This window comes from Bradyrhizobium sp. 45, from assembly GCF_023073155.1.
GTDB classification, from domain to species: Bacteria; Pseudomonadota; Alphaproteobacteria; order Rhizobiales; family Xanthobacteraceae; genus Bradyrhizobium; species Bradyrhizobium canariense_D.
Window position 1 is genome coordinate 1 of record NZ_JADPIX010000031.1, and the last position, 40,942, is coordinate 40,942.

General features: G+C 62.0%; 40 protein-coding genes and 2 pseudogenes. 13 read left to right on the forward strand and 29 right to left on the reverse strand.

Annotated features, from left to right (window positions below; translation table 11 throughout):
• From IVB42_RS04885 to IVB42_RS04895, 3 genes are all read left to right on the forward strand, one after another.
• A partial coding sequence (locus IVB42_RS04885) for a cadherin-like domain-containing protein (RefSeq protein ID WP_247469793.1) occupies positions 1–1,770 on the forward strand: 1,770 nt, incomplete at its 5' end.
• A gap of 41 nt (positions 1,771–1,811) precedes the next feature.
• On the forward strand, positions 1,812–3,128 hold the full coding sequence (locus IVB42_RS04890; RefSeq protein WP_247395274.1) for an HlyD family type I secretion periplasmic adaptor subunit: 1,317 nt from the start codon (positions 1,812–1,814) through the stop codon (positions 3,126–3,128).
• A 22-nt stretch (positions 3,129–3,150) separates the two neighbouring features.
• Positions 3,151–4,197: a M23 family metallopeptidase gene (locus IVB42_RS04895; RefSeq protein ID WP_247395275.1), complete on the forward strand. Its 1,047-nt coding sequence runs from the start codon at positions 3,151–3,153 to the stop codon at positions 4,195–4,197.
• 889 nt (positions 4,198–5,086) lie between these two features.
• Here IVB42_RS04895 and IVB42_RS04900 read toward each other — a convergent pair.
• Positions 5,087–5,275, reverse strand: a pseudogene (locus IVB42_RS04900) (glycosyltransferase family 4 protein); the annotation flags it as partial.
• A 131-nt stretch (positions 5,276–5,406) separates the two neighbouring features.
• Positions 5,407–5,616 carry a hypothetical protein gene (locus IVB42_RS04905; protein ID WP_247395276.1) on the reverse strand — a complete coding sequence of 70 codons (210 nt, stop codon included), beginning with the start codon at positions 5,614–5,616 and terminating at the stop codon, positions 5,407–5,409.
• A gap of 337 nt (positions 5,617–5,953) precedes the next feature.
• Between IVB42_RS04905 and IVB42_RS04910 the strand changes: the two genes are divergently transcribed.
• Positions 5,954–6,304: a hypothetical protein gene (locus tag IVB42_RS04910; protein ID WP_247395277.1), complete on the forward strand. Its 351-nt coding sequence runs from the start codon at positions 5,954–5,956 to the stop codon at positions 6,302–6,304.
• Positions 6,305–6,940: 636 nt separating this feature from the next.
• Here IVB42_RS04910 and IVB42_RS04915 read toward each other — a convergent pair.
• The 22 genes from IVB42_RS04915 to IVB42_RS41990 form a co-directional block, all read right to left on the reverse strand.
• On the reverse strand, positions 6,941–7,861 hold the full coding sequence (locus IVB42_RS04915; RefSeq protein ID WP_247395278.1) for a ribokinase: 921 nt from the start codon (positions 7,859–7,861) through the stop codon (positions 6,941–6,943).
• 13 nt (positions 7,862–7,874) lie between these two features.
• On the reverse strand, positions 7,875–8,321 hold the full coding sequence (rpiB, locus tag IVB42_RS04920) for a ribose 5-phosphate isomerase B (protein ID WP_247395279.1): 447 nt from the start codon (positions 8,319–8,321) through the stop codon (positions 7,875–7,877).
• Between the two features lie 67 nt (positions 8,322–8,388).
• Positions 8,389–9,183, reverse strand: a complete 795-nt coding sequence (locus IVB42_RS04925; protein WP_247395280.1) for a transporter substrate-binding domain-containing protein — start codon at positions 9,181–9,183, stop codon at positions 8,389–8,391.
• Between the two features lie 16 nt (positions 9,184–9,199).
• Positions 9,200–9,958: an amino acid ABC transporter ATP-binding protein gene (locus IVB42_RS04930; protein ID WP_247395281.1), complete on the reverse strand. Its 759-nt coding sequence runs from the start codon at positions 9,956–9,958 to the stop codon at positions 9,200–9,202.
• A 2-nt stretch (positions 9,959–9,960) separates the two neighbouring features.
• The gene (locus IVB42_RS04935; RefSeq protein WP_247395282.1) at positions 9,961–10,629 is read right to left on the reverse strand and encodes an amino acid ABC transporter permease; all 669 of its coding nucleotides are present in this window, start codon (positions 10,627–10,629) and stop codon (positions 9,961–9,963) included.
• A 7-nt stretch (positions 10,630–10,636) separates the two neighbouring features.
• Positions 10,637–11,320 carry an amino acid ABC transporter permease gene (locus tag IVB42_RS04940; RefSeq protein ID WP_247395283.1) on the reverse strand — a complete coding sequence of 228 codons (684 nt, stop codon included), beginning with the start codon at positions 11,318–11,320 and terminating at the stop codon, positions 10,637–10,639.
• A gap of 9 nt (positions 11,321–11,329) precedes the next feature.
• Positions 11,330–12,229 carry an NAD(P)-dependent oxidoreductase gene (locus IVB42_RS04945; RefSeq protein WP_247395284.1) on the reverse strand — a complete coding sequence of 300 codons (900 nt, stop codon included), beginning with the start codon at positions 12,227–12,229 and terminating at the stop codon, positions 11,330–11,332.
• A gap of 31 nt (positions 12,230–12,260) precedes the next feature.
• Positions 12,261–13,001: a FadR/GntR family transcriptional regulator gene (locus tag IVB42_RS04950; RefSeq protein WP_247395285.1), complete on the reverse strand. Its 741-nt coding sequence runs from the start codon at positions 12,999–13,001 to the stop codon at positions 12,261–12,263.
• 617 nt (positions 13,002–13,618) lie between these two features.
• Positions 13,619–14,017 (reverse strand): hypothetical protein, encoded by a 399-nt coding sequence (locus IVB42_RS04955; protein WP_346348263.1) that lies wholly within the window; start codon positions 14,015–14,017, stop codon positions 13,619–13,621.
• A gap of 134 nt (positions 14,018–14,151) precedes the next feature.
• The gene (locus IVB42_RS04960) at positions 14,152–14,565 is read right to left on the reverse strand and encodes a cyclophilin-like fold protein (protein ID WP_247395286.1); all 414 of its coding nucleotides are present in this window, start codon (positions 14,563–14,565) and stop codon (positions 14,152–14,154) included.
• Between the two features lie 54 nt (positions 14,566–14,619).
• Complete coding sequence (locus IVB42_RS04965) at positions 14,620–15,375, reverse strand: glucose 1-dehydrogenase (RefSeq protein WP_247395287.1); 756 nt, start codon at positions 15,373–15,375, stop codon at positions 14,620–14,622.
• 155 nt (positions 15,376–15,530) lie between these two features.
• Entirely contained in the window at positions 15,531–15,926 is a 396-nt protein-coding gene (locus IVB42_RS04970; protein WP_247395304.1) for a cupin domain-containing protein, read from the reverse strand.
• A gap of 101 nt (positions 15,927–16,027) precedes the next feature.
• Positions 16,028–16,717: a carboxymuconolactone decarboxylase family protein gene (locus IVB42_RS04975; RefSeq protein ID WP_346348262.1), complete on the reverse strand. Its 690-nt coding sequence runs from the start codon at positions 16,715–16,717 to the stop codon at positions 16,028–16,030.
• Between the two features lie 89 nt (positions 16,718–16,806).
• Entirely contained in the window at positions 16,807–18,015 is a 1,209-nt protein-coding gene (locus tag IVB42_RS04980; protein ID WP_247395289.1) for an arabinose transporter, read from the reverse strand.
• Positions 18,016–18,032: 17 nt separating this feature from the next.
• Positions 18,033–18,983 carry a zinc-dependent alcohol dehydrogenase family protein gene (locus IVB42_RS04985; RefSeq protein WP_247395290.1) on the reverse strand — a complete coding sequence of 317 codons (951 nt, stop codon included), beginning with the start codon at positions 18,981–18,983 and terminating at the stop codon, positions 18,033–18,035.
• 105 nt (positions 18,984–19,088) lie between these two features.
• Positions 19,089–21,308: an aldehyde oxidoreductase molybdenum-binding subunit PaoC gene (gene paoC, locus IVB42_RS04990; protein WP_247395291.1), complete on the reverse strand. Its 2,220-nt coding sequence runs from the start codon at positions 21,306–21,308 to the stop codon at positions 19,089–19,091.
• Positions 21,305–22,258: a xanthine dehydrogenase family protein subunit M gene (locus IVB42_RS04995; RefSeq protein WP_247395292.1), complete on the reverse strand. Its 954-nt coding sequence runs from the start codon at positions 22,256–22,258 to the stop codon at positions 21,305–21,307. The genes paoC and IVB42_RS04995 overlap by 4 nt, the downstream gene beginning before the upstream one ends.
• Entirely contained in the window at positions 22,255–22,887 is a 633-nt protein-coding gene (paoA, locus tag IVB42_RS05000; RefSeq protein WP_026233964.1) for an aldehyde dehydrogenase iron-sulfur subunit PaoA, read from the reverse strand. Before paoA ends, IVB42_RS04995 begins: the two co-directional genes overlap by 4 nt.
• Before the next feature lie 125 nt (positions 22,888–23,012).
• Entirely contained in the window at positions 23,013–24,248 is a 1,236-nt protein-coding gene (locus tag IVB42_RS05005) for an MFS transporter (protein WP_247395293.1), read from the reverse strand.
• Between the two features lie 149 nt (positions 24,249–24,397).
• Positions 24,398–25,306 carry a LysR family transcriptional regulator gene (locus tag IVB42_RS05010; protein WP_247395294.1) on the reverse strand — a complete coding sequence of 303 codons (909 nt, stop codon included), beginning with the start codon at positions 25,304–25,306 and terminating at the stop codon, positions 24,398–24,400.
• 975 nt (positions 25,307–26,281) lie between these two features.
• Positions 26,282–26,608 (reverse strand): hypothetical protein, encoded by a 327-nt coding sequence (locus IVB42_RS05015; RefSeq protein ID WP_247469797.1) that lies wholly within the window; start codon positions 26,606–26,608, stop codon positions 26,282–26,284.
• Positions 26,609–26,921: 313 nt separating this feature from the next.
• The gene (locus tag IVB42_RS41990) at positions 26,922–27,053 is read right to left on the reverse strand and encodes a hypothetical protein (RefSeq protein WP_256467782.1); all 132 of its coding nucleotides are present in this window, start codon (positions 27,051–27,053) and stop codon (positions 26,922–26,924) included.
• Positions 27,054–27,474: 421 nt separating this feature from the next.
• On the opposite strand from IVB42_RS41990, the gene IVB42_RS05020 reads away from it, so the two are divergent.
• The 4 genes from IVB42_RS05020 to IVB42_RS05035 all read left to right on the forward strand — a co-directional run bounded on the left by IVB42_RS05020 (position 27,475) and on the right by IVB42_RS05035 (position 30,837).
• Positions 27,475–27,906 (forward strand): cupin domain-containing protein, encoded by a 432-nt coding sequence (locus tag IVB42_RS05020; RefSeq protein ID WP_247395296.1) that lies wholly within the window; start codon positions 27,475–27,477, stop codon positions 27,904–27,906.
• A gap of 345 nt (positions 27,907–28,251) precedes the next feature.
• Entirely contained in the window at positions 28,252–28,545 is a 294-nt protein-coding gene (locus IVB42_RS42140; protein WP_276017420.1) for a hypothetical protein, read from the forward strand.
• A gap of 61 nt (positions 28,546–28,606) precedes the next feature.
• The gene (locus IVB42_RS05030) at positions 28,607–30,526 is read left to right on the forward strand and encodes a diguanylate cyclase (RefSeq protein ID WP_247395297.1); all 1,920 of its coding nucleotides are present in this window, start codon (positions 28,607–28,609) and stop codon (positions 30,524–30,526) included.
• Positions 30,523–30,837: a PilZ domain-containing protein gene (locus IVB42_RS05035; protein WP_247395298.1), complete on the forward strand. Its 315-nt coding sequence runs from the start codon at positions 30,523–30,525 to the stop codon at positions 30,835–30,837. The genes IVB42_RS05030 and IVB42_RS05035 overlap by 4 nt, the downstream gene beginning before the upstream one ends.
• Before the next feature lie 167 nt (positions 30,838–31,004).
• Here IVB42_RS05035 and IVB42_RS05040 read toward each other — a convergent pair whose 3' ends face one another.
• Positions 31,005–31,163 (reverse strand): hypothetical protein, encoded by a 159-nt coding sequence (locus tag IVB42_RS05040; protein WP_247395299.1) that lies wholly within the window; start codon positions 31,161–31,163, stop codon positions 31,005–31,007.
• Between the two features lie 623 nt (positions 31,164–31,786).
• Between IVB42_RS05040 and IVB42_RS05045 the strand changes: the two genes are divergently transcribed.
• Both IVB42_RS05045 and IVB42_RS05050 read left to right on the forward strand, forming a co-directional pair.
• A complete protein-coding gene (locus tag IVB42_RS05045) occupies positions 31,787–32,254 on the forward strand; it encodes an ABC transporter substrate binding protein (RefSeq protein ID WP_247395300.1) in 468 nt (155 codons plus the stop codon).
• A gap of 76 nt (positions 32,255–32,330) precedes the next feature.
• A complete protein-coding gene (locus tag IVB42_RS05050) occupies positions 32,331–32,651 on the forward strand; it encodes an ABC transporter substrate binding protein (protein ID WP_247395301.1) in 321 nt (106 codons plus the stop codon).
• A 506-nt stretch (positions 32,652–33,157) separates the two neighbouring features.
• Here the strand turns inward: IVB42_RS05050 and IVB42_RS05055 are convergent.
• Positions 33,158–33,514 carry a hypothetical protein gene (locus IVB42_RS05055; protein ID WP_247395305.1) on the reverse strand — a complete coding sequence of 119 codons (357 nt, stop codon included), beginning with the start codon at positions 33,512–33,514 and terminating at the stop codon, positions 33,158–33,160.
• Positions 33,515–33,970: 456 nt separating this feature from the next.
• Here IVB42_RS05055 and IVB42_RS42190 point away from each other — a divergent pair, with 456 nt between their 5' ends.
• Positions 33,971–34,144: a hypothetical protein gene (locus IVB42_RS42190; RefSeq protein ID WP_346658549.1), complete on the forward strand. Its 174-nt coding sequence runs from the start codon at positions 33,971–33,973 to the stop codon at positions 34,142–34,144.
• A gap of 382 nt (positions 34,145–34,526) precedes the next feature.
• Here the strand turns inward: IVB42_RS42190 and IVB42_RS05065 are convergent, their stop codons facing one another.
• Positions 34,527–37,466 (reverse strand): EAL domain-containing protein, encoded by a 2,940-nt coding sequence (locus tag IVB42_RS05065; protein WP_247369527.1) that lies wholly within the window; start codon positions 37,464–37,466, stop codon positions 34,527–34,529.
• Positions 37,467–37,676: 210 nt separating this feature from the next.
• Here IVB42_RS05065 and IVB42_RS05070 point away from each other — a divergent pair, with 210 nt between their 5' ends.
• Positions 37,677–38,033, forward strand: coding sequence for a methylamine utilization protein (locus tag IVB42_RS05070; protein WP_247369529.1), 357 nt, complete (start codon positions 37,677–37,679; stop codon positions 38,031–38,033).
• 5 nt (positions 38,034–38,038) lie between these two features.
• Here IVB42_RS05070 and IVB42_RS05075 read toward each other — a convergent pair whose 3' ends face one another.
• Together IVB42_RS05075 and IVB42_RS05080 are read right to left on the reverse strand one after the other, a co-directional pair.
• Positions 38,039–39,100 carry a hypothetical protein gene (locus IVB42_RS05075; RefSeq protein WP_247369531.1) on the reverse strand — a complete coding sequence of 354 codons (1,062 nt, stop codon included), beginning with the start codon at positions 39,098–39,100 and terminating at the stop codon, positions 38,039–38,041.
• Between the two features lie 413 nt (positions 39,101–39,513).
• Positions 39,514–40,551 (reverse strand): cytochrome c peroxidase, encoded by a 1,038-nt coding sequence (locus tag IVB42_RS05080; RefSeq protein WP_247369533.1) that lies wholly within the window; start codon positions 40,549–40,551, stop codon positions 39,514–39,516.
• Between the two features lie 144 nt (positions 40,552–40,695).
• Between IVB42_RS05080 and IVB42_RS05085 the strand changes: the two are divergent.
• Positions 40,696–40,942, forward strand: a pseudogene (locus IVB42_RS05085) (hypothetical protein); the annotation flags it as partial.

The window sequence follows — 40,942 nt, forward strand, 5'->3', positions numbered from 1 at the left end:
GGTGGAGGTGGCGGAGGCGGAGGGTCTTCCGACGACCACACCAGGCCCCATGTTGACGAGCCAAAAAAGCCGCCACCGACGATCAAGGACCCGCCCCCCGATCCGACGAAGCGGGTCAACCACGCCCCGGTGAGCGCCGGGGCGGTCGATCTCGGCAGCGGGCTCGTCAACGAAGCCTTCATCATCTCGCTCGGTCAGTTGCTGAATGGCGCCAGCGATCCGGACGGCGACCGGCTTTCGGTGCAGGCCCTCCAGGTCGATCACGGGTCGCTGCAGGCGTTGGGAGCGGACCGTTGGCTCTACACGCCGGAACACGACGATATCGGCCCGGTCCAGTTCAGCTACCGCATCTCCGACGGCACCGTCTCGATCGTCCAGGCGGCGCATGCGGATCTGCACGCCGCGCCCGACGAGGAGATACACGGTACCGAAGGCGACGATCTTCTGATCGGAACGCCTCTCATCGACGTGATCGACGCCGGCGCCGGCAATGACATCGTCTACGGCCGCGAAAGCGCCGATACGATCTACGGCGGCGAGGGCAATGACCGGCTGGTGGGCGGCGACGGTGACGACACCCTGTTCGGAGGCCCGGGCAACGACATCATCTTCGGCGGGGCGGGCAACGACACGCTGTTCGGCGAAGCCGGCGACGATACGCTCTACGGCGAGGACGGCAACGACCTCATCCTAGGTGGCGAGGGCGACGACTTTGCCTCCGGAGGGCGGGGCAACGACACGCTCATAGGCGGTCCCGGCAACGACACCCTCCATGGTGACGACGGGAACGACAGGATCGAGGGCGAGCAAGGCGACGACCATATCGACGGCGGCGCCGGCAAGGACGTGCTGCTGGGCGGGGCCGGCAACGACTGCATCGCAGGGGGCGCCGGCGACGACACGATCCATGGCGGGGAAGGGGACGACCACCTGGACGGCGGTGCCGGTAACGACACCGTCCGCGGAGACGCGGGAGACGACCACATCGCGGGCGGCGCGGGCGGCGATGATGTGGACGGCGGTACCGGCGACGACACGCTCGCGGGCGGCGCAGGCGACGACACCCTGCAGGGCGGCGCCGGGGACGATCACCTCGACGGCGGCGCCGGCGACGACGTGCTGGCGGGGGGCTCGGGCAACGACTGCATCGACGCCGGCTGCGGGGACGACGTGATCGTCCTCGGCGTCGAGGCGGGCCACGACGTCATTCACGGAGGTGACGGCGCGGACACGCTGGATCTGTCGCAGATCGTGTTCGACGAGAACGTCGACCTCCCCGACGGAATCGTCGAAATCTGCGACGGGCAGAGCGCACAGATCTTCGAGATCGAGAATGTCCAGGGCGGCCACGGACGCGACCGCCTGGTTGCCGACGCCCACGTGAATATCATGGAGGGCGGCGACGGCAACGACACCTTCGTCTTCCAGGACCTGGCTTCTCTGAAGAACGACGGCGGACCACGCGACCACATCGTGGACTTCAGCGTCGGCGACAAGCTCGATCTGTCCAGAGTCGGACAGGAACTCGACGATTTCTCGGGCAAGAGGCTGTTCTTCGCCGGGGCCGACCAGGCCACCTTCGACGAGGTCGGCGCCGTCACCTACCGCCATGAAGTCGTTTCGGACCAGGAGATCACGATCGTCTCGGGCCATCTCGACGGCGACGCGGAGCACGATTTCGAGATCGTGCTGGATGGTAACCTCGACCTCAACGAGAGCAATTTTGTTTTCACTGCCCCCCAGCAAACGAACGCGCACCACTTATCGTGAATCGGCGGACACGTGCCGGCTCTAACAACGGAGAATGAACGATGAACCTGAAGCCCACGGAACGGCCCGCGCGCGCTGCGAAGCAGTCGTTCGGGATCCGCTCGCGCGTGACCATGGTGGCCGTTCTCGCCATCGCCCTGATCGGCGGATGCGGCGGCTGGGCGGTGCACGCCGAGCTGACCGGTGCCGTGATCGCGCAAGGCAAGGTCGCAGTCAGGAAGCAGGTCAAGCTGATCCAGCACCGCGACGGTGGCATCGTGGGCGAGATCCTGGTCGCCAATGGCGACGCCGTGAAGGTGGGCGATGTCCTCGTCAGACTAGACGAGACCCAGACCAAGGCGGAACTAGGCGTGCTCAAGGGGCAGCGCGCGGAGCTCGAGGGCCGAAGGGCGCGGCATCTGGCCGAGCGCGAAGGAGCCACGGCCATCAGGTTCGACTCCCGGTTCGAGCACGACCCGTTCACGGCGGAGATCGCGCGGGGCGAGATCCGGCTCTTCAACGAGAACTTGGCCGTGCGGGAGGCCAGGCGCGATCAGTTGTCGCTGCAGATCGCGCAGTTCGAGGAGCAGGTCCGCGGGCTGACCGCGCAGCAGGAGGCCAACGCCAATGAGCGCAAGATGGTCAAAGAGGATCTCGAGCGTCTGACGCCGCTCTACAACAAGGGTTTCATAGAAATCGGCAAGATCCGCACCATGGAGCGCGATCTCGTCAAGATCGACGGCCTCAAAGGCGAGATCGACGCCAACATCGCCCGCGTCAAGGGACAGATCAGCGAGTCGCGGATCAAGATCATCGAACTCGACCAGCAGGCGCGAACCGACGGTCAGCGGGACTTGCGCGACGTCGACGGAAAACTGGCGGAGCTTCAGGAACGGATCGTGGCGTCGCTGGACCGCCTGTCGCGCATGGTGATCCGTTCGCCTATCTCCGGCACCGTCAACGAGCTCGCCGTCAATTCGGTCAACGGCGTGATCGCCCCCAAAGAGACGCTCATGTCCATCGTGCCCGAAAGCGCCGACCTGGTCGTCGAAGCGAAGCTGTCTCCGACCGACATCGACCAGGCCACGACCGGGCAATCGGCGAGGCTCAGATTCTCCTCCTTCAACCAGCGGACCACGCCGGAAGTGGCGGGTACGGTCGAAACGATCGGGGCGGCGGCGACCCTGGACCAGGCCAGCGGCCAGACGTACTATCTCAGCACCATCGCGATAGCGGGTGGCCAAAGGCAAGTAGCCGGCAAGCCGATCGTGCCCGGCATGCCGGTTGAGGTTTTCCTAACCACCGGCGATAGGACGGCACTTTCCTACCTGATAAAGCCGTTCACGGATCAGATGATGAAATCCTTCCGGGAGGAGTAGAGTTCTGTTCCCTGCTGCGAAAATGTTCAAGCTCAAGTCCCATTGCGCGACGCACAGCCGATACCGGCTGGCGCCGGCGTTGATCGTGATTCTATCGGCGGCAATCCAGCCGGCACGCGCGGACGACCAGTTGTCTCCCAACCTGGGACTGCCTGTCGACTGCCGCCTGGGCGTGGACTGCTTCGTGCAGCAGATGCCGGACGTCGATCCAGGCGACCAGGCGTTGGATCCGCTCTGCGGCAACGCCACGTACCAGGGGCACGACGGTTGGGACATTCGCATCCGCACGCTCAAGGATATCGATCGTCAAACGCCCGTGATCGCAACCGCCGAAGGAACCGTCGCGCGCGTGAGGGACGGCATTCCAGACCGCATCTACGATCGGGCACAAGATAAAGATACCGGGGGAAAGGAGTGCGGTAACGGCGTCCTTGTAGAGCATTCCGGGGGGCTGGCCTCACAATACTGCCACCTCAAGGAAGGCAGCATCGTCGTCCGGCCCGGAGCGCACGTGAAGAAAGGCGACCGCCTGGGGTCGATCGGGGCATCGGGCTTGGCCGAATTTCCCCATCTGCACTTGTCGGTCCGAAAGGATGGCAGGACGATCGAACCCCTGACGGGCCGGCCACTTGGAATCGGTCGAGAAACCTGCGGCGCAACCGGGGGAAGCCTGTTCGAACCGGCCGTCCGGGATGCACTTTCCCGTTCGGCTTCGGCGATCCTGCTGGTCGGGCTCGCCAACGCTCCGCCCGAGCTTCCGAGGCTCGTTCGCGAAGGTGAACCAGCCGTGCCCAATACGTCGCAACCGGTCATCGCTTGGGTCTGGGGGATCAACGTCGAGGGCGACAGCGTTTTCAGAATGCGCATCGTCGATCCGGACGGAAAAACGCTGATGCAAATCGAAACCAAACCGCTCGAAAGGCGGAAGGCGAACTACATCGCCTATGCCGGAGGGAAGCCCGCGCAACGAGCAGGGGAGTATGGACTGCAAGTCGAAATGGTCTCGGGTGGGAAGACGATCTCATCGGCCACCCGATCAATCCTGATCCGAAGCGAGGGCGAACGGTAGCTTGATACGCTGTGAAAGCTAAACTGCACCTGGAACTGCCGCCCAGAATTTCTTCGACCGCGGAATAATCCGGCGCTCGTGGTTTCTTGATTCTATGACGCCAGGAACGCGCAATGAGCCGCTCTTCACCCAGGACACCAGCGAGCCGATGGCTACCCGGAAATATCCGGATCATGGGGGTGAAGCTCGTGGCCCTCACGAATGCGTTCAGGGGCTTTGTCGAACAGTTCGGCATTCGGCACGGCCCACGCAGCGAAAAGCTGCGAGGACCCATCCTTTGGCTGGGAGACCTGCACAAACGCAACGACGTGGGCCAAGGCCCCGCCAATCCCGCAGTTTCCGATACTTCGAGCGAAAAGCAGCGTTCACAGGCGCCATGATTGCCCGGCACCCGCCTGAGCTGAACAACAACTATCATTTGCAAACCAATTGATTGGTCTCTTCGAGAGAGCCCGGCTCGATGGGACCTGGGACTTGGGATTCTCTCGTTCATGAAGCATGTTTCGCAGGCGTCGCAATTGGTCGCGGGTCGACATGTGCGGTCTGCGGTCGTCGGAACGTTTCGCCGTGAGCACGATGAGTTTTAGATCGTCTTCCGGTGTCCAATGGTCGGTACCGGTGATTGCGGCGGACTAGTTGGTAAGCGCGCTGGGGCTCGGACCTTGGTCCTTTGACGTTCAAATCGAGGCCGCCCCGGTCGGCTTTGCCGGTATTCACCCCCAGCGGCCGCTTCCAAGTAAAAAGGCGGCGCGACCCGAGCCGCGCTTTGCGCTAAAAACTACGGTTCTGATGCTATGAAAATGACCGTTGTAAGGACCGTAGCTAGTGCCGCTCAGCTCACATAAATTGATGTTAGAACAACGGGGTTGACTAGACACCCCTTCCGCCCCAGCCGCAGCGCGCGCGGCCACACCGCCTGGAGCTTTCCTTTCGTCTTAGAGTCCGCGCTTGCGAACAGGGTGACGTCGTGTCCCGGTTCGACCAGTTCGTCCACCAGCCAGGCGATCACGCGCTCGGTGCCGCCGTAGAGCTTTGGAGGTACGCTCTCGGCCAACGGAGCAAGCTGGGCGATCCGCATCGGCTAGGCCCCCAACACGAACCGCACGACCGTCACGATCGTCCCAGAAATGAGCGACGAAATCGCGAGCAGCGTCCAATTGGGCCTCGTGCTTCCCCCTGCCACGCGCGCTGCGAGCGCCTTCACGGCCGTCAACATCCGTCTCGAGAAAGCCGCTGCAGGTAGGCTATTCCGAAGCCTGCGAGCTCTTCGGTATCGCTTGCGCGCGCTTCCGACCTGCTGTGGAGGTGACGCTCCAGCAGGCAGCGCCGGCTGTCGTGCGCATCGACCTCGGGGTGCCGCGTCCGATACACCGTCCAGGCGGTCTCCGCGGCGTTCTTCAAGACGACTTCGTCGACCATACTCACTCTCTCCAGAGACCGAACCCAGTCGCTGCCAACTCAAGGCGCTCCGGAAAGTTTCCGGATTTCCCCGACAGTAGACGAAGGGAGGAAGCTCAGGATGCTCTGACATGCGCCCGCGTACGTGCCGCACGCCGGCGCTGCAGGCGTTGGCTTCGGCCGGACCTTCTGGATGCAAGGTGGTAGTTGTCGGGGTTGCGGCGGTCGGCTCCGCACTGGAGCTTCGCGCGCCGTCTCTGGCGGCGAGGATTCCATGGCCCGCGCCGCCCGGGCAGCTGCAACCATTGCCTCTTTTTCCCGTTATCGGTAGGGCGCGAGCAATGTGCAAGGAATCTCGATGAAGAAGATCGCGATGTCGGCGCTGATGGTCGGCGCTCTTGGTCTATCCTCGGTGGCCACCATCTCTCCTGCCGAAGCGCACTGGCGAGGTGGCTGGGGACCGGGCATCGCTGGCGGTCTGCTGGCTGGCGCCGTAATCGGCGGGCTTGCCTCGTCGGCTTATGGATGGGGACCTGGCTACGGCTACGACGAGCCCTATCGCTGGGGCGGTGGTTACGCCACCACGACCTACTACACGGCGCCCGTGTCTTACGGCTACCGGTACCGCCGAGCCGTGCGGCCCGCTTACGCCTATTACCGCGGATCATATCCGGTCGTGCGACACCGCTGGCACCATCACCGCTGGTGACAGGCCCCGACAGCAACAAGCCGCGCTCGTCGAGGGCGCGGCTTTTCCTCGGTCAAGCGCTTACCACCACTCGCCGAGAAAGGGTTCGTGTGACCAAGGGCGGCTGACGGGCGTCCCACTTCCCCTAGCTTAAGGCCCTGCTCGTGGGCTTGTTTCGGAGTCGATGCCGTCGACACAGGATCTGTTGGCCTAGCGAAAGGATTGGCTGTAGCCACGATCTCGACCACCACATCAGCAAGCCGTCGCCGGATCAGATCGCGTCAAAGGCAACGTCCAAGCCGGCGCGTTCGTCCGTAAACGCTATCGAGCCGTCGCCAGCCTCCCTCCTCAATCTGCACCAAATCCACCTGATCCCATCCGAGCTATTCTCGTCCCTGATTGAAGCTGGCTCCGAGAGTGCGGCGGGGGCTGGGCGAGAACATCTGCTGGTCTGGACCGCGAACGAATGCCGTCGGGACGATCATCCAGCTCGGACCCATGGCGATATCGAGCTGACCGAAATCTGGACGCCGTGTGTTCTCAACGGCCCCTTGTTCAGAACGGCTTCAAACGACAGGTGCTCTCGTCGGCGGAAGGCGATCACCCGCAAGTCAAGAATCCTGCTGCCAGCCATCGTGCCTGAACGATCTCTGATGGTCAGGCGATCGACTTTACCGCACCTCTGACCGGCATTCCGTCCTGCGCCCCCTCTTTAAGGCAATTTAATGCGGCAGCCTCGCATCCAATTTCCAAAGACTTTTGCAACGGCACCATCTCACTTACCATAGACGCGAAAGCGCCGACGAAGGCATCGCCGGCCCCGGTCGTGTCGGTGGGGGTGATGCAGGGTGCAGGCGCGCGGAGACAGCTGCCATCGGCGGTGAAGGCGAGCGCGCCTAGCGCGCCAGCGGTTACGATGCAGTTGAGGTCACCGGCCCTGGCAAGTTCGGCGGCTGCGGCGTCGTGATCGGGCGGCTGGGCGAAGCAGATCGCCCTCGCCGCATCCAGAGCCTCATGCTCGTTGACCAGGAGATAATCGGTCGCGGAGAGAAGCTGGACCACCATCTCCCGGGTCATCGACTCCGGCACGGGTGCGAGATTCCAGATGACGCTGCCGGAGGCGCATTTCGTCCTGCGTGCGGCTTCCAGGGCTTCTGCGAAAGGCACTTCCATCTGAAGCACCAGGATTGTGTCACGGCTGAATAGCGCGATGGGGAGGTCATGGGCGCTGGCGGTCGTGTTGGCGCCGCTTGCCACCGTAATTGCATTCTCACCGGCCTGATCGACCACGATGAAGGCACAGCCGGTCGGCTGGTCCGATCTGACGACGAGATCCGTGTCGACGCCGTTCGCTCGGAGATTCTCTACCGCGCTGTCGCCGAATCCGTCGCGTCCGATACGGCCCGCCATTCGGACGCGTCCCGGCCCGGCAATGCGCGCGGCAGCCACGGCTTGATTAGCGCCCTTGCCGCCGAAATGGGTCCGATAGGAGGGCGCGAGCACGGTGCGGCCGGGGCCCGGAATGACCGGGACATGGGCGACCAGATCGATGTTAAGCGATCCGAACACTAGGATCATGGCGGAGAAACCGTCACCCTTGCTCGTCCATGACTCGCAGTTTCTCGACGCGGCGGCGGAAATCCTCGTCGGTGGAGAATTCGGCCGAGAGATAGGACGAGACGAGATCGATGGCAAGCCACGCGCCGACTATCTGCGCGCCGATACACATCACGTTGACGTCGTCATGCTCAACGCTCTGATGGGCTGAATGGATGTCGTGGCAGACCGCGGCGCGGATGCCCTTCATCTTGTTGGCGGCGATCGAGGCGCCGACGCCGGTGCCGCAGACCATGATGGCGCGCGCGGCTTCGCCCGAGGTCACCTTCTGCGCCACGGCGCGCGCGATGTCGGGGAAATCCACTGGCTTGTCGTCATAGGAGCCGACGTCGATGACGTCATGGCCGAGGCTGCGGATGTGGTCGATGACGGTCTGCTTGAGCGGCCAGCCGGCGTGGTCGGATCCGATGACGAGACGCATGTGATGCCCTTCTTGATTTTGCATGGGTCGTGGCAGCCGCGCGCGGCTGCCACGATTGTTTCTGGTCTTAACTACGCATATCCGGCGGCAGCTCGACGCCGTGGAACTTCTTGTAGATCGCATTGAGCTTGCCGTTCTTGACGTTTTCGGTGATCCAGCCGTTGAGCTTGTCCATTAGGCGCTGCTCACCCTTCTTCAGTCCGATGGCGAGGTCGAAGGTCGCCAGCGGAATCCGGGACTCGAACACGCGCGAGGGGTTTTTCACTCCGATCTGGTTGATGATGGTCGCGGACGAGGCGACACAGTCGACCTGACCGGACACGGCCGCCGTCACCATGGTGGCGTCGTCATCGTACCGAGAGATCTTCAGGTCCTTGTCCTTCATGTTGGACAGGGTCGTGTCCTGCGTGGTGCCGCGCGAGACGCCGATCGACTTGTCCTTGAGGTCGGGCCAGTCCTTGACCGTCGATGATTTCAGGCAGCCGACATCGGATTGCAGCGTCGCATAACGCTTGGTGAAATCGATCACCTTGGCGCGATCGGGCGTCACAGACAGCGTCGAAATGATGATGTCGGCCTTGCCGGTCAGGACGTTCGGGATACGAGTTGCCCCGGTGGTCTGGATGAACTCGAGCTCGAGCCCCCAGTCCTTGGCGAGCAGCTGCGCGACTTCGACGTCGGAGCCGGTCGGCTTCATGCTCGAGTCCATCATGCCCGAAGGCGGGATGGCGAGGTCGGTCGAGATGCGGATCTTCTTGGCCTGCGTGATATCGTCGAGCAAGTCGGCCGACGCCGGCGTCGCCGCCATCATGACGAGGCCACACAGTGCGGCGGCAGCTCCCAGCAATGTCTTGTTGGTCATCCCTAGTTCCTCCCTATTATGATTTTAAGTTTCCCGTGCCCACGAATTGCGTGAGTTCGGGGGTCGTCGGCGACGTCAGGATCGAGGCAGGTCCGGTTTCGTGAACCTTGCCGCGATGCATGAAGACGATCCGGTCGGCGATGCCTTTGGCAAAGCCCATCTCGTGGGTGACCATCACCATGGTCATGCCATCAGCCGCCAGCTGCTCGATCACCTTCAGCACTTCGCCGGTGAGTTCCGGATCGAGCGCGGATGTGACCTCGTCGAACAGCATCACTTTCGGCTGCATGGCGAGCGAGCGGGCGATTGCGGCGCGCTGCTGCTGGCCGCCGGAAAGCTGCTCCGGGTAGGCGTGAAGCTTCTCCTCGAGCCCGACCTGCGCCAGCACTTTTCGCGCAAGGTCTTTGGCCTGCGACGCTGTCATGCCCTTCACGGCAGAGGGCGCCAGCGTGATGTTCTGCTCGATCGTGAGATGCGGAAACAAATTGTAGCTCTGGAACACGATTCCGACGTCCTGGCGCAGCGCGCGAAGGTCGACGTCGGGACGATGGACCCGATGTCCGCAGACGACGATCTCGCCCCCGTCGACCTTCTCGAAGCGGTCGATGCAGCGCAGCGCCGTGCTCTTGCCGGAGCCGGAGCGGCCGATCAGCGCCAGCACCTCGCCGCGCTCGACGGCAAAACTGACACCATCGAGCACCCGCAGCGAGCCAAAGCTCTTTTGCACGTCGCGGAGCGACACAATCGGTTCGGAGGAGGAGGCGTTCTGCTGCATCTTCAGGCCGGTGCAAGGTGAAACTTGCCACGCCCCATGCGACGTTCCAGCTTCTGACTGAACAACGACAGGGGATAGCACATGGCGAAATAGGCGACCGCGATGATGGCGTAGATGACGAACGGCTCGAAAAGCGAGTTGTTGACGATCTGGCCCGAGCGCATCAGCTCGACGAAGCCGACGACGGAAGCGAGCGAGGTGTTCTTGATGATCTGGACCATGAAGCCGACGGTAGGCGGCGTCGCGATGCGGATCGCCTGCGGCAGGATCACCTTCATCATGCGCTGGGTCCGGCTCAGCGCCAGGCCTTCGGCAGCCTCCCATTGCGGCTTCGGCACGGACTGGATGCAGCCACGCCAGATCTCGCCGAGATAAGCGGCGACATAGAGCGTCAGCGAGGCGCCGGCGGCCGTGAGCGAGGAGACCTTGAGCCCGATTGCAGCGAGGCCGAAATAGCCGAGGAAGAGGATGACCAGCAGCGGTGTGCCTTGGATGAGCTGGACATAGATGGCACTGACGATCCGCACCGATTTGAGCGGCGAGATTCGCGCCAGCGCGATCGCGAAGCCGACGATGCCGCCGCCGATCAGCGCGATCACCGATAGACCAATGGTCCACAGCGCGCCCTGGCCGAGGAACATCAGATGGTTGATGTTGAGATGTCCGCCCATGGTCATCTCACAACGGTGTGCCGAGCCGGCGACGGCGCGGGAACAGCACGAGGCCGAGGCCCCAGAAGCCCGCGCGCATCACCAGCGACAGGATGATGTAGAGCACGGCGACGATGATGTAGGTCTCGAACGCGCGATACGTGTCCGACTGGATGTAGTTGGCGACCGCGGTGAGCTCTTCGGCCGAGATCTGCGAGCAGACCGAGGAGGCCAGCATCAACAGCACGAATTGGCTGGTCAGCGCCGGATAGACCTTCTCGATCGCCGGCAGCAGGATGATGTGCCAGTAGATCTGCAGGCGTGACAGCGCCAGCCCTTCGGCGGCCTCGATCTGTCCGCGCGGGATCGCCTCGAAGCCGGCGCGCATGATCTCGGCGGTATAGGCGCCGACATTGATGGTCAGCGCGGCCACCGCCACGGTGAACGCCGAGAGTTTCAGTCCCAGGCTCGCGAGGCCGAAATAGACCAGGAAGATCTGCACCAGCAGGGGCGTGTTGCGGATTGATTCGACGTAGACCTTGCAGGCGCCGGCGATCAGCGCGCTATGCGAGCCGCGGCCGACGGCTGTAAGCGTGCCGAACAGGGCGCCGAGCACGGTCGCAAAAACCGCCAACTCCAGCGTCAGCGCGGCGCCGGCGAGAAAGCTCGGCCAACGCTCCAGCACTGCGGGGAAGTCGAGTTGGATGCTCATTGTGTCGGGTCACCCGGTGGTCTGGTTCGTCATGCGGTCATAGACGCGGAAAAGCGCCTGGTTGCCATTGTTGCCTTCGCCATGCGCGCGCGCGTCCACATATTGGCTGGTGACGAGCGCCGTGCCCGGCAACGGCACGCTTAGCGCCTGCGCGTGCTCCTGCACCAGGCGGAGGTCCTTCAGCTGCAGATCGATCCGGAAGCCGGCGGAGACATCACCGGCGATCATCGCGGGGCCGAGCTTGTCGAGCATCCAGGAGGCAGCGGAGCCTCCGAGCAGCACCCGGCGCAGCAGATTGAGATCGAGGCCGGAAGCGCGCCCGAGCGCGAGGGCCTCGCAGATGGCTTGGATGTTGATGCCACAGATCAGCTGGTTGCAGAGCTTGACGGTCTGGCCGGCACCGGACGCGCCGACATGCGTGATGGTGGTGCCCATCGCGCGGAAGAACGGCTCGGCCTGGGTGAAGGCGCTCGCATCGCCGCCGGCCATAATCGAGAGGGCGGCGTTCTTGGCGCCCACCGGGCCACCCGAGACCGGCGCGTCGATGAAGCTGACGCCAATTTTTTGCAGGTCGGCATGGATGCGGCGGACCGCAACCGGCGAGATCGTGCTCATGTCGACGATCAGCTTGCCGGGTGGCGGCGACTTCAGCAGCCCATGCTCGCCGTAAACAGTCGCCTCGACATGGGGCGTATCGGGCAGCATGGTGACGACGATGTCTGCGCCTTGCGCCGCATCGGCCGGGTTCTTGGCCCGGATCGCACCTTCCTTGACGATATCGGCTACGGCGGCCTCGTTGAGATCGAACGCGTGCACCGCGTGCCCCGCCTTCAGAAGGTTGCGCACCATCTCCACGCCCATCGTGCCGACGCCGATGAAGCCGACGCTGCCCTTGTCGTTCCGTCCCATGTTATTCGTCCGTTTCTTGGTTAGTCCGCGATCAGCGTGAGGCGCTGGTCTTGTCGGTATCGCCGACGACGGCCCGCCTGCGGTATTCGTCGCCGATGGCAAAATGCTTGCGCAGCGTCGCATCTGCTCGCTCAGGGTCGCGCGCGATGATCGCGTCGAAGATGCGCCGGTGGTCGTCGATGAGGTACGTCTTCATCGACGGGAAGGCCTGCACCAGCTTGCGGCGGCTGCGATGCGAATGCGTCAGCAGACCCGCCAGCGACCCGTGCAGGACCGTCAACGTCTCCGAATGCGAGGCCACGACGATGGCGCGATGGAATTCGAAGTCGGCCATGCCGCCCGCATCGGCCTCGTCGATGGTCTCCCCGATTTTCGCCAGTGCACGCTGCAGCCGTTCGAAATCGGCAATGTTGGCGCGCTCGCAGGCGAGGCGGATCGCCTGGCATTCGATCGCGACGCGCGCCTGCATGACGTCGTCAAGCATGTCCGCCTGGTGGGCGAGGGCGAAGGTGAAGAAGTCGTTCAGTACCGAGACGTCCGGCCGGGTCACCACAGTACCGATGCGGTCGCGGATCTCGACGATGCCGAGCACCGTCAGGGCACGCAGCGCCTCGCGAACGATCGGCCGGCTAACGCCTAGCAGGGTGGCGAGCTCGCGTTCCGAAACCAGGCGGTCGCCGGGCCTGAGCGAGCCCGCGAGCAGGCGTTCGCGCAGGAAGGCAAACACCTTCTCAAACCCTTTTTCGCCTTCGGCCGCGCGCTTAAGCTCCATCCCGATCTCTTTTGGTCTGATCTTGGTCAGACCAGTAGGATGACAAGCTCACCTCGTCAACTCCTTTGATGTGGGTTATCCGTGGGACTCCGGGTTCATATGCAAAATGACCGAGCTGGAGTCGTGTAGCGCGCGGCCCCACGCGTGTCTTGAAACGACGCCTCCTTGCGATCGTGCCGGACGGCTGACCGCGGAGCACTGCGGAAGGCACTCATCCAGATGGCCCTTGCTCCGCGGCATCGGGGGCAAGGCGATTTGACGGCAGGCCGCATCGCGGTAACCTGGATAGCAGCGTCGTTTCACTGAAGGGACATCCGCAGGGAACGGGCCCTCCATTCAAATGCGGGGTGCTGGGCGTGGTCAGGGTCGGCGGAGCGGTCGCGGCTGCGGATAGGGCGCGGGTTCGGCTCCCGTCATCTTCTTTCCGTGCCTTGCCGGCTCTGTAATCCACCCCGTGCACAACTCGGCACCCCGATGACCGAATCGAAACGCGCCCGATCGGGTGGTATGGCCGCAAACAAGGTAACGGCGGTACGTGGGGCTGGGGGAAGCACTCGACAGTTCGGGACTATCAAGCCGCCGAGCCCTCCTGGCGGCTTCTTTCTTTGATCAGGACGCTATCGCGCTCGCTCGCGCCTCGCGCCACCGTTCGCGGCGTTTGCGCCGGCACGGTCAGCGGGCTGCCGCAGCGCAGGAATTTGCTCCGCAGCGACTATCTCAGTCGGAGCTTCCTCGACCAAAGGCGCCTGCATCGGTTCGCTCGCAGCGGGGCGGGCTTCCATGAACTCGAGCACCGCCCGTCCCTTGGCAGTGATCTGCCATCCGCTGCTGCTGCGTCCGACCAGCCCGGGAAAGATGTCGAGATCGGACACCCGTGCGGCGAGGCGCTTGGTCCGGTCCGCCCAATCGCGGCCGCTGGTCGCAAGGATGGCCATGTCGCGTTTGAGGTCCTCCATGACGGGGAAGCCATCCGGATAGCTCACCAGGATGTTGAGGACCGTCACCTGGAGGTTCACACCGCCTCGAGCTATCGGCGCCCCATGGCGGGCGTGCAGGAGAGGGCACCGCGATCAACGCGCCCAAGCCAATCCGGAGACACCTCACCTTTGAAAGCGCCGGAATCGCTATGCGGTGCCCATTGTCCCCTAGCTTACCGTTTCTCGGCCTCGACGCGAACAGCGATCGGGCCGGGACGGTCGAAAACGGAGACATCCCCCGTCACGTTCCCGAGTATCACAATCCCGGGCTGTGGGACCCTCCCTTTGCGATAATAGATCACGAAGTGATCGGGTCCCCACAGCCCTAGTGTGCCCACGTCGAAATCCCGCTGACGCGAAACCTCCGGCAGCGGCGACGGAAGACTGCCTGTCTTCTCCTGGCGCAGGTGGTCGCTCATTTGAATCGTGAACGGCAGCATGCTCACAAACGAGCGCGCCGCGTTATTGTCGGAGAGCTCGGCGGTGACATTCCCCCAGTCCGATGAAATCCGAATACGTTCTTGGGCCATGGCGGGCTCCATTGAAGAAAACGCGAGAGCGGCTGCAGCGATCTGGAAATTGCGCATAGAGATTCGTCTGTCCTGACGTTGCGAGATTATTTTGCAGTCGCCGGGGGGCACCTAAAGCGACCAACCGCCGTCGACCACTATCGAGGCCCCGGTCACGAAGCCGCCGAGGTCCGAGCACATCCATAGTACGGCCTCCGCGATCTCCTCGGGCTTTCCGAGACGGCCTACCGGTTCCAGATCGATCGCCTTCTGAATGTCGCCCTCCGTGAAGCGGTCCATCATGGGCGTCGCTATGTTGCCGGGCAAAACAGCGTTCACGCGGATGTTCTGCTTGGCATAGTCGATTGCGGCGGACTTGGTCATGCCGATGATCGCATGCTTGGAAGCGGCATAGGAGGCACCGCCCGCGACACCGCGGATGCCGGCACCCGATGAGGTATTTACGACTACGCCGCCGCCTTGCCTCAACATCTGTGCGATCTCATGCTTCATGCAGATGAAGGTGCCACGAAGGTTTATGTTGAGAACGCGGTCCCACTCCTCCAACTCGATTTCATGAAGCGGCGCCGCTTTGTTCTCAACTCCAGCGTTGTTGAATGCGCAGTCGATGCGGCCGAAGGCCTTGACTGCCTTGGCCAGCGCCGATGCGACCTCTTCAGGCTTTGAGACATCACAGGTGACCGTCAGCACGTCTCCACCGACGGCCATCACCTGCTCGGCAGTCTCCTGTAGCGCGGCCTCTCCTCTGTCCGTGATAGCAACGCGCGCGCCCTCTGCAGTGAAGGCTATAGCGGTCGCTCGGCCGATGCCGCTTGCGGCTCCAGTGATGAAAGCAGTCTTTCCTTCAAAGCGTTTTGAACCGGTCATTGCTGTCTACCTCCTGGAATTGGCTGTGTCGGGCTAGTTTGGTGGACGTAGAGTGGCTGAGAGGAAATCAAATCCCCCGTCGAACGGGATCAGCGCCCTCAAAAGCGGACTCAACCCTGGCAAGCCGGAATCCGACCGCTTCGGTCGCCGCTCGATCACTTGCGGTATTGTTCGTCCCGGACCTTCTCCATCCATTCAACATTCTTGCCGTCGAGAGATTCCTGGATGGCGATGTGCGTCATGGCGGTCGTCGCCGATGCGCCGTGCCAATGCTTCAGTCCCGGCGGAAACCACACGACATCGCCTGCGCGAATTTCCTCGACCGAACCGCCCTCGCGCTGCACCCAGCCAAGGCCGGCGGTGACGATCAGCGTCTGGCCAAGCGGGTGCGTGTGCCAAGCGGTCCGCGCCTCAGGCTCGAACGTGACATAGGCGCCGCTCACCCGGGCCGGTTCTGGCGCCTGAAATAGCGGATCGATGCGCACCGTCCCGGTGAACCAGTCCTGAGGCCCCTTTTGTGAAGGGCGGGAGCCGTTTCTCTTGATGTCGATGTCCATTTCCGTCTCCTTCTGTGTTCCAGCCGCGAACACCAGCGGGTGGTGAATGTCAGCGATGGCGACGCTGCCAACAATGAGGACGGCCCTGCGCGTGATCACGGACGCTTCTCGATGACGTCCTTGATGACCGGCGCCGCGGAAAACGCGTTGGGCCAGCCGGCGTAGAAGGCGAGATGGCCGAGCACCTCGCCGGCTTCCTCCCGCGTCAACCCGTTGTCCATGGCGCGGTTCAGATGATAGGTGATCTGCGCGACCTGACCGGTCGAGATGAGAGCGCTCACGGTGACCAGGCTTCGGTCGCGCGGAGCCAGCGCCGGCCTGAGCCACAGATCCCGGAACAGCACGTCGGTCGTGTACTGGACAAGGCTGGGCGTGATCTGCCCGAACTGCTCCGCGACGAGCGTCGTCCGCTGCTTCTCCCGCGCCTCGTCGAGCTGTAGCTGCGGCCCCGACGCCGGCGGGAGCTGATCGGGCCCGACGTTGCGGCTCTCGAAGACTGCCTTCGCCGCCGGGATCGCATCCATCGCGTTAGCCCGGCCGGTGTAGAAGGCCAAATGCGTGATTATCTCCGATATCTCCGAGGGCTTCACGCCGTTGTCGAGCGAGAGAGCTAGATAGTACGGCAGCTCCACCGTCTGATTTCGGGCGATGAGCGCCGCGACCGTGACGATGCTGCGGTCCCGAGCTGAGAGACCCGGCCGGTTCCAGAGATCGCCCTGGACAAATTTTTGCGCGTAGCCTTCGAGGGCAGGCGCAACCGCGCGGACATCTTCCGGCTTTGACATGGTCTTTGCTCCTTCGGTGGATTCCTGTCCCGCGACGGCGGAGCCGCCAGCAAACAGGCAAAATGAAACCATGGCCGCTGCGAGCATTCTCATTGCGAGGATCCTTCCAGATTTGACGGGTGCGCGATCAGCCACGAAGCGACGAGTGCCGCGCAGAGGACGGTGCCACCGCTAACGAGAAACACGAGGTTCAACCGAGCGCCGGCTGCGATCAATCCGAGAGCAGGGCTGGCGAGCCCTTGGGCAAGATCGAGAAACGCAGTGTAGGCGCCCATCGCCAGGCCGCGACTGTGTGCCGGAACGCGGCGGACCGCTTCGACGCCGAACCCGGGATAGACCAGCGAGAAGCCGAAGCCGGTCAGTGCGGCGCCAAGCAACGCCATCTCGGGCCGGGAGGACATCCAGATCAGTGCCTGCCCCGCGGCTTCGATGACCGTGCACACCAGCGCGACCTTGGCGCCGCCGAGCTTGTCGGCCACATGGCTGAAGAAGATCCGGGCCGTGATGAAGGCAACCGCATAGGCAGTGTAGGCGAGCCATCCGTTCTCCCATCCGTGGTTCGCGAACAGCAAGGCGACGAACGTGGTCACGGCTCCGAATCCCACGCTGCCCAGAGCCGAGCCGAGGCCCGGTACCCAGACGGCGCCGATCACTTCGACGAACGAGAAGCGGGCGTGGTGCGTGGGGGCAACGGCGGGAAGCCGCGCAACAAGCATCAAGGGAGCAAGAGGCGCTGCGGCGGTCGCGGCAGCGATGGCAGCGAAGCCGTACTTCGTGTACAGGGCAGAGCCAGCAGGCGCGCCGATCGCGAAGGCCGCGAACATCGCCATGCCTATCCACGCAATGACCTTGCCCGTGCTGCCGGCATCAACGAGCGCCAGCCCCCAGCTCACCGCGGCTGTGATGATGAAGCTCTCGGCGCCGCCCAGAAGTCCTCGCCCCAGCAGCAGTAACGCCACGGAGACCCGGGGAACCGGAGTAAAATAAAGCGAAACGAGGTACAGCAACCCCGACGCAGCGGCAGCGACCAGCCCAACGACCACGCCGCGCTTGGCTCCTTTGCTGTCCGAAAAGTTGCCCGCCCACGGCCGCGAGACCAGAGACGCCGCGAACTGACTGCCGGCGACCAGGCCGACCACGAACGTTCCCTGACCCAAGCCGTCATGGACGTGAAGCGGAAGGACGGGCATCGCGATGCCGATGACGAGGAAAGCGACGAAGACCACCCCCATGATCGGCAGCAGAGTAGCGGTGAGGCTCTGCGCCACGGGCGGCGTTGGGAGTGTTGTTACCGACATGCAAGGACGCCCTCCGCTCACACCGTGAGCATCGTCTTGATTGCACGCCGTTCGTCCATTGCGCGGTAGCCTTCCGCGACCTCGGCCAGAGGCAGCGTGAGATCGAACACCTTGCCAGGCTTGATCCTGCCCTTCAGAACGCGATCCATCAGATCGGGCAGGAAGCGACGGACCGGGGCGGGTCCGCCCAGCATTCGACGTTGCGCGAAGAACATCGCCTGGCCGTCGAAGGTCACGCCATGAGGTACCCCGACGTAACCGATCGAGCCGCCGGGACGCACGGAATCGATGGCTTGGGTCATGGATTCCTGCGTGCCGACGCACTCCAGAACCGAATCCGCACCGATGCCGGCCGTGAGCTCTTTCACTCGCTGGATGCCGGGTCCCCCCCGTTCTGCCACGATGTCGGTCGCCCCGAAGCCGCGTGCCAGTTCCTGGCGGCTCTTGTGCCGGCTCATGGCGATGATGCGTTCTGCCCCCATCTCCTTCGCTGCCAGCACCCCCATGAGTCCCATTGCGCCGTCGCCGACGACGGCCACCGTCGAGCCTGCTCGGACGTTGGCGGCGTCCGCGGCGTACCAGCCCGTCCCGAGAACATCGTCGGCGAGCGGCACTCGCGCGTACGGCGCCTGCGCGCCCGTCATGAATTCGCGCTGCACGCAGGAGGAGTGAAAGCCGAACTTGCAGTGCGGGCAGGTATTGTCGGACAGGCAGAACGAGCCGACGACGAACTGCCCAGGGCGGACGGTTCTGACCTCGCTGCCGATTTCGACGACGATGCCGCAGTATTCGTGACCCATGTGAGCCGGACCATCCGTCGGCTGCAATCCGCGATACGGCCACAAGTCTGACCCGCAGATGCAGGTGGCCGACAACTTTATGATGGCATCCGTCGGCTTGACGAGTTTCGGGTCGTCGACTTGTTCGCAACGGACGTCGCCCGCCCCGTACATGACTGTGGCAAGCATGACTGTTCTCCGTCAGGTTGGTGAAAGATGCTCGATGCGCAACACGAACTTGCCTTAGTGACCAGCGGTTGTGACCACCGAGACCGATGCGGACGGCAGCACAAATCAAGAAACCGCCGGCAAGCGATCCAGGTGTTTATCCAGGGTCACCGGGTATTCACGGACACGGACGCCGGTTGCGTTGTAAACTGCGTTGGCAATTGCGGCGGCAACTCCGCATATGCCGAGTTCGGCCACGCCCTTCGCCTTCATGGGCGAGACCTTGTCGTCAGCCTCGTCGAGGAAAATCACTTCCTGATGCGGTATGTCGGCATGAACCGGCACTTCATAACCGGCCAAGTCGTGGTTCACGAAGAACCCGCGCCGCTTGTCGACCGCGAGTTCCTCCATCAAGGCGGCTCCCGCGCCCATGGTCATGGCTCCGACGACCTGGCTGCGCGCGGTCAGCGGATTCAGGATTCGGCCGGCTGCGCACACCGCGAGCATGCGGCGGATCCGGATCTCGCCAGTGAAGCTATCGACGGCAGCCTCGACGAAGTGGGCACCGAAGGTCGACTGCTGGTAGCTCTTGTCGAGGCCGCCCCATTCCATCTTGTCCTCGCCGAGCAGATCTCCTTGGCGGACGGCGTCCACAAGCTTCGCAGAACGATTGCCGCTAAGCACATGCCCATCCGAGAACGTAGCGTCCGCCGAGTTGAAGCCGAGCCGCTGCGCAACGGCTTCCCGAAGCTTTACGCATGCCGCGTAAACGCCCGAAGTCGAACAGTTCGCGCCGAACTGTCCTCCGGATCCGGACGAAACAGGGAAAGAGGAATCGCCAAGCCGAACCACGACCTTGTCGAGGTCGACCCCCATCATCTCGGCGGCCGTCTGCGCGATGATCGTATAGCTGCCGGTGCCGATGTCGGTCATGTCCGTTTCGACGACAACCACCCCGTCCGTTCCCAGACGAACGCGCGCCCCCGAAGGAATCAGCAAATTGTTGCGGAACGCGGCTGCTGTGCCCATGCCCACCAGCCATTGTCCGTCCCGCACCGCGCCCGGGGACGCGTTTCGGCGCTGCCAGCCGAACCGCTCGGCGCCCTCGCGCAGGCAGCGCACCAGATTGCGCTGAGAAAACGGACGTTCCGGCTTCTCGGGGTCGACCCGGGTGTCGTTCCGCACGCGTAGCTCGACCGGGTCCAGACCAAGCTTCTCGGCCAATTCGTCCATCGCGATCTCGAGCGCCATCATGCCTGGCGCCTCGCCAGGAGCGCGCATCGCGTTCCCTTCCGGCAGATCCAAGACGGCGAGGCGCATCGCTGTCAGGCGATTGGCGCCGGCATATAGCAATCTCGTCTGATTGGTTGCCGTCTCCGGTTGACCGTCAGGAAGATCTCCGGAGCCGCTCTCGTGCGCCATGGCGACGATGCGTCCATCAGGGCCCGCCCCGATCCTGATACGCTGCCGGGTGGCGGGGCGGTGTGTGGTGTTATTGGGAATGAGCGCCCGCTGCAATGCGACTTTCACCGGACGGCCCGCGGCCTTCGCTGCCAGCGCGGCCATCACCGCATCCGAGCGCAGGAACAACTTGCCGCCGAAGCCGCCTCCTATGTACGGCGACACGAAGCGGACGTTCTCTTTGGGGATGCCGATGGTGGTCGCGAGATCCGTCCTGCCCCAGTCGATCATCTGGTTCGACGTCCACACCGTGAGCTTGTCGCCGTTCCAGGCCGCGATCGAGGCGTGAGGCTCCATCATCGAATGGCTCTGGTCGGGGGTCGTGTAGAACTCGTCCAGCTTCACCGGCGCCTGAGCAAAGGCCGCCTCGAAGTCGCCGACGCGACTTTCGGGTGGCCCCTGTTTCTCGGGACTGTTCGGGTCCTTCGCAAGGGGTGCGGCCTTCAGCGCCTCTTCGAGATCGAAGCTGCCTTCACAGGGCGTGTATTCGATCCGTAGCAGCCCGGCTGCCGCCGTCGCCTGTTCGAACGTTTCCGCGACAACCACCGCGACCGCCTGATGGTAGTGGTCGATCTCGGGACCGCCGAGCAGCTTTGCCGTGTTGAATTTTCCCTTGCCGAGCTTGCCGGCGCTCTCGGCCGTGACGATGGCGATGACGCCAGGCTCGCGCTGCGCCTCCGCCAGGTTCATGCTCTTGATGCGTCCCTTGGCGATCGCCGACCCCACGATGACACCGTAGGCCGGATTGGTCACGACGTCGTGGTGCTCATATGCGTAGGTCGCTTTCCCGGTGGTCTTCAAGGGGCCATCGATGCGGGGATGGGCGCGACCGACGACACGCAAGCGGTCGATGGGGTTGGTTTCGGCGGGTCTGTCGAACTTCATCGCTGCCTCATTTCGTTCATGGCGGCGGCCACGGTCCGCTCGACCAACGGTAATTTGAACGCGCTGGCGTTGGTGGGTTTTGCATCGGCGAGCAACCCTGCGGAGAAGGGCTTTGCACCTTTAGGAAGCTCGGCTTCGGCGGCTTCGACCCGCCACGGCTTGTGGGCGATGCCGCCGACGGCTACCCGCCCGGTCCCGTCGCGCTGCAGGATTGCAGCGACGGAGACCAGCGCGAAGGCGTAGGACGCGCGGTCGCGCACCTTCCTGTAGATGTGCGTTCCGCCGACGGGTGGCGGCAACGTCACCGCGGTGATCAGTTCACCTGGGGTGAGCGTCGTCTCGATGTGAGGGGTATCTCCGGGCAGGCGATGGAATTCTGCGATCGGAATCTTGCGCGTCTGCCCTTTGTCGTCGACCGTCTCGATCTGAGCGTCTAGGACTCTCATGGCGACGGCCATATCGGAGGGGTTGGTCGCGATACATGCTTCGCTCGATCCGATGACCGCCAGTTGTCGGCTGACGCCTTCGATCGCTGCGCAACCGGCGCCGGGGCTTCGCTTGTTGCAAGGCTGATTGGTGTCGTAGAAATAGGGGCAGCGCGTGCGCTGGAGCAGATTGCCGGCGGTCGTCGCCTTGTTGCGGAGCTGGCCCGAGGCGCCGGCGAGCAGCGCCCGGCTGAGGACACCATAGTCGCGCCTGATGCGCATGTCGGCGGCGAGCGTTGTGTTCCTGACGGACGCGCCGATCCGGATTCCGCCGCCCTCGGTATTCTCGATCTTGTCGAGACCGAGACCATTGACATCGATGAGATGACGGGGCGTCTCGATCTCGAGCTTCATCAGGTCGAGAAGATTGGTGCCGCCCGCGATGAACTTCGCACCTCTCGTTTGCTGGGCCTTTGCGGCCGCTTCTTGAGACGAAGCGGCTCGTTCATAGGTGAATTCCTTCATGTGCTGCTCCCGGCGACCTCGGCGATTGCCTCGGCGATGTTGGAGTAGGCACCGCACCGGCAGATGTTGCCGCTCATGCGTTCGCGCAACTCGGTATTCGTCAGTTCAGGTGAAGCGGTCAGGTCGCCGCTGACGTGGCTCGGGATTCCCGACTTGATCTCGTCGAGCACCGCCACCGCCGAGCAGATCTGCCCGGGCGTGCAGTACCCGCACTGGTAGCCGTCGTGTTTGACGAAGGCCGCCTGCATGGGATGAAGGCGCTCCGGCTGACCCAATCCTTCGATCGTGGTGATCCTGTCGCCTTGGTGCATGACCGCAAGCGTAAGACAGGAATTGATGCGCACTCCGTTCACGATCACGGTGCACGCCCCGCATTGGCCCTGGTCGCAGCCCTTCTTTGTTCCGGTCAGACGGAGATGCTCGCGCAAGGCATCGAGAAGCGTCGTGCGGGTGTCCAGTTGAAGGCTGCACGGCTTCCCGTTCACCTCGAAGGCGACAGCGGCTTGCGGCGCTTTCCGACTCGCCGCTTGCGATTGCGCCGGTGCGCCCGGGACGACGCCGATCATGGCTGTGGCCGTACTGGCGGCGAGAAGACGCCGCCTCGAAACTTCCAGTTCGGATTTTGGCATGTCTTCACCGCTTCGTTCCTGGTGGGTTGGCCCGGGTGCGGTCGCAGGCGTGGTTCCGCTGCCGATCAATTCCCAAACTGTACGCAAGTTCTTGCGAGCGGTTCGAATGCCACGATGAATGTTTCTCATGTATGCAAAGCCGGGCGATCAACAGCGGCCTCATCCTTGGGCGATCGGCAACTTGCACGCCATGCCCAGTAGGCCAAGAGCGAAGAGGCACAAAGGATAGTGGCGCTAACGCTGAAGGTGCTTTGGTAGCCGCTGCCGTCGTAGAAGAAGCCGCCGATAGTGGCCCCCAAAGTGATCGCCAACTGGATGATGGCGACCATGAGCCCTCCGCCACGTTCGGCATCGTCGGGCAGCATCTTGCTTAGCCAGGTCCACCAGCCGACGGGCGCGGCTGTGCCGATCAACCCCCACCCGGCGAGCAGTGCCGCGACGGCCGGCACCGCCCCTCCGAACAAGATGAGTCCGGTTGCAATCAGCGCCATGAACAGCGGCATCGCGATCAGAAGACCGTAGAGCCTGTTCTTCAGGAGCAGACCGATGAAGGAGGTCCCCAGGAGACCGGCGATGCCCATGATCAGCAGCAGCGAGGAAAGCGTGGATACGCTCACGTGAGTGACCGCTTCAAGGAATGGGCGCACGTAGGTGAACAGCGCGAACTGCCCCATGAAGAAGAACGCGACTGCGATCATCCCAAGGCCGACCTTCGGCAAGCGAAGGATTCCGAACACGGAGCCCCTGCGGCTGTCGTCCGCGGCTGGCATCGAGGGGAGCGTGAGAAATTGCCAGGCCAGCGCGAGCGCGGCGAGCGGAACGACTGAAAAGAAGGCTCCGCGCCAGCCGATGTACTGACCGAGAAAGCTTCCCAACGGCGCGGCAATCGTCGTGGCCAACGCATTTCCGCCGTTGAAGATGGCCAGCGCCCGCGGGACCTGAGTTTCGGGAACGAGGCGCATCGCGGTAGCGGCCGACATCGACCAGAAGCCGCCGATGACGATCCCGATCAGCGCCCGCCCCGCCATGAAGATGGCCTCGTTCGGCGCGAGCGCGACAATCAGGCCCGACGCCACCATAACGACCGTGAGAGACAGCAGGACGGTCCGCCGGTCGATGCCGCGGGTCGCCCGCGAAATGAGCAGGCTCGCAAGAACGGCGAATATGCCGGAGACTGCGATGGCCTGGCCCGCTTGACCTTCGGTAATGTGGAGGTCCGCTGCGATCGGCGTCAGGAGACTGACGGGCATGAATTCGGACGCGATCAGCGTCGCGACGCAGAGAGTGAGGGCGAAGACCGCGCCCCATGCCGGCGCTTCTCGCTGGACGGCACCGTCCTCGAAAGTGGTTTCGCTTGTCATTCTAGCCTCGGAAACAAACTGCTCCGCACCCGGTCGGCCGGGTCCGGGCGGCGATCGGCCGCCGTTCTCAGATAGTTCCGCGCGAGGCCCGACAGCAGACTGGCGCTGTCGGATGTTCCGTTGAGAAGGATTCATCGATCGGAGGGGCCTCAGAGGCCTAGCGGTCGCAATTCCCGGACGAGATCGATGAAGAGCCGGAGCGCCGCCGGAACCTGCCGTCGGCTCGAGTAGTAGATGTGGAAGCCAGGCCCGAGGGGCGCCCACTCCTCCAACACAGTGCGCAGCGTGCCGTCCCGCAGGTCCTTGCGCACCATCGGCTCGGCCACGTACATGAGCCCCGCCCCGTCTCGGACGGCGACCAATCCGATCTGCCCTTGATCAACAGTCATCCCGCCCGGAACATTGATCTCGATCTTCTCGTCGCCGCGTTCAAACTCCCAGCGATAGATGCTCTCGTCCCCGATCCTGATCTTCACGCAGCGGTGAGATTGCAGGTCACCTGGATTCACCGGAGTGCCCATGCGGTCGAGGTAGGAAGGAGCCCCGACGACGAGCCAGGGGATATCGGCGGACAGACGCTGCGCGACCATGTCCTGCGGCACTGTGCCTCCGTACCGGATACCCGCGTCGTACCCGTTTTCGATGACGTCGATCATACGGTTGTTGACCGAGAACTCGATCTCGACCTCCGGGTACCGTTCCAGGAACGTGGCCATCACGGGTCCAACGAGAAACTCGGCAGCTTCCGTCGGTACGCTCAACCGCACCCGACCCATCGGCACGTCGCGAAAGCGGTTGAGAACGTCCAGGGCGCTGCCGATCTCGTCGAAGGGCTGCGCAAGCGCTGACTGCAACGCCTCGCCCGCGGCGGTAAGCGTTACGCTGCGGCTTGTCCGGTTGAGCAGTCGAACCCCAAGGCGCTCCTCCAGGCTGCGGAGCGCGTGGCTTAGAGCGGAGGCTCCGATGCCGAGTTCGATCGCGGCGCGTCGGAAATTCCGGTGCTTGGCAATCTCCAGAAAATAGGAGAGGTCGGCGAGGTCCGAGCGACGAAGCTGCATCTCAAGCGCGTGTGTCCGACGGCTGCCCGACTGCCGGGCGAGCAAGGGTCGAGGTTGGCCTATTGTCCGGCGGAGTCAACAATGCTCGGCGGCCGAGGCGCGGAATTGGACTTTCCCGGACTGACAGACGGGTGCTCACCGCAGTCCTTACAGCCCCCTATGGTCTCGCCCGCGCCGCCCGCGGGCGTTCCGGCTGCCGCCCGAGATGACGTCGGTGAGGTGCTAGATCGACGGCGGGGGCGGGACAGTTATGCATCGCAAAAATGGTCGGACGGGAAAGGCCCCGAACTGCCCCGACATCGCCGGACGTTGACGACCTTTTCAGCGGATCAGGTGGTACACACGGGTGGTCACAAAACTCGGCCGGGCTTTTTAGGAATCCTTGTTTTCTGCGGGTTTTGGCGCATTCTCGTCATTGGGGGAGAGATTCCCACTCTCTCCGCCACCGACTTTCAGCAGCGCAGAAGTCCTTCAAAAACGGCGGACCAAGCAGAACGTCTCGCGGCGGAGCTCACGCTGGTGCGACCAGAACTGATGTCCCACAATTCTGCAATTCGGGTTCGAGATCACAGCAACGCTGAAATCTATCGCACTCGCCACCTAGGTCCCGGCACACCATTGTACTCACGATAGCACAACGTTCCGTGCTGCCGATTGGACATTCATCCGGCTGCATCACCAACTGCACCCAAGCTCACCGAGGCGGGTTCAATTCGCCTGCAAGCCAACCGACCGCATCTGTCTTCATTGGATCCACAGAGAACGACGCCGTCTCGGTACGTTCGCAGGTAGAGCATTCGAACGTGCGCGTCTCGAATCCGGACTTGCCGCGAGAGATGCGCGCCAATGCCATCCGGTGTTTGCATACCGGACACATCGGCCGTTCATTGATACACGCAGTCATCCACTGCCCCCAAAGAATACTCATTTACCCCAATTACCCAATTCGATTTTCGAAACGACAAATGGTGAGTGCTAGGCAGCAGCCAAGTCATGCTGACTAGGGGTGAAGCAGCCTTCAATGTCGGTTGGGAGAGGAGTCGCGGCCAAATGCTCCCAGTATTCTGCCTCGGCGAGCAGTTTCCAGCTTCTGTCAGGATGAAGCGCGGCACTCTGCCGACAGAGCGCCGCCATCGCGCGCAAGCGCTGTGCGGTTTCCATTCCAGCCTCCCATGTTTTCCCCACCTTATTTTTTGTTTTTACGTTGGAGTCATTATGATTATGCGTCAGAACTAATTTTTGTTTTTTCCGACCGCGACTCGATACGCGCTTGCTGCGGTTGGCTTTCGTTTCGAGCGCCAACGCTGTTCATTTAGCGCAGACTGGACATTCGTCCTGGTTGAAGCCTTGTGCTCTGACGGACCACACGGCTCTGCCACGCCTTTTGGTGCACATGCGGTGCTCGCGAACGATACAGGGAAGGAATTTCGGCGCGGAGAGAAGGACCTCTTCAGCCCTGGCCTGATCACGCAGTTACGACTTGGAACGCGCGCTTGCTCCACCATCCGCGGTCGCCCCCAGGGGAAACGCCCCCAGAGCGTCCGCCATCGCAATTCTCAGCTGCGTTAAAGATCATTATGCCCGGACTTTTGACTCCCTCAAATGGAGCTGCGAGTCAGCTTTCATCATCATCGCCATCGTCGTCCTGATCGTCTTCGTCCGAATCGACGGCCATAGCTTCGATGTAGTCACGGCAGGCATCCCGCAGCGTGCAACCCGATGTCGGATCGTCAGGGAAAACCACCATCCCCCGGTCTTCCTTCCATAGATGGAAAAGGGCGATGTGAGCGACATGACGCTCGCGCGCGCTGCACGATATCCGTGCGGCTACACAACTCAGTTTCAGCGGTCGATAAGTTATCGTTCTTGTCGTTTGGAAAGCCGCCGCACCACTTAGCCTCGTGGTGGCCGGCACCACCCGTAAATTTCCCAAGTGCCGGCAACCAGGCGCAATGGTTAAGTTGCGACAGGTTTGAGCGCCGCATCATGAAAACACAAAAGCCAAAGCAATGGGCCGACCGCGAGGTCCAGCAACTGTCCAAGCTGGCCCGGGCAGGCGCTGGCGTATCGAAGATCGCAGCCGAGCTGGGCCGTCACGCAGGATCGGTGAGGCGAATGGCGCGAAGGATAGGGATACTGTTGAAGAAGTAGCCGTTGAGGAAGCTCGCATGCCTCGCGCGAATGATGGCATCACGGCTTTCCTCGTGACCGGTGAGGACACGAAGCACACCTCGATGTTCGAGTGGACGGTTCCTCCAGGTTTCGCCACCGGGCTGCACGTTCATCGGGTGCAGGAGGAGACGTTCTACGTCCTGGAGGGAGAATGCGACTGGCAGGTCGGGGACGAACGGGTGTGCGCCGCGGCGGGCACCTACCTGTTTGTGCCTCCCGGCGTGCCGCACAACATCGCCAACTCTACCGACAAGCCTGCGCGGGTCTTCATGACCGTATCGCCGCCCGGGCATGAACATTACTTCGCGGAGTTGGCGGAAACGGTGGCTCAGGGTGATGCGGCGGACCCGGACAAGATCGCGAGTTTGAGGGCGCGGTACGATACGGACCAGATCTCGGCGCTGAAAGGCTATGCCGTGAAGCCATGATTCAGGGGCGGCGGAGTCCTTAAGTCGTCGGAAGTCGCACGCTCGCCGCGGCGGAGGCCCTAAGCGAACTTTTCGCTTGGACCCGCGGTGGCCACGGATGCGCGCCAGCTCCTGCCAAATCAAAGCCAGACGGATGAGGCGTTGCCGCTCCGCCCCATTGGTCTCTACGGCGAGCTTCATCGCCCCCAGCGCCTGGCGCTCGAGGTCATAGTCGTCCTCCATCGAGAAGAAATGTAGTCATCAAGCGTGAACGTTCGTCGACGGGCAACCCCGTAGCAATGCGGCTCCCGGGTTTTTGCGGGTCCTGCGCTGTCCGCGGTGCTGCGCTCCGGAGCGACCATCGAAATGCGTTCACCCGCGGCAGGCTCGCACGCAACGAACCGTGAAGACACGACCTACGCTGACTTCCGCGCCCCAGCTGCCGGCTTCTTCGCCGGCTTCTTGCCGGCGATCGGCATCAGCATCTCCTTCTGGCCGGGTGCCGCCTTCCTCGCGGGCCGCGAATTTGAAGGCGGGCGAAGTGCCCGCCGCTGCCGGACGCACTACCGAAGTACCACGGCACTGCCGGATTCCGCTCGGGTTCTCAAAGGCCTGTTAGCCAAAGCCTGCATTTGCCTCAACCTCGGCCACGGTCGTTAGCAACTTTGAAGCTAAAAATGATGATCGTCATATCGAATGCACCCGAACAGGTGACACGGTCGTGGCATCACTCCATCAGGCGATACACCGCAAGCCCCTCTTGGTGGTCGGCGCCTTCCTGGCCGTCATGATGACGAGCGTCCTCGGCCTCGTTGCCTGGAAGGCGTCGGTGGCCCGTCAGGCGACCCTGGTCCGGGCAGAGGAGGATTTGGGCAATTTGGCCCGTTCGCTGGCCAGGCACGCAACCACTACCCTCAAGGCCCCTGATGTAGCCATGACCGGGTTGGCGGACTTGCTGAAGTACCAGAGCCCACTGCCTGAGCGGTTCAATCCCCACCTCGTCGCCACGACCCGCTCTCTGCCGCAGATCCGCGAGATCGGCGTTTTGAATGCGGAGGGTAACTGGCGTTACTCATCCTTCGCGCGTCTACCCGACCATAACAACTCCGATCGGGCGTACTTCGCGCAGCATCGAGACAATCCCAGCCCCAAGATGCTGCTGAGCGGGCCGATCATCTCCAGGACTAGCGGGCAACCATCCATCATCCTGTCGAAGCGGATCAGCACTCCAACCGGGGAATTCGCAGGTGTTGTGGTCGCTGCGATCGACTGCGACTACTTCAGCAATTTCTATTCGTCCTTTGGTGTCGGCGCTCAAGGCGGCATCAGCCTCCTGTCCACCGATGGAACAATGTTCGCTCGCTGGCCGGTGGTGGAAAGCGGCCGAAAGATCGCCGACACCGTTCTGTTCCAGAAGCGCACAAATGAAAGCCCCAGCGGGTCCTACAAGATCACCTCCCCGTTTGATGGTCTCACCAAATACATCGCATACGAGCTGGACGCCGAATACGCGGTGGTCGTGACGGTGGCGCGATCAGTGGACGAGGTGCTGGCCAACTGGCGGACCGATCTCATCTCGGATGCCATCGTAGCGGCCCTGCTGGTCGCAATCATCGTTGCTATGGCGGCGCTGTTGAGGAGCCAATTCAGCTTCAGGACCGGATTGGAACGGTCGCTGCGGGAGCGGGAGGCGCGTCTGCGTTTGTTGGCGGACAACATCGCCGACATCGTCATCGTGATGGACCGAAAGGGATACCTCCGCTACGTGTCGCCTTCGGTGGTGGCTGTGCTCGGGATGACCGAGAATGATTTCCTCGGCAGGTCGTGTCTCGACGTGGTCCATGACGACGACCGAGAAAAGGTCATGGCCGCGAGCCGAGAGGTGAAGCACGCGAGCGCCTCCAGCTCAGTTCGGTTTCGTATTCGGCGGGGAGATGGGACCATGGCTTGGTTGGAGGCGCACTTCAAGCTGGCCGAGCAGTCCCTCGGCGGCGAGCTGGAGATCGTCGGAACTCTTCGCGACATCACGAAGCAGAAGCGCCTCGAGGACGAGCTGTCATCAGCCAACCTTAGACTGGCGCAGCTCGCGACGACAGACGGTCTGACGCGGCTCGCGAACCGGCGCAGCTTCGATGCCTTCTTGCGGGAGGCCTACGCCAAACATGACACGCTATCGGTTCTCCTGATCGACATTGACCAGTTCAAGGGCTTCAACGACGCCCTCGGCCACCAGGCCGGGGACGGTTGCCTCCAGCGCATTGCCGAGGTGATCGGAAGCGCCACCGCGAAGACGGGAGGATTGTCGGCGCGGTATGGCGGCGAGGAGTTCGCGGTGATCCTGCCCGGCGTGAACGAAGAAAGGGCGGTGAAGGTGGCCGATGCGATTCGAATGTTGGTCGCTCGTTTGCAGATCCACCATCCGCGCTCGCCACGAAAGTACGTGACGATAAGCGTGGGCGTCGCCGAAAAGCGCGACGCCACCACGGATGAGTTGGCGCTCACCCGTGACGCTGACATCGCCTTGTACCACGCAAAGGAACAAGGCCGGGACTGCTCAATTGCAAGCTCTTCGCTCGTATCCTCGCGTCTGGAGATGCCGTCGCTGGTGCCCTCGCTGCCTGATCTGGAGGGTGCGCGATGAGAGCACCGGACAAGCGAGGGACACGGCGAGTTGCGTTCGAGCGGGCAATTCCAGCGAGCATGATGGCGATCGACGGAACGTGGCAGCGCGCTTGCACATTGCAGGACGTATCCGACAGCGGAGCCAAGCTGTTGATCGAGGGCTCGGTGGAGGGCTTGCGGTTGAACGAGTTCTTCCTGGTGCTCTCGTCGACCGGCCTTGCCTATCGCCGATGCGAACTCGCGTGGCTAAACGGCGGCGAAGTTGGCGTGACCTTCATCAGACAGGACTTCAGAGGACGAACGAAAGCCCAACCTGCTGGCACCCGCTGAACGAGCTGGATGGCGAAGAAAGCTTCCCCGGCTCACATGGGCCCAACGGCCGAAATCGCGGGACGACATCAGCAACATCGGAAACTTGATCCGCATGCCGTGCTCGAGCGGCCTCGCCGGCAGTCAAGGCGCAGACGCGGTCAGACACAGGGGTGGTAGCGCTCAGCTCAGAACCATTCGCCCGGGGTGTATTTGTCGACGATCAGAACAGAGAGGGACAATAACAGGCCCAAGCCACTAAACATCGCCACCGAGAGCGCGGTGTCGATGTCGGCGACCGATTTCGCGGACGCGCGAGGCAGCAGCCATGCAATTGCAGCGCTCATGTCACTCTCCGTTGAAGACAGCCAAGATCCGACGCACACCACAACAGCAGGCGTTCGTTTCAGAATGACTTCGTGGGATTAACGAAACGACTTCTCGATGCAGCGAAAAACGTCTGTCCTTAACGCGGATCGGGCCGCGTCCTGTTCTATTGCTTGACGAAACCCGCGCGAGACCTCGCGATCTAGGGGCCGGGTCATACCAGAACGCCGGCTTCAAGGGAAATCTCCTACTTTCCGCCGCGGGCGCAGCGGGCTGTCCGCCACTTCCGGGCGTCCCGTCGTGCAGCTGATCGTCGTCGCAACTGCTGCATTTCCTGCACGGCAGCTGTCGAGGTTAGATCAGACATTGGGAAGACACGGGGCAAACGGACTCGAATGAGCCTGGGCTGGCATCGGCTCACGAGTGCTGAGGTCGATCTCCACCTTTCTCGCTCCTATCCAATCGTAAGATGCTAGGCTTTGAGTAGTCGATCAGGTTTTCCCGTCAGGGGGCACATGCAACGGCGCGAATTCATTACGCTTTTGTGGGCATGGCGGCGACGCGGCCAGTCGCGGCACAAGCGCAGCAGCCGGCGAGACTATAGCGGATCGCCTTCGTTAGTCCGGCTCTCAAAGTGAGTGAAATGGGCCTGAGCGGTCCACCGCAATACCGCGCCTTTTTCGAGGAGCTGAGCCGCCTTGGCTACGTCGAGGGCCAAAACCTCGTGATTGATCGCTACTCGGGAGAAGGTCGACCAGAACGCTATTCCGAATTGGTTCGGGATGTGATCAACACACATCCCGACTTGATTTTAGCGGTGGCCGCACGTCTGTCGCTGGATTTTAAAATGGCGACGACGACAATTCCGATTGTGACGATAGTCAACGACCCAGTTGCCTTGGGACTTGTGGCCAGCATCGCGCGCCGGGCGGCAACATCACAGGCGTTACCATCGCGACGGAATTGGAACTCATTGGAAACGTATCGAGCTGCTGGTCGAGGCGCTGCCGGGACTGTCCACCCTCGGTTACCTTGTGTCGCGGTCGTACTGGGAAGACTTGAGAGGTTGCGGCAGCGCGCGAGGCAGCCAAACGAGCCGGTATTTCGCTGAAGGCTGCCCTGCTGGGCAGCGGCTTCTACCTGACAGAGTACCGGCGGGTCTTCAGATCGATGGAACAGACGCGCTCATGGTGTCAGACGAGGCCGAGCATCTCGCCACTGGCGCGGCTATTATTGAACTAGCGGCGACGGGCCGCATTCCCACAATGTACGCATACGGCGAGTACGTACGACTCGGTGGACTGATGGCTTATTCGATTGACTTACCAGAGACATTTCGGCGCCTCGCCACTCTCATCGACAAGGTTCTTAAAGGCAGCAGTCCCGGAGATGTCCCCTTCTACCGACCGACTAAATTCGAGCTGAGTATCAATCTCAAGACTGCGAAGGCGCTCGGGCTCGCACTGCCCGCGATACTGCTCGTCCGCGCCGGTCAAGTTGTCGAATGACGTGGCTCGTTGGCCCATCGGCGAAGTAGCGGCAGCCCTCCACGAGGTCCGCTCACCGAGGCATGGTGAGTAGATTGGCTCACGTTGAGTTCTTCGCCTTTTGGACCCATTGCAGATGTTCCGGTGAAGCCTCCATCTCACAAGTAATCGAAGCTCTGTCCCGGCAGCGCGTACCCATACCCCCTGAAGCCTTCGACCGTTTCCTCCCCGGGCAGATGGATTTTCTTCAGGGCGCGTCGGATTTTGCTGCCGAACAAGCCGCGCGGGATGCCCCGCACCAGAGGCGAGCTGGTTAGAGGGTTCAGATCTTTTCGGATGCTGTGTGGCGGCTTCCCTTGTTGCACCCCGACTCTTGGACCTGCCGTGCGATGGCAAATCCGAACGTGTGTCGCGGGGATTTCTGCAATACTCAGTTCCGAAATCTTGCGAGCTGTAGTGTGCTACCCGAGCTGGAGACAACGACAAACGTATCAAAGCGAAGCCGAGAGCAAGCGCGCTGTCGAGTACTAGCTTGTGGTTGCGGGCATAAAGCACCGAATTCCGAGGCCATCAAAGCTATTCAGCGGCCACACCATGGTCGCACCGGCGCGGTTTGGCTCGGCAATTACTGCATCGTCAGGAACATCGACCCAACTGCCATTTAGGCGCACCCGATAATGGCCATCTCTGGAATCCCAATCCGAATCGGCGACTATCTGGCCGTCCGCAATCGAACAACATCGTCCCTTGCCGCTGGCGAGTTGATCAAACCAATGTTTGAGGCCCGAGTCGTTGTATCGGTTATCCAAGTCGCGCGCCTTTACACTGCCAATCAAAAGCACCGCTACTATGCCTACGACGAATTCTCGCGCGGTTGTTTTCATTTTCCATGACCCATTGCTCCCCAGTGGCGCATTTACCGCTACCAGAGAGGCGAAATAGTGGTCGTAGAGATAGTGCGGCTCGGATCTTGATTGAGAAACAACCTGGCCGCCACCGCGAGCCGTGCCGCTGACGCAGCGCCCCTGAAAGCGAGCGTCGTTTTCCACGCGGAACACTTTCACACGTGCCGCCCAAAGTTTGGCAGCTGAAACGATGGACGAGGACGTTGGGGGCTTAGTGGCGGAGCCATGCAGGCCAGGCATTCGCGCGAGGCCTGCTGGATCAATCAGATTCCGCCGACCTCCTGCCTCGGGACGCGGGTCTGCTCTTGCCGGCGGACGCAACCCACCAGCGAAGGACCCGGAAGGATAGAACACCGGAAGGTCGACGGCTCACATATCGCAAGCCTCTCTGTCGGCGTTAGGGTCGCCTCAGCTCGAGCCGAAAGGAGGGACCCCATGGGCCAGAAGAAATGGCGACTTTCAAGCCCCGCGGCCTTTCCTTTCTCGCGGTTCTACAGCGTATTCGGCGTCCTGAGTTCGCAGCGACCGGAGCTCTTCCTTCAGCTGTTGCTCCGCTTCCCAATAGAATTCTTGATCGCGCCCTTCGGGCATTCCGGCCTGCTGCCATAGCTGATACGCGCGGCGCTCAATGTCCTTTTTAGTTGGAGGACTTGCCATGTGCATTACTCCTGATGAAGCTAACTGTGGCTTGATTCCGTCATGCCGTACCATCAAACGGTTGGAATGGCAGTCGTCCGGACGACGGCTATGGCCGATGCCGCACCCATAAACGCCTGCTGGGCACTTCACCATGACCAAGAGGAACAGCTGTGGATTGAGCCATCGCTCGGCGCTCAGCGTGAGCCGTCTACACTATGACGCGACGGCACCTGTGCCGCCCGAGTTTCCTACCCAAACCGATACGTGCGCAAGCTGGTACCGATCGTCAGTGATGCAGCGCCGCGAAATTGCCGATGCCAGGGTCGATTTCTCTGGCATGCGACCCATAGACTTAGCTGGCTATCAGATTGTTCCAGTCAGATCGCTTGAGGCTCTGGAGGCCGTTTCTCAAACTCAGGATCGTTGATGCGAGTTCGGTTGCCGGGACCGGACGGCTGAACAAGTAACCTTGCGCCTCGTTGCATCCTTCGGCCTTCATCTGGTTCAACTGCTCAATCGTCTCTACGCCTTCCGCCGTCGTCGTCATGCCGAGGCTCTTTCCGAGGCTGGTGATGGCGCGGACGATCAATTTCGATCCCTTTGTCGCCGTCGCGTCGCGGACGAACGATTGATCGATCTTGAGTTTGTCAAAGGGGAAACTGCGCAGATAGCTGAGCGAGGAGTAGCCGGTACCAAAATCATCCAACGCGATGCGCAGCCCCCGCGCCTTCAGCTCGTGCAGCGTCGCAATGGTTTCGCTGCTGTTGCCAAGCAGAACTGATTCCGTGATTTCGAGCTCGAGCCGGTGCGGCGCCAGCGCCGAAACCTCGAGGGCGTTTGCGATGACGGCCGCGAGCCGTGGATCACGAAACTGAGTGGCCGAGACATTGACCGCAATCTTGAGCTCGTTCGGCCAACTCGCCGCCTGCTCGCAGGCGCGATTGAGCACCCATTCCCCAAGCGGTGTGATGAGGCCAATTTCTTCGGCGACAGGAATGAACTGGTCGGGCGGCACCAGCCCTCTTTTGGGATGTCGCCAGCGCAAGAGTGCCTCAAAGCCGCTGATCCGGTCCATCCGCAAGTCATAGATGGGCTGGTAGAACAGATCGAATTCGTCCTTGTCCATGGCCGCACGCAGGTCGGTTTCGAGCGCGCGGCGGTTTTGTAGGCTCGCATCCATGGCCGGCTCGAAAAACCGCCACGTTCCCCTGCCGTCCATTTTGGACCGGTACAACGCCATGTCGGCATTTTTCAGCAGCGCTTCGCGTGTCGTGCCGTCACCCGGTGCCAGGGAAATTCCGACGCTGCAGCCGACGACGACCTGATGTCCGTTCAGCTCGTAGGGCGCCGCGACACGCTCGACGATACGTCGGGCCAGATGCACAGCATCTTCAGCGTTGTGGACTTCAGATTGGATGAGCGCAAACTCATCGCCCCCCAAACGCGCAACCGTATCACCCTCTCGGACGCAGGCACTCAATCGCGCCGCGACAGCGCAAAGCAGCCCATCACCCACCGGATGGCCCAGCGTATCATTAATCTGTTTGAACTTATCCAGATCAATACAGAACACGGCAAAGCCTGCACCTCGAACAGCCGCTGCGACAGCCTGTTCAATCCGTTCAGCGAACAGAGTCCGGTTTGGCAATCCAGTCAGAGCGTCGTGCCGCGCCATGAAGGCGATTTGAGATTGAGCCCGCTGTTGTTCGGTGACATCTTCACAACTGATGAGCCAGCCGCCATCGGATGTGGAGCGATGAGCGATGGAGACAACGCGTCCGTCGCTGAGCTGCTGGAGGTAGTTGCCGCCATTGCGAGCCAAGAGCTCCTCGCCTTCTGCCAGAAGATTGGCCACCGTCTGGCTGCCATGATTTCCGGCGGCAACACTCAGGCGGAGCACGTCCTCGAACGTCATCCCTAGACGCACAAGCTCCGGCGAAATATCAAAGATTTCGCAGAAGCGCCGGTTGACGACCTGCAGCCGTCCTTCTCCGTCATAGAGACAGAGTCCCTGCGACATGTGCGTCAGCGCCGCATCCAGTCTCAAATTGGTCGCATGCAGCTCCGCCTTCTGCTGCTTCAAACCGCTAATGTCGCTGTAAACAAGGATGACGCCGCCCTCCTGGGTCGGGCTGCGGCTGACCCGCAGCCATCTTCCATCCGGGAGTTGGGCCTCGCTCTCCACCCCGTCCGCCTCGTTAGCGTTCTCTGGCAGCATGAATTCCGTTGAGTGCTGGGCGGTGGGCGCCCGTGCCATCCGCAACGGATCGACAAGCTGCGGAGAGCAGCGAATGAATTCGCTCGCTCTGGAATTGGCCAGCGCGACCTGGCCGTTTTGGTCGAGGAGGACGACGCCCTCACGGGAGTGCTCGAGCGCATCGGAAAGCCGCGCCTGCGCCGAACGTCGCTGCGCCACCTCTCGGTCGACCATCGCCTTAATGTTGTCCCGCATTCTGCCCATAGCAGTCAGGAGCGTACCGAGCTCGTCACCGCCGCCCTCCGGAATGCTCGTGTTCAAATCGCCGTCGGCGATGCTCTTGGCCGCTTTGGACGCGATGGCGACAGGACCAATGATCCGCCGCGCCAACAGCCAGGAGAAAAGACCGGACAGAAGAAGGGCAATGGTCAGCCCGGCGGCGTTGAATTGTACATCCCGGTTGATCGCGGCAAGCGCCCGCTGGCGAAACAGAAATCCATCGCCGGCCGTATAGTTCACCAGCAATTCAATCTGCTGATTTACCGTGTTGGAATACGGATCAGCACCGTTGATCTCACGACCGCTCGCTTCGATCTTCCCAGCGTCGTCAGCAAATCTTTGAAATTGACGTCGATGAAGCGCGGTCCATGCATTTGCCGCCTCCTGCACTTTGGCGGCTGCTTGTGCGGCTCGCGAGGACTGTGATCGCTCGGCCGCTATGGTGACGTCTTCAGAAAGTGACTTGGCCAGTTCGTCAATTTCGGCGTCGAGCCTTGCATGGACCGCCGGGTCTTTTGTGAGAAGCCGTTGTGCAGATGCCACGCGCATGGCGGCGAAATCGGCGCCGGCCGCCCGCGCATAGTTGATCGACATCAATGATTCGTCGAAGGTTTTCGCAACCAAGTCGCCAGCGTGCCGGATGCCGAGGCTGGCATATCCTCCCAACGCTGCCGCAATCGCGCTCATCGCAAGGCAGAAGATCAAGATCCCGGTTCTAATCGAACCGCGCGCGACAAGCCGCGACAACCGAGCGATTATCGACCGGAAGGTCTCGACGACCGCTTTCGGCGCAACGCTGCCGACGAAAGGACCCATCACAGTGTCTTTCGCTGTAAACACCTAATAGCAAACATACCGCGCGGAGGCAGCCAGCCGCCCGCCTAAAATTTCCCTAGTAATGACTGCAAGGGATGCGGAAATCGTTAAGATCAACCTGTGATAAGCTTAGGAGTACTCACGTGGCTCGGCAGATCCGAGCCCGGACGGATTCTTGGTAAAGTTGAAGTTTTCAGCGGGGTTGAAATTATGGCGAGGCTTTTCCCATTGCGTACGGGCGAGCTCGGTTTTCAGATCACGGCCGCAATTATGGCGGGACTGTTCGCGGGAGCCGCTTTGGCCGCGGCCCCTTACACGATCTCGCAAAAGGATCGAGAATTCAGGCCGAGAGAGATCATCATCAAGAGAGGCGAGACTTTACGGTTCGTTAACGACGATGGCGAGCTCCTACACCACGCCTATTTGAGCGCAGGTAGCTTTGATTTCGATACCGGAGATCAGCAGCCGGGCAGCCAAGTTGAGGTGGTTTTTTCTGTGCCTGGTGACTACACTGTGCTGTGCGGCATTCATCCCAAGATGAAGCTCGGCGTGCACGTGACCAAGTAACGGGCCTAGAGAATCGTCGTGTTGAAGATCGCGGCGTGGCCAACATAATAGGCGAACAGCGTGACCGTCAGCGCCGCGCATAGTCCTGCCGGGGCGAGCAGTGGGGCGCGATAGTCTGCCTGGGCCTGCCGGGTGTCGGAAATGATCGTAATCAGGACGACGATGATCGCCGAATGCCCGATGACATCGAGCTTGCCGAATTCGAAGCACGCGCTGATAAACATGCCGAGCAACATGGCCGCCGCAACCCGCCGGACCAGCGGCGTCCAGGCCAAGGCAAAAGCGAGGGTAAACTCGACCATGCCCGCGGCGCGCATGTAGAACTCGTTATTGAATCCAAGCGTGATGCCGGGGTGCTCGATCAGGAGCGGAAAACTCCACTCCGGATAGGCCCACTTCTCGATCGACGCCCACATCAACGTGACGGAGGTCGCATACCGCACCACGTCGAGCGCCGAAACGCCGAACAGATCCTTTTGCAGTCCGGTGAGAGCGAGGTAGGCCGCAACCCCCAGAAAGATCGGATAATCGGCCAGATGGAAGGTGCCGTAGTCGCGTACCGCGACCGCGAACAACACTGCGATCCCGGCCGCGGACAGGGGCATGGTGCGACGCGACAGCAGGCCGGCGGCGATGACGAGCTGCAAAGGCCCGACCAGCGGGGACGTCGTTTTCAATTCGGGGGTCAGGATGATACCTCCGACCGCCCAGAGCGAGATGAAGAAAAACCCGCAGACGGCGCGCATCATCAGCTCGGTGTGCAGCTCCAGGCTCTGCGCGAAGCGGTTTAGCGAGCGGGCAATCAGCTCGCCCAGAGAGGTCCGCTCGACCACACAGCCGGAAAACAACCAGAGCAAGGCAACGCCCAGGAGGAGCTCAAAATCCTGGCACAGAACGTTCTCGAGGCCCCGCGGCTGGCCCGCAGCGTCATAGGCGCAGAACCATTTGACATGCGCGGCGGCCTCTTCAGTCCCCAGGATCCAGAAGCAGAATCCGGCGATGGACGAGGCAAACAGGTAGATTCCTCGGGATGCCGATACGGCACCTCGTCCCAGAGACCTGAACATTTCAAAAAACCGCCCGTCTTAAAAGCACAGCCTTAACGATCTATTCACCTTAGCATAGATTTTAAGGTTTGTGGCGCCTGTCGCATCGACCGGTTGTTTACTGGTTAATGGGGCTGCGCAGGATTGGAGGCGCCCCGCACAAATCCTTCACATTTTAAGGATTTCGAGGACGGGCCTTCAATCCGAGGGGCGTACTGAACGGGGAACAAGCGGATGATTGGAGCAGTCCATGTTCGGAGCGCTAAGTGCGGCAGGTGTGACGGTGGGCGCGGTGCTGGCCCGTGGCGCAAAGCGGTACGCCGTGCGTACAGAATCCCTGGAGGCTTGGACAGGCGCCCTTCTTATCCTCGGCTTGGGCCTGTTCGGGTCGGCATTGCCGCACCTCTATTGAGGCCCTTCCCGGCCGCCCGATATCAGGGAGTTCGTTGTCCGGGCACCTCAGGGAAAGGCACGGTTGGGGACGAGGCGGTAAGCGTTTGAAGAAAGGCGATCAGATCGGACTTTTCGTCCGCCGTAAGGAATAGTGGCCGGATCGAAGGCGATCGGCTCGGACGATCCATTCCACCCTTGTCATAGAGTTCGATCACCTGTTCGAGCGTTGCCAGCGATCCGTCGTGCATATAGGGCGCGCGACGCGCGACATCGCGCAAGGTCGGCGTCTTGAACGCGTATCGCAGCTTTTGGGATGTCGGAAACAGTCGGCCGCGCCCGATATTATCATCCGTCGCGGTGCCGATATCCTGGAACGATCCATCTGTAAAAGATGGCCCACTGTGGCAGCTTGAGCAGCGTGCTTTGCCGTTGAAAATCTCAAAGCCGCGTTTTGCCGGTGCGCTGATCGCGGCTTCATCGCCCATGATCCAGCGATCGAATGGCGACTCGCCAGCGACAATGGTGCGTTGAAAGGTCGCCAGGGCAGCTTCGATCCTGGGGCGCGTAATCGCACTGTCTCCGAACGCCGTTGCGAATGCATCACCATAGGCCGGTGCGGCGGACAGACGGTCGATCAACTCCACTTCCGTCAGGTTCATGTTCGCCCGGCCAGTGATCGGACCAAAGGTGACGGCCTCGATATCCCTGAATTTTCCGTCCCAGCCCAGCGGTTCACTGAAGGCCACATCGATCAGAGTAGGCGAACGCAACGGCAGACCCTTCGGGTCCTCCCCAATCGCACGCGAGCGGCCATCAGCCCACGAAAGCGACGGATTGTGGCAAGTCGCACAGGAAACTGTACGGGACCTTGAGAGCAGTGGATCGAAGAACAGCTGCTGGCCAAGAGCGGCTTTGACCGCGGAGTAGGGATTGTCCTCGGGAAAAGGAACGGTCGTCGGCCGACGATAGCTGGCACGGATCTCCGCAGCCTCGCCCGATTTCGCGGTAGACCACCAGGCAAAACGCTGGCCCAGCGGCAAAAACGACGCAAGCAAAGCCAGGCTGACCCAGACCTTCATTGGCTCCTCGGACGGAAATACCGGATCTGTATATGAAGTGTTAGTCAACGAAGCTTTAATGAATGCCGGCGAATTCAAGCGGGGTGCGGACACTAACCAAAGACGATGACCGCAAAAGCGCTGGAAGAGGCGACTTGATCATGCTTGGCCCCGTCCTCGCGACATGCCAAGACCTACCGGTGTATCCCGGACGCGGTCAGGCTATATACCCAGACCGACAGCCAGAACGTCAAGGCATCCGCCACCTACACCGCCAACAACGGCGGCGGCAAGGGATCGACGGTGACGATGACGGCGTCGGGCGAAATCAAGAGCCAGTTCATGCAGATTGCCGGCTTTCCAACCCTCGACTTCAGCGTCGGCTCGACCTCGACCTGGGGGAACAACCTGC

What these genes read in the sequence shown, in the direction of transcription:
- IVB42_RS05020 (WP_247395296.1), top strand. Translation starts at nt 27,475, where the DNA reads ATGCCTCGCGCGAATGATGGCATCACGGCTTTCCTCGTGACCGGTGAG.
- IVB42_RS04925 (WP_247395280.1), bottom strand. Translation starts at nt 9,183, where the DNA reads ATGACCAACAAGACATTGCTGGGAGCTGCCGCCGCACTGTGTGGCCTC.
- IVB42_RS05010 (WP_247395294.1), bottom strand. Translation starts at nt 25,306, where the DNA reads ATGCAGCTTCGTCGCTCGGACCTCGCCGACCTCTCCTATTTTCTGGAG.
- IVB42_RS04945 (WP_247395284.1), bottom strand. Translation starts at nt 12,229, where the DNA reads ATGGGACGGAACGACAAGGGCAGCGTCGGCTTCATCGGCGTCGGCACG.
- IVB42_RS04995 (WP_247395292.1), bottom strand. Translation starts at nt 22,258, where the DNA reads ATGAAGGAATTCACCTATGAACGAGCCGCTTCGTCTCAAGAAGCGGCC.
- IVB42_RS04960 (WP_247395286.1), bottom strand. Translation starts at nt 14,565, where the DNA reads ATGCGCAATTTCCAGATCGCTGCAGCCGCTCTCGCGTTTTCTTCAATG.
- IVB42_RS04935 (WP_247395282.1), bottom strand. Translation starts at nt 10,629, where the DNA reads ATGGGCGGACATCTCAACATCAACCATCTGATGTTCCTCGGCCAGGGC.
- IVB42_RS05080 (WP_247369533.1), bottom strand. Translation starts at nt 40,551, where the DNA reads ATGAAGGTCTGGGTCAGCCTGGCTTTGCTTGCGTCGTTTTTGCCGCTG.
- IVB42_RS05065 (WP_247369527.1), bottom strand. Translation starts at nt 37,466, where the DNA reads ATGGGTCCTTTCGTCGGCAGCGTTGCGCCGAAAGCGGTCGTCGAGACC.
- IVB42_RS05050 (WP_247395301.1), top strand. Translation starts at nt 32,331, where the DNA reads ATGGTGTCAGACGAGGCCGAGCATCTCGCCACTGGCGCGGCTATTATT.
- IVB42_RS05055 (WP_247395305.1), bottom strand. Translation starts at nt 33,514, where the DNA reads ATGAAAACAACCGCGCGAGAATTCGTCGTAGGCATAGTAGCGGTGCTT.
- IVB42_RS04930 (WP_247395281.1), bottom strand. Translation starts at nt 9,958, where the DNA reads ATGCAGCAGAACGCCTCCTCCTCCGAACCGATTGTGTCGCTCCGCGAC.
- IVB42_RS04910 (WP_247395277.1), top strand. Translation starts at nt 5,954, where the DNA reads ATGAAGAAGATCGCGATGTCGGCGCTGATGGTCGGCGCTCTTGGTCTA.
- IVB42_RS04940 (WP_247395283.1), bottom strand. Translation starts at nt 11,320, where the DNA reads ATGAGCATCCAACTCGACTTCCCCGCAGTGCTGGAGCGTTGGCCGAGC.
- IVB42_RS04975 (WP_346348262.1), bottom strand. Translation starts at nt 16,717, where the DNA reads ATGTCAAAGCCGGAAGATGTCCGCGCGGTTGCGCCTGCCCTCGAAGGC.
- paoA (WP_026233964.1), bottom strand. Translation starts at nt 22,887, where the DNA reads ATGCCAAAATCCGAACTGGAAGTTTCGAGGCGGCGTCTTCTCGCCGCC.
- IVB42_RS04895 (WP_247395275.1), top strand. Translation starts at nt 3,151, where the DNA reads ATGTTCAAGCTCAAGTCCCATTGCGCGACGCACAGCCGATACCGGCTG.
- IVB42_RS05045 (WP_247395300.1), top strand. Translation starts at nt 31,787, where the DNA reads ATGGGCCTGAGCGGTCCACCGCAATACCGCGCCTTTTTCGAGGAGCTG.
- IVB42_RS04890 (WP_247395274.1), top strand. Translation starts at nt 1,812, where the DNA reads ATGAACCTGAAGCCCACGGAACGGCCCGCGCGCGCTGCGAAGCAGTCG.
- IVB42_RS05040 (WP_247395299.1), bottom strand. Translation starts at nt 31,163, where the DNA reads ATGAGCGCTGCAATTGCATGGCTGCTGCCTCGCGCGTCCGCGAAATCG.
- IVB42_RS04905 (WP_247395276.1), bottom strand. Translation starts at nt 5,616, where the DNA reads ATGGTCGACGAAGTCGTCTTGAAGAACGCCGCGGAGACCGCCTGGACG.
- IVB42_RS05035 (WP_247395298.1), top strand. Translation starts at nt 30,523, where the DNA reads ATGAGAGCACCGGACAAGCGAGGGACACGGCGAGTTGCGTTCGAGCGG.
- IVB42_RS42140 (WP_276017420.1), top strand. Translation starts at nt 28,252, where the DNA reads ATGCGTTCACCCGCGGCAGGCTCGCACGCAACGAACCGTGAAGACACG.
- IVB42_RS04980 (WP_247395289.1), bottom strand. Translation starts at nt 18,015, where the DNA reads ATGTCGGTAACAACACTCCCAACGCCGCCCGTGGCGCAGAGCCTCACC.
- IVB42_RS04965 (WP_247395287.1), bottom strand. Translation starts at nt 15,375, where the DNA reads ATGACCGGTTCAAAACGCTTTGAAGGAAAGACTGCTTTCATCACTGGA.
- IVB42_RS04915 (WP_247395278.1), bottom strand. Translation starts at nt 7,861, where the DNA reads ATGATCCTAGTGTTCGGATCGCTTAACATCGATCTGGTCGCCCATGTC.
- IVB42_RS05070 (WP_247369529.1), top strand. Translation starts at nt 37,677, where the DNA reads ATGGCGAGGCTTTTCCCATTGCGTACGGGCGAGCTCGGTTTTCAGATC.
- IVB42_RS05075 (WP_247369531.1), bottom strand. Translation starts at nt 39,100, where the DNA reads ATGTTCAGGTCTCTGGGACGAGGTGCCGTATCGGCATCCCGAGGAATC.
- paoC (WP_247395291.1), bottom strand. Translation starts at nt 21,308, where the DNA reads ATGAAGTTCGACAGACCCGCCGAAACCAACCCCATCGACCGCTTGCGT.
- IVB42_RS04985 (WP_247395290.1), bottom strand. Translation starts at nt 18,983, where the DNA reads ATGCTTGCCACAGTCATGTACGGGGCGGGCGACGTCCGTTGCGAACAA.
- rpiB (WP_247395279.1), bottom strand. Translation starts at nt 8,321, where the DNA reads ATGCGTCTCGTCATCGGATCCGACCACGCCGGCTGGCCGCTCAAGCAG.
- IVB42_RS04950 (WP_247395285.1), bottom strand. Translation starts at nt 13,001, where the DNA reads ATGGAGCTTAAGCGCGCGGCCGAAGGCGAAAAAGGGTTTGAGAAGGTG.
- IVB42_RS41990 (WP_256467782.1), bottom strand. Translation starts at nt 27,053, where the DNA reads ATGGTGGTTTTCCCTGACGATCCGACATCGGGTTGCACGCTGCGGGAT.
- IVB42_RS42190 (WP_346658549.1), top strand. Translation starts at nt 33,971, where the DNA reads ATGGGCCAGAAGAAATGGCGACTTTCAAGCCCCGCGGCCTTTCCTTTC.
- IVB42_RS05005 (WP_247395293.1), bottom strand. Translation starts at nt 24,248, where the DNA reads ATGACAAGCGAAACCACTTTCGAGGACGGTGCCGTCCAGCGAGAAGCG.